The 54,373-nt window shown below is 68.1% G+C and carries 58 protein-coding genes, 1 tRNA gene and 1 other RNA gene (2 of these 60 cut by a window edge); 36 read left to right on the top strand and 24 right to left on the bottom strand.

The window, feature by feature from the left end; translation table 11 throughout:
• Together M9945_RS15610 and M9945_RS15605 are read right to left on the bottom strand one after the other, a co-directional pair.
• Positions 1 to 252: the 5' portion of a TRAP transporter substrate-binding protein gene (locus M9945_RS15610; RefSeq protein WP_367945336.1), read on the bottom strand. It extends 744 nt beyond the left edge of the window; only the first 252 of its 996 coding nucleotides appear in the window; its start codon is at positions 250 to 252; its stop codon lies off the left edge, out of view.
• Between the two features lie 231 nt (positions 253 to 483).
• Positions 484 to 1,989, bottom strand: coding sequence for a UbiD family decarboxylase (locus M9945_RS15605; RefSeq protein WP_367945335.1), 1,506 nt, complete (start codon positions 1,987 to 1,989; stop codon positions 484 to 486).
• A gap of 120 nt (positions 1,990 to 2,109) precedes the next feature.
• Between M9945_RS15605 and M9945_RS15600 the strand changes: the two genes are divergently transcribed.
• From M9945_RS15600 to M9945_RS15580, 5 genes are read left to right on the top strand one after another with little or no spacing between them, the layout of a single operon-like run.
• Complete coding sequence (locus tag M9945_RS15600) at positions 2,110 to 2,565, top strand: hypothetical protein (protein ID WP_367945334.1); 456 nt, start codon at positions 2,110 to 2,112, stop codon at positions 2,563 to 2,565.
• A gap of 20 nt (positions 2,566 to 2,585) precedes the next feature.
• Positions 2,586 to 3,125, top strand: a complete 540-nt coding sequence (locus M9945_RS15595; protein ID WP_367945333.1) for an SCP2 domain-containing protein — start codon at positions 2,586 to 2,588, stop codon at positions 3,123 to 3,125.
• Positions 3,122 to 4,126, top strand: a complete 1,005-nt coding sequence (locus M9945_RS15590; RefSeq protein WP_367945332.1) for a peptidase U32 family protein — start codon at positions 3,122 to 3,124, stop codon at positions 4,124 to 4,126. Before M9945_RS15595 ends, M9945_RS15590 begins: the two co-directional genes overlap by 4 nt.
• Positions 4,127 to 4,130: 4 nt before the next feature.
• The gene (locus M9945_RS15585) at positions 4,131 to 5,033 is read left to right on the top strand and encodes a U32 family peptidase (protein ID WP_367945331.1); all 903 of its coding nucleotides are present in this window, start codon (positions 4,131 to 4,133) and stop codon (positions 5,031 to 5,033) included.
• Positions 5,034 to 5,046: 13 nt separating this feature from the next.
• The gene (locus tag M9945_RS15580) at positions 5,047 to 5,436 is read left to right on the top strand and encodes a hypothetical protein (protein WP_367931121.1); all 390 of its coding nucleotides are present in this window, start codon (positions 5,047 to 5,049) and stop codon (positions 5,434 to 5,436) included.
• Positions 5,437 to 5,440: 4 nt separating this feature from the next.
• Here the strand turns inward: M9945_RS15580 and M9945_RS15575 are convergent, their stop codons facing one another.
• Positions 5,441 to 6,304: a ferritin family protein gene (locus M9945_RS15575; RefSeq protein WP_367945330.1), complete on the bottom strand. Its 864-nt coding sequence runs from the start codon at positions 6,302 to 6,304 to the stop codon at positions 5,441 to 5,443.
• 215 nt (positions 6,305 to 6,519) lie between these two features.
• Here M9945_RS15575 and M9945_RS15570 point away from each other — a divergent pair, with 215 nt between their 5' ends.
• From M9945_RS15570 to M9945_RS15535, 8 genes are all read left to right on the top strand, one after another.
• Positions 6,520 to 8,760, top strand: a complete 2,241-nt coding sequence (locus M9945_RS15570) for a 4Fe-4S binding protein (protein WP_367945597.1) — start codon at positions 6,520 to 6,522, stop codon at positions 8,758 to 8,760.
• 33 nt (positions 8,761 to 8,793) lie between these two features.
• Positions 8,794 to 10,710: a TAT-dependent nitrous-oxide reductase gene (gene nosZ, locus M9945_RS15565; protein ID WP_367945329.1), complete on the top strand. Its 1,917-nt coding sequence runs from the start codon at positions 8,794 to 8,796 to the stop codon at positions 10,708 to 10,710.
• Between the two features lie 32 nt (positions 10,711 to 10,742).
• On the top strand, positions 10,743 to 12,134 hold the full coding sequence (locus M9945_RS15560) for a nitrous oxide reductase family maturation protein NosD (RefSeq protein ID WP_367945328.1): 1,392 nt from the start codon (positions 10,743 to 10,745) through the stop codon (positions 12,132 to 12,134).
• Complete coding sequence (locus tag M9945_RS15555; protein WP_367945327.1) at positions 12,131 to 13,036, top strand: ABC transporter ATP-binding protein; 906 nt, start codon at positions 12,131 to 12,133, stop codon at positions 13,034 to 13,036. Before M9945_RS15560 ends, M9945_RS15555 begins: the two co-directional genes overlap by 4 nt.
• The gene (locus tag M9945_RS15550; protein ID WP_367945326.1) at positions 13,033 to 13,860 is read left to right on the top strand and encodes an ABC transporter permease; all 828 of its coding nucleotides are present in this window, start codon (positions 13,033 to 13,035) and stop codon (positions 13,858 to 13,860) included. Before M9945_RS15555 ends, M9945_RS15550 begins: the two co-directional genes overlap by 4 nt.
• Positions 13,860 to 14,420 (top strand): nitrous oxide reductase accessory protein NosL, encoded by a 561-nt coding sequence (locus M9945_RS15545; protein WP_367945325.1) that lies wholly within the window; start codon positions 13,860 to 13,862, stop codon positions 14,418 to 14,420. The genes M9945_RS15550 and M9945_RS15545 overlap by 1 nt, the downstream gene beginning before the upstream one ends.
• A 12-nt stretch (positions 14,421 to 14,432) precedes the next feature.
• The gene (locus tag M9945_RS15540; protein ID WP_367945324.1) at positions 14,433 to 15,377 is read left to right on the top strand and encodes an FAD:protein FMN transferase; all 945 of its coding nucleotides are present in this window, start codon (positions 14,433 to 14,435) and stop codon (positions 15,375 to 15,377) included.
• Between the two features lie 310 nt (positions 15,378 to 15,687).
• Complete coding sequence (locus M9945_RS15535) at positions 15,688 to 16,950, top strand: D-amino acid dehydrogenase (RefSeq protein ID WP_367945323.1); 1,263 nt, start codon at positions 15,688 to 15,690, stop codon at positions 16,948 to 16,950.
• Positions 16,951 to 17,034: 84 nt separating this feature from the next.
• On the opposite strand, the gene M9945_RS15530 is transcribed toward M9945_RS15535, so the two are convergent.
• Positions 17,035 to 17,610: an NADPH-dependent FMN reductase gene (locus M9945_RS15530; protein WP_367945322.1), complete on the bottom strand. Its 576-nt coding sequence runs from the start codon at positions 17,608 to 17,610 to the stop codon at positions 17,035 to 17,037.
• A gap of 109 nt (positions 17,611 to 17,719) precedes the next feature.
• On the opposite strand from M9945_RS15530, the gene M9945_RS15525 reads away from it, so the two are divergent.
• The gene (locus M9945_RS15525) at positions 17,720 to 18,085 is read left to right on the top strand and encodes a winged helix-turn-helix transcriptional regulator (RefSeq protein ID WP_367945321.1); all 366 of its coding nucleotides are present in this window, start codon (positions 17,720 to 17,722) and stop codon (positions 18,083 to 18,085) included.
• 98 nt (positions 18,086 to 18,183) lie between these two features.
• Here M9945_RS15525 and M9945_RS15520 read toward each other — a convergent pair whose 3' ends face one another.
• The 4 genes from M9945_RS15520 to M9945_RS15505 all read right to left on the bottom strand — a co-directional run bounded on the left by M9945_RS15520 (position 18,184) and on the right by M9945_RS15505 (position 20,890).
• Positions 18,184 to 18,576 (bottom strand): acyl-CoA thioesterase, encoded by a 393-nt coding sequence (locus tag M9945_RS15520; protein ID WP_367945320.1) that lies wholly within the window; start codon positions 18,574 to 18,576, stop codon positions 18,184 to 18,186.
• A gap of 188 nt (positions 18,577 to 18,764) precedes the next feature.
• Entirely contained in the window at positions 18,765 to 19,610 is an 846-nt protein-coding gene (locus tag M9945_RS15515; protein ID WP_367931133.1) for an EamA family transporter, read from the bottom strand.
• A gap of 183 nt (positions 19,611 to 19,793) precedes the next feature.
• Positions 19,794 to 20,573 carry an HpcH/HpaI aldolase/citrate lyase family protein gene (locus tag M9945_RS15510; RefSeq protein ID WP_367931134.1) on the bottom strand — a complete coding sequence of 260 codons (780 nt, stop codon included), beginning with the start codon at positions 20,571 to 20,573 and terminating at the stop codon, positions 19,794 to 19,796.
• Complete coding sequence (locus M9945_RS15505; RefSeq protein WP_367931135.1) at positions 20,570 to 20,890, bottom strand: DUF1476 domain-containing protein; 321 nt, start codon at positions 20,888 to 20,890, stop codon at positions 20,570 to 20,572. The genes M9945_RS15510 and M9945_RS15505 overlap by 4 nt, the downstream gene beginning before the upstream one ends.
• 299 nt (positions 20,891 to 21,189) lie before the next feature.
• On the opposite strand from M9945_RS15505, the gene purC reads away from it, so the two are divergent.
• Genes purC through M9945_RS15480 form a run of 5 tightly spaced genes read left to right on the top strand, consistent with a single transcriptional unit; the run spans position 21,190 to position 23,581 of the window.
• Positions 21,190 to 21,981, top strand: a complete 792-nt coding sequence (purC, locus tag M9945_RS15500; protein WP_367931136.1) for a phosphoribosylaminoimidazolesuccinocarboxamide synthase — start codon at positions 21,190 to 21,192, stop codon at positions 21,979 to 21,981.
• A 19-nt stretch (positions 21,982 to 22,000) separates the two neighbouring features.
• Positions 22,001 to 22,243 (top strand): phosphoribosylformylglycinamidine synthase subunit PurS, encoded by a 243-nt coding sequence (gene purS, locus M9945_RS15495; RefSeq protein WP_367931137.1) that lies wholly within the window; start codon positions 22,001 to 22,003, stop codon positions 22,241 to 22,243.
• A 14-nt stretch (positions 22,244 to 22,257) separates the two neighbouring features.
• Positions 22,258 to 22,512 (top strand): hypothetical protein, encoded by a 255-nt coding sequence (locus M9945_RS15490; RefSeq protein WP_367931138.1) that lies wholly within the window; start codon positions 22,258 to 22,260, stop codon positions 22,510 to 22,512.
• A complete protein-coding gene (gene purQ / locus M9945_RS15485) occupies positions 22,509 to 23,177 on the top strand; it encodes a phosphoribosylformylglycinamidine synthase subunit PurQ (protein ID WP_367931139.1) in 669 nt (222 codons plus the stop codon). The genes M9945_RS15490 and purQ overlap by 4 nt, the downstream gene beginning before the upstream one ends.
• Positions 23,174 to 23,581 carry a hypothetical protein gene (locus M9945_RS15480; RefSeq protein ID WP_367931140.1) on the top strand — a complete coding sequence of 136 codons (408 nt, stop codon included), beginning with the start codon at positions 23,174 to 23,176 and terminating at the stop codon, positions 23,579 to 23,581. The genes purQ and M9945_RS15480 overlap by 4 nt, the downstream gene beginning before the upstream one ends.
• A 108-nt stretch (positions 23,582 to 23,689) precedes the next feature.
• Here the strand turns inward: M9945_RS15480 and M9945_RS15475 are convergent, their stop codons facing one another.
• Positions 23,690 to 23,905 (bottom strand): DUF1127 domain-containing protein, encoded by a 216-nt coding sequence (locus M9945_RS15475; protein ID WP_367945319.1) that lies wholly within the window; start codon positions 23,903 to 23,905, stop codon positions 23,690 to 23,692.
• 82 nt (positions 23,906 to 23,987) lie between these two features.
• Here M9945_RS15475 and M9945_RS15470 point away from each other — a divergent pair, with 82 nt between their 5' ends.
• The 5 genes from M9945_RS15470 to M9945_RS15450 all read left to right on the top strand — a co-directional run bounded on the left by M9945_RS15470 (position 23,988) and on the right by M9945_RS15450 (position 29,746).
• Positions 23,988 to 25,412: a PLP-dependent aminotransferase family protein gene (locus tag M9945_RS15470; RefSeq protein WP_367945318.1), complete on the top strand. Its 1,425-nt coding sequence runs from the start codon at positions 23,988 to 23,990 to the stop codon at positions 25,410 to 25,412.
• Between the two features lie 107 nt (positions 25,413 to 25,519).
• Positions 25,520 to 27,715, top strand: coding sequence for a phosphoribosylformylglycinamidine synthase subunit PurL (purL, locus tag M9945_RS15465; protein ID WP_367945317.1), 2,196 nt, complete (start codon positions 25,520 to 25,522; stop codon positions 27,713 to 27,715).
• A gap of 14 nt (positions 27,716 to 27,729) precedes the next feature.
• Positions 27,730 to 27,963: a BolA/IbaG family iron-sulfur metabolism protein gene (locus tag M9945_RS15460; protein ID WP_367931662.1), complete on the top strand. Its 234-nt coding sequence runs from the start codon at positions 27,730 to 27,732 to the stop codon at positions 27,961 to 27,963.
• Positions 27,964 to 28,081: 118 nt separating this feature from the next.
• Positions 28,082 to 28,417, top strand: a complete 336-nt coding sequence (gene grxD, locus M9945_RS15455) for a Grx4 family monothiol glutaredoxin (RefSeq protein WP_367945316.1) — start codon at positions 28,082 to 28,084, stop codon at positions 28,415 to 28,417.
• A gap of 81 nt (positions 28,418 to 28,498) precedes the next feature.
• The gene (locus tag M9945_RS15450; RefSeq protein ID WP_367945315.1) at positions 28,499 to 29,746 is read left to right on the top strand and encodes a multidrug effflux MFS transporter; all 1,248 of its coding nucleotides are present in this window, start codon (positions 28,499 to 28,501) and stop codon (positions 29,744 to 29,746) included.
• On the opposite strand, the gene ttcA is transcribed toward M9945_RS15450, so the two are convergent.
• The 7 genes from ttcA to M9945_RS15415 form a co-directional block, all read right to left on the bottom strand.
• Positions 29,733 to 30,527, bottom strand: a complete 795-nt coding sequence (gene ttcA / locus M9945_RS15445) for a tRNA 2-thiocytidine(32) synthetase TtcA (RefSeq protein ID WP_367945596.1) — start codon at positions 30,525 to 30,527, stop codon at positions 29,733 to 29,735. The two genes, M9945_RS15450 and ttcA, sit on opposite strands and share 14 nt — an antisense overlap.
• Positions 30,528 to 30,685: 158 nt before the next feature.
• Positions 30,686 to 31,303 (bottom strand): 30S ribosomal protein S4, encoded by a 618-nt coding sequence (gene rpsD, locus M9945_RS15440; protein ID WP_367931666.1) that lies wholly within the window; start codon positions 31,301 to 31,303, stop codon positions 30,686 to 30,688.
• Between the two features lie 278 nt (positions 31,304 to 31,581).
• Positions 31,582 to 32,445 carry a glutamate racemase gene (locus tag M9945_RS15435; RefSeq protein ID WP_367945314.1) on the bottom strand — a complete coding sequence of 288 codons (864 nt, stop codon included), beginning with the start codon at positions 32,443 to 32,445 and terminating at the stop codon, positions 31,582 to 31,584.
• 2 nt (positions 32,446 to 32,447) lie between these two features.
• A complete protein-coding gene (gene murI, locus M9945_RS15430; protein WP_367945313.1) occupies positions 32,448 to 33,251 on the bottom strand; it encodes a glutamate racemase in 804 nt (267 codons plus the stop codon).
• Between the two features lie 24 nt (positions 33,252 to 33,275).
• Positions 33,276 to 34,142: an RNA methyltransferase gene (locus M9945_RS15425; protein ID WP_367945312.1), complete on the bottom strand. Its 867-nt coding sequence runs from the start codon at positions 34,140 to 34,142 to the stop codon at positions 33,276 to 33,278.
• Between the two features lie 273 nt (positions 34,143 to 34,415).
• Complete coding sequence (lipB, locus tag M9945_RS15420) at positions 34,416 to 35,135, bottom strand: lipoyl(octanoyl) transferase LipB (RefSeq protein ID WP_367945311.1); 720 nt, start codon at positions 35,133 to 35,135, stop codon at positions 34,416 to 34,418.
• 387 nt (positions 35,136 to 35,522) lie between these two features.
• Positions 35,523 to 35,607, bottom strand: a tRNA-Leu gene (locus M9945_RS15415).
• A 301-nt stretch (positions 35,608 to 35,908) separates the two neighbouring features.
• On the opposite strand from M9945_RS15415, the gene M9945_RS15410 reads away from it, so the two are divergent.
• Entirely contained in the window at positions 35,909 to 36,067 is a 159-nt protein-coding gene (locus M9945_RS15410; RefSeq protein ID WP_367929491.1) for a hypothetical protein, read from the top strand.
• A gap of 39 nt (positions 36,068 to 36,106) precedes the next feature.
• Here the strand turns inward: M9945_RS15410 and M9945_RS15405 are convergent, their stop codons facing one another.
• Together M9945_RS15405 and M9945_RS15400 are read right to left on the bottom strand one after the other, a co-directional pair.
• Positions 36,107 to 36,628 (bottom strand): dihydrofolate reductase, encoded by a 522-nt coding sequence (locus tag M9945_RS15405; protein ID WP_367945310.1) that lies wholly within the window; start codon positions 36,626 to 36,628, stop codon positions 36,107 to 36,109.
• A 19-nt stretch (positions 36,629 to 36,647) separates the two neighbouring features.
• Entirely contained in the window at positions 36,648 to 37,442 is a 795-nt protein-coding gene (locus M9945_RS15400; RefSeq protein WP_367945309.1) for a thymidylate synthase, read from the bottom strand.
• A 186-nt stretch (positions 37,443 to 37,628) separates the two neighbouring features.
• On the opposite strand from M9945_RS15400, the gene ssrA reads away from it, so the two are divergent.
• The 4 genes from ssrA (at position 37,629) to M9945_RS15380 (ending at position 39,128) form a co-directional block, all read left to right on the top strand.
• Positions 37,629 to 37,990, top strand: a transfer-messenger RNA (tmRNA) gene (ssrA, locus tag M9945_RS15395).
• 146 nt (positions 37,991 to 38,136) lie between these two features.
• Positions 38,137 to 38,676, top strand: coding sequence for an SspB family protein (locus M9945_RS15390; RefSeq protein WP_367929488.1), 540 nt, complete (start codon positions 38,137 to 38,139; stop codon positions 38,674 to 38,676).
• A 15-nt stretch (positions 38,677 to 38,691) separates the two neighbouring features.
• Entirely contained in the window at positions 38,692 to 38,904 is a 213-nt protein-coding gene (locus M9945_RS15385) for a DUF4169 family protein (protein WP_367945308.1), read from the top strand.
• Positions 38,901 to 39,128 (top strand): ribbon-helix-helix domain-containing protein, encoded by a 228-nt coding sequence (locus M9945_RS15380; protein ID WP_367945307.1) that lies wholly within the window; start codon positions 38,901 to 38,903, stop codon positions 39,126 to 39,128. The genes M9945_RS15385 and M9945_RS15380 overlap by 4 nt, the downstream gene beginning before the upstream one ends.
• Positions 39,129 to 39,406: 278 nt before the next feature.
• Here the strand turns inward: M9945_RS15380 and M9945_RS15375 are convergent, their stop codons facing one another.
• A complete protein-coding gene (locus M9945_RS15375; RefSeq protein ID WP_367945306.1) occupies positions 39,407 to 43,408 on the bottom strand; it encodes an AsmA-like C-terminal region-containing protein in 4,002 nt (1,333 codons plus the stop codon).
• 294 nt (positions 43,409 to 43,702) lie between these two features.
• Positions 43,703 to 45,115, bottom strand: a complete 1,413-nt coding sequence (locus M9945_RS15370; RefSeq protein ID WP_367945305.1) for an FAD-binding oxidoreductase — start codon at positions 45,113 to 45,115, stop codon at positions 43,703 to 43,705.
• Positions 45,116 to 45,274: 159 nt separating this feature from the next.
• Here M9945_RS15370 and M9945_RS15365 point away from each other — a divergent pair, with 159 nt between their 5' ends.
• From M9945_RS15365 to M9945_RS15355, 3 genes are all read left to right on the top strand, one after another.
• Positions 45,275 to 45,772, top strand: coding sequence for a thioesterase family protein (locus M9945_RS15365; RefSeq protein ID WP_367945304.1), 498 nt, complete (start codon positions 45,275 to 45,277; stop codon positions 45,770 to 45,772).
• Positions 45,773 to 45,832: 60 nt separating this feature from the next.
• Positions 45,833 to 48,457 carry an ATP-dependent helicase gene (locus M9945_RS15360; RefSeq protein WP_367945303.1) on the top strand — a complete coding sequence of 875 codons (2,625 nt, stop codon included), beginning with the start codon at positions 45,833 to 45,835 and terminating at the stop codon, positions 48,455 to 48,457.
• Between the two features lie 351 nt (positions 48,458 to 48,808).
• Positions 48,809 to 49,981: a hypothetical protein gene (locus tag M9945_RS15355; RefSeq protein WP_367929481.1), complete on the top strand. Its 1,173-nt coding sequence runs from the start codon at positions 48,809 to 48,811 to the stop codon at positions 49,979 to 49,981.
• Positions 49,982 to 50,110: 129 nt separating this feature from the next.
• Here M9945_RS15355 and M9945_RS15350 read toward each other — a convergent pair whose 3' ends face one another.
• The 3 genes from M9945_RS15350 to M9945_RS15340 all read right to left on the bottom strand — a co-directional run bounded on the left by M9945_RS15350 (position 50,111) and on the right by M9945_RS15340 (position 51,787).
• On the bottom strand, positions 50,111 to 50,422 hold the full coding sequence (locus M9945_RS15350) for a hypothetical protein (RefSeq protein ID WP_367945302.1): 312 nt from the start codon (positions 50,420 to 50,422) through the stop codon (positions 50,111 to 50,113).
• Positions 50,423 to 50,587: 165 nt separating this feature from the next.
• Positions 50,588 to 51,226, bottom strand: a complete 639-nt coding sequence (locus tag M9945_RS15345; RefSeq protein WP_367945301.1) for a DapH/DapD/GlmU-related protein — start codon at positions 51,224 to 51,226, stop codon at positions 50,588 to 50,590.
• 72 nt (positions 51,227 to 51,298) lie between these two features.
• Positions 51,299 to 51,787 carry a CreA family protein gene (locus tag M9945_RS15340; RefSeq protein ID WP_367945300.1) on the bottom strand — a complete coding sequence of 163 codons (489 nt, stop codon included), beginning with the start codon at positions 51,785 to 51,787 and terminating at the stop codon, positions 51,299 to 51,301.
• A 150-nt stretch (positions 51,788 to 51,937) separates the two neighbouring features.
• On the opposite strand from M9945_RS15340, the gene M9945_RS15335 reads away from it, so the two are divergent.
• From M9945_RS15335 to M9945_RS15325, 3 genes are read left to right on the top strand one after another with little or no spacing between them, the layout of a single operon-like run.
• Positions 51,938 to 52,093, top strand: a complete 156-nt coding sequence (locus tag M9945_RS15335; RefSeq protein WP_367929477.1) for a hypothetical protein — start codon at positions 51,938 to 51,940, stop codon at positions 52,091 to 52,093.
• A 47-nt stretch (positions 52,094 to 52,140) separates the two neighbouring features.
• On the top strand, positions 52,141 to 52,716 hold the full coding sequence (locus M9945_RS15330) for an SCO family protein (protein WP_367929476.1): 576 nt from the start codon (positions 52,141 to 52,143) through the stop codon (positions 52,714 to 52,716).
• A gap of 31 nt (positions 52,717 to 52,747) precedes the next feature.
• Positions 52,748 to 53,620: a 50S ribosomal protein L11 methyltransferase gene (locus M9945_RS15325; RefSeq protein ID WP_367945299.1), complete on the top strand. Its 873-nt coding sequence runs from the start codon at positions 52,748 to 52,750 to the stop codon at positions 53,618 to 53,620.
• 146 nt (positions 53,621 to 53,766) lie between these two features.
• Here the strand turns inward: M9945_RS15325 and M9945_RS15320 are convergent, their stop codons facing one another.
• Positions 53,767 to 53,958, bottom strand: coding sequence for a hypothetical protein (locus M9945_RS15320; protein ID WP_367945298.1), 192 nt, complete (start codon positions 53,956 to 53,958; stop codon positions 53,767 to 53,769).
• 257 nt (positions 53,959 to 54,215) lie between these two features.
• On the opposite strand from M9945_RS15320, the gene M9945_RS15315 reads away from it, so the two are divergent.
• Positions 54,216 to 54,373, top strand: the start of a protein-coding gene (locus tag M9945_RS15315; RefSeq protein ID WP_367945595.1) for a M24 family metallopeptidase. Its footprint extends 1,672 nt past the window's final position; the window shows 158 of its 1,830 coding nt (coding positions 1–158); it begins with the start codon at positions 54,216 to 54,218; the stop codon falls past the right edge of the window.

The raw sequence follows: 54,373 nt of genomic DNA, 5'->3' as shown, positions 1-54,373 counted from the left end.
CTGCAACCCCTCGATCACCTCGCGCTCGCCGCCGAGGCCCGAGGACGGGAAATGGCGGAACACGAAGCGGCCGTCGGTCTCGGCCTCGACCACTTCCTGCCACTTGGTCGCGGCGACGCCGTAATGCGACGTGGTCGCCAGCGCGTAGCCGAGCTTGATCTCCTGCTGGGCGCTCGCCGCGCCGGTGAAGGCCGCGAAGGAAAACGCCACGGCTGCCGCCGCCGGCGCAAAATGCTTCAGGAACTGCTGCATGTTCTGGATACCTCCCAATAGGCGCAAAAGGATTGCGAAACCCGCCCGACATGGCTTTCGGCTAATCCTCCCGGCAAACCGGTGGGGCCGAGCCAGTTTCGTTGCCTGCTTTTCCGCCTCATCATGCGCCCTGTCAAGCAGAGGCATGCAACCGGACAGTAGAGTCGCGCATCTGCCTGTGACAAACGCTGCCCTTTGCTTCCGTTGCGGCAGGTGTTTTTCCCCGCCCGTCTAGCCGCCGTCGGGGAAAAATTCCTGCCAGCGCTGCGCGACCCGCGCCGCGACCTCGCCGGGCATCGCCAGTTCGACACCCCATTCGCGCGTGGTCTCGGCCCCGATCTTGCGCGTGGCGTCGAAGCCGACCTTGCCGCCCAGCCCCTCGAGCGGCGAGGCGAAGTCGAGCTGGTCGACCGGCGTGCGCTCCAGCACCATGAGGTCTCGCGCAGGGTCCATCCGCGTCGCCAGCGCCCACATCGCGTCCGGCCAGGAGCGGATGTCGATGTCGTCGTCGACCACGATCACCATCTTGGTCATCTGGAACTGCGGCAGCAGCGACCACAGCCCCATCATCACGCGCCGCGCCTGCCCCGGATAGCGCTTGTCGATGGCAATGACCGCGATGCGGTAGGAGCTCGCCTCCGGCGGCAGCCAGACGTCGACGATCTCGGGAAGCTGCTGGCGCAGCAGCGGCTTGAAGACGTCGAGCAGCGCCTCCCCCAGCACGGAGGGCTCGTCCGGCGCGCGGCCGGTGAAGGTGGTGAGGTAATGGGCGCCCTCGCGCACGAACAGGCGCTTCAGGGTGAAGACCGGATAATACGCGGGCGCGTTGTAATAGCCGGTATGGTCGCCGAACGGCCCTTCGAGCGCGGTCTCGTGCGGCGAGACGGTTCCCTCGAGCACGATCTCGGCACCGGCCGGCACATGGAGCGGAATGGACGCGCAGGGCGCGAGCGCCGCCCGCCTCCCGTTGATCATGCCGGCGAGCGCCAGCTCGCTGACGCCTTCGGGCGCCGGCATCACCGCCGAGATCATCGTCGCCGGGTCGGCGCCGATGACGACCGCGACCGGCATGTCCTCGCCTTTCGCCTGCCCCCCGGCCTGCCATTGGCGATGATGCGCCGCGCCGCCGCGCATCGGCAGCCAGCGCATGATCGCCCGCGCCCCGTCGAGCACCTGCATGCGATAGACGCCGAGATTGTAGGAGGAAAAATCGTCCGCGCCCGGCGCGCGGGTGACGACGATCGGCCAAGTGATGAGCGGCCCGGCGTCGTCCGGCCAGCAATGCTGGACGGGAAGGAACGAGAAATCCGGATCGACCTCGCGCCACGCGCGCGGCCGCGGCACGGCCTTCGGCCGGGCGAGCAGCGCGCCCTTCGCCGCCGGCAGCAGCGCCCGCGCCTCGCGCAGCGATTGCGGCGGCTTCGGTGCGCGCAGCCATGCCATCATCTCGCCGAGAGAGGTGAGGCCGTCCCGGTCAGTGCCGAGACCGGAGGCGACGCGCCCCGCCGTGCCAAACAGGTTGGTCACGACGGGAAGGCGCGCCGCCTCGCCCCTGACGTCGAGCGCTCTGGTCAGTCGCAGCACAGCCCCCCCAGCTGCGATCACCTGCCGGTGAAGCTCGGTGATTTCCAGATGCATCGACACCGGGGCTCCGACCTCGCGTACCTCCCCCGCCCCGGAGAGGTGGGAGAGAAACGAGCCGAGATCGGAAAAAGGCGGCAGAAGGCGTTGATGCATGGTCGGCTCGATATGAGCGGCATCATGGCACAGCGGAAAAGGGAACTCTTTGCGATATCGCAAAGAAACCAGGGGGACCGGCGACTAGGCTTTTTCGCAACGGCGCAGGGAGGCGATGGCATGGTCCGGCACCTGTTCGGCCGGCTTCTGGCGCTCTGGCGTCCGGCTGCCGCCCCGCCCGAGGAAGATCGGCGCGGGACGGCGACGGCGAAGGATGGGCAGTCGATGGACGTTGAGGGGCCTGCGGGCGGTGTCGGGCTCACAGTGAGCGGGAAGAACGCGCGCCCCGCCGCATCCGGCCGCGCCTTCGCCGCCTCCGGCGAGCTGCTCGCCCGCGCCATGCTCTCGCTCGGCATCGACGGCGACGACTTCGCCGAGCGCGAAAGCCTCTGGCTCATGGAAATGCGCTCCGTCTGCCGCGCCTGCGATGCGCGCAGCCGCTGCCGGCGCGACCTCGGCACCGGCGATTTCGCCCGCCGCTACCGCCATTACTGCCCCGTCAGCGAGAGCCTCGCCCGGATCGCCTCCGGCCGGCACCTCAGGGTAGGCGCGCCCGGACCGACCCGAAAAGCATAGAAAAGACAAGAGCATAAAACATGGAAGCCAAGCTCCCGGCCTTCGTCCGCCAACTGTTCCCCGCCTTCGCCGGCCTGCCGCTCGGCCCGGCGCTCACCCTTTCGCTGCGCGCGCTGGCGCGGCGGCGGCCGGGCCTGTTCGACCGGCTGGGCGAATTCTCGCGCGAGCGCTTCCTCATCGACCCGGTCGATCTCGCCTTTTCCTTCGTCGTCGTGCCGGACGGCGAGCGGGCCACGGTGAAGGCCACGGGCAAGGACGAGACGCAAGATTGCCCGGTCGTCATCCGCGGTCCGATCCTGACGCTGCTGGCGCTGCTCGACGGCACGCAGGACGGTGATGCCCTGTTCTTCAACCGCGTGATCTCGATCAGCGGCCGCACCGAGGCGGTGCTGGCGCTGCGCAACGCCATCGAGGACGCGGAGCTGACGCCGGCCGACCTGATCGGCCTGTCCGGCACGCTCGGCCGGCTGGCCGACGCCGGCATCCTCGGCGGCCTCGACGTGGCGCGCCGCTTCGCCGCCGCCACGTCGACGCCGGCAACGGTGGAGGCACGGTCATGACCGCCCCCGCGCGCATGGAGCTCGTCTGCCCTGCCGGCACGCCGTCGACGCTTCGCGCCGCGGTCGAGGCGGGCGCGGACGCCGTCTATTGCGGCTTCCGCGACGAGACCAATGCCCGCAACTTCCCGGGCCTCAACTTCTCGGCGCAGGAGCTGGCCGAGGGCGTGCGCTTCGCCCACGACCGCGGCACCAGGGTCCTCGTCGCCATCAACACCTTCGCCCGCGTCGGCGACGTCGATCTGTGGCGCAACGCCGCCGACACCGCCGTCCGCTGCGGGGCCGACGCGATCATCGCCGGCGACATCGCCGTGCTCGACCATGTCGCGACGAACCACAAGGACGCCATTCGCCTCCACCTTTCCGTGCAGGCCGCCGCCGCGACGCCGGAGGCGATCCGCTTCTATGCCGAGACCTTCGGCGTGCGCCGCGTCGTCATCCCCCGCGTCCTGTCGGTGCCGGAGATCACCGCGCTCAACAAGAATATCGACGTCGAGACCGAAGCCTTCGTCTTCGGCGGCCTGTGCGTCATGGTCGAGGGGCGCTGCTACCTGTCCTCCTACGCCACCGGCAAGTCGCCGAACCTCAACGGCGTCTGCTCGCCGCCGGAAGCCGTCACCTATGACGAGGACGGCAAGGGCATGGCGGCGAAGCTCTCCGGCTTCACCATCGACCGCTACGCGCCGGGCGAGCCGACCGGCTACCCCACGCTGTGCAAGGGCCGCTTCAACGCCGGCGGCAAGACCTCGTATCTGTTCGAGGAGCCGGTCAGTCTCAACGCCGGCAGCCTGATCGAGGGGCTGAAGAAGGCCGGCATCACCGCGCTGAAGATCGAGGGCCGCCAGCGCGGCAAGGGCTATGTCAGCGAGGTGGTGCGCGCCTTCCGCCGCGCCGTCGACGCGGTCGAGGCGGGCGGCGACGCCGTCGAGATCGACCGCATCCTCGCCGGCCAGTCGGAGGGCGGGCGCCAGACCGCCGGGGCCTACCGCAAGGTCTGGAGGTGATGCCATGACCAACGTTTCGCTGACCCTCGGCCCTGTCCTGTTCCACTGGCCGGCCGAGCGGCTGCTCGATTTCTACCGCCGCATCGCCGACGAAGCGCCCGTCGGACGCGTCCATGTCGGCGAGGTGGTGTGCGGCAAGCGCATGCCGTTCTCCGATCCGTGCTGGCCAGACGTGATCGAGCGGCTGGAGCGCGCCGGCAAGGAGGTCGTGCTGTCGACGCTCGCCGCCCCGGCGACGGTGCGCGAGCGGCGCTCGGTCGCCGATCTGTGCGGCGACGAGCGGCTGGTCGAGGTCAACGACATCACCGCCCTGCCCGCGCGCGCGGGCCAGCCCTTCGTCACCGGGCCGTTCCTCAACGTCTACAACGAGGCGACGGCGCAGTTCCTGGCAGGGCGCGGCGCGCGCGCCATCTGCCCGCCGGTCGAGCTGTCGTTGGCGGCGATCGGCGCCATGGCCGCCGCCTGCCCGGAGATCGAGTTCGAGATCTTCGCCTTCGGCCGGCTGCCCCTCGCCATTTCCGGCCGCTGCTATCACGCGCGGCTGCATGGCCTTCACAAGGATTCGTGCCAGTTCACCTGCGAGAAGGACCCGGACGGCCTCGCCGTCGACACGCTCGACGATCAGGCCTTCCTCGCCATCAACGGGGTGCAGACCCTGTCCAACCAGGTGCAGGCGTTCTGCCCGACGCCGGAAACGCTCGCCGCGCACAGGATCGCCCGGCTGCGGCTTTCGCCCCACACCTGCGACATGGTCAGGGTCGCTGAAGCCTACCGCGCCCTTCTCGACGGCGAGGAGGAGCCCGGCGCGGTGCGCGCCACGCTGGCCGGCCTCGACCTGCCGGGCGAGATGGTCGAGGGCTACGTCCATGCCAGGCCGGGCTGGATGACGGCGGCGACGGTGGACTGACGGAGCGCACGACATGGTGTCAGCGATGCCCTACCACCATCCCCACCCCGCGCCCGAGGAGCCGCGCGACGCGGCGGTGATCCGCCGCATCCGCAGCGTCATCGACAATGTCGAGCTGGATTGCGAGTGCCGCGCCCGGCTCGACGAAGCGCTCGGCCGCTTCGCCGCGCTCGAGCAGCAGCGCACCATGCGCCAGCACCTCGTCCTTGCCCGCCAGCACCGCGAGCGGATCAAGGCGATCCTCGATTTCCTGCAGGAGGTCGACCACCTGATGGTCAACGAGCCCGACCGCAGCGTCTATGCCGAGCTCGCGCTGCTGTTCGAGGAAATCTCGGTCATCGCCACCGAAGGCGCGGCGGCGATGCACAGCCTGTCGATGCTGCCGGCCGAGAACGGGCGATAATCGCTTACGGCCGCGCCGGCTCGCGCACCACCGACAGGCAATCGAGCAGCTCGGCGGCGAAGGCCTGCGCCTGATCGCGCCCCGCCTGCGAGGGCAGGCGCTCGCCGAGATCGAGATAGCAGTCGAGCAGCAGTTCGACCGCGGGCCGCAGGCGCGCCGAAACCTCCGGCTTGACGCTCTTCAGCAGCCGCGTTTCGCCGAGCGGCGCATGGGTCAGCGTACCGGCGCGGGCGCGCGCCGCCGCGGCCAGCGCCTCCATGTCCCTCGCCCGGCCCGACCCCGCCTCGTCGCGCGCGGTCTCGCCGAGAAGCGCAGCGACCCGGTTCTCCAGCGCCGGAAGCGTCCAGCCCTCGCCGTCGGTCGCCGCCGCACGGGCCTGGTGGAACGCCAGCCGCCGCTCGCGCCGCAGCCGGGCGACGTGGTCGAGCTCCTCGCGCGCCATCTGCTCGGCCGCCTTCTGCAACTCCTTCGACGTGCTTTGCGCCGCGACATAGGTCCAGAAGGCGAAGGCGCGCTCCTCGTTGCGCACCGCCATCGAGAACGCCCGGTAGGCGCTCATCAGCTCGGGCGCGACCGTGCCCGCCCCCTCGTCGTCGAAGGTGGCGTCGGGCGCGCCGCGCAACGGGGAAAGGTCCGGCCCCTTGCCGGTCATGCGATGCGACCAGTGCTCGACGTTGCCGAGATGCATGGTCTCCTCGGCGACCAGCCGCTCGAACACCTCGGCCAGCGCCGGCCTGTCTTCCCGGTGCATGCGGCCGGCGAGCTCGGAATATCCCTCGATGGCCTCGCGCTCCATCGCCGCCGCGACCGCGAACAGTTCCTCCAGCGATCCGATCCTGATGAACGGCTCCGTGCCGAGGCGCGACATGCCGGATTCTCCCTGTTTCACGTCACAAATGTCGCACTGCAAAAAAGGTAATGGTTTGCGCCAGATCAAATCACTGCGCAAAATACCACTTATCGTCGCCCTCGAATCGGGCACTCCCGTTCAAGAAAGCGCATCGCGTGGCTACCAAGCAAAGACCCTACCGCCGCCAGGCAGCCCCCTTCTTCGTTGCATTGCACACGATTCTTCTCGTTCCGCTGGCCGCCTTCCTCATTCTCGTCGGCCTCGCCGCCCAGCCGGCGCAGGCCGCGCGGCTCGACGAATTCCTGCCCAAGGTGCAGCCGGGCGAGCTTTTCGCCGGCGCCGACCGATTCGGCGAACCGATGGGCGAGCCGCCCATCGTTCCGGCCTACAAGGGCGACGAGCTCGCGGGCTATGCGCTGCTCAACTCCGACTTCACCAGCGCCATCGGCTATTCCGGCAAGCCGATCCACATCGTCGTCGGGCTCGACCCTGAGGGCGTGCTGCGCGGCCTGAAGATGGTCGAGCATTCGGAGCCGATCGTCCTGATCGGCATTCCCGAGCGGGAGGTCATCGCCTCGCTCAACACCCTGATCGACCAGGACATGGGCCGCGTCGCCGCCGGCGCCCAGCGCCCGCCGCAGGTCGACATCGTCTCCGGCGCCACCGTGACCGTGCTGGTCATGGGCGATTCGGTGGTGCGCGCCTCCGTGCGGCTGATTCGCAGCGGCCGGCTCGGCGGCGAAGGCGTCGCCGAGGCGCAGGCCCCGACCGAGATCCGCTCCGTCGACATGGAAAAGCGCGAGGTCAAGGACTGGGCGACGCTGATCGGCGACGGCTCGGTGCGCGCGCTGCGGCTGACCGTCGGCGAGGTCACGGACGCGTTTTCCCGCGCCGGCGAGGCGCAGGCCGCCGCCCGGCCCGAGACGCAGAACCCCGAAGACACCTTCATCGAGCTCTACATGGCCCCGGTCAGCGTGCCGTCGATCGGGATCAGCCTGCTCGGCCAGGCCGGCTACGAGCGGCTGGAGACGCGGCTGAAAGACGGCAGGCAGGCGATCCTCGTCGCCGGCGACGGCGCCTATTCCTTCAAGGGCTCGGGCTATGTGCGCGGCGGCATCTTCGACCGCATCGAGCTCATCCAGGACGGCCAGGGCGTGCGGTTCCGCGACCGCGACCACACCCGCCTCGGCGACATCGCCGCCGACGGCGCGCCCGCCCTGCGCGAGATCGCGCTCTTCCTCGTGCCGCAGGATTTCGTCTTCGACGTCACCGAGCCGTGGGAATTGCACATGCTCGTCCAGCGCGCCTGGGGCGCGCGCGACAAGGCCACCCTGCCCTACGACCTCGGCTATGCGCTGCCCGCCGACTACGTGAAGGTCGAGGCGGCCCCTGCCCCCGCGGCCCCGCCGGTGGCGGCCGAATCGCCGAAGGCTCCTGAGACCGGCGACGGAGCACTGGATCCGTTCGACGGCGAGGCCGAGCCGCTGTGGATGCAGATGTGGCGCATGAACGCCGTATCCATCGGCATCACGGTCGTCGCCCTGCTGATCCTGACCGCCATCTTCTTCTTCCAGGACTGGCTCTCGGCACGGCCGGCCCTGCGCGTGTGGGTGCGCCGCTCCTATCTCGCCTTCGTGCTGGTCTGGCTCGGCTGGTACGCCAACGCCCAGCTCTCGGTCGTCAACGTCTTCACCTTCACCAACGCGCTGATGACCGGCTTCCACTGGGAGTTCTTCCTCTCAGCGCCGCTGATCTTCATCCTGTGGGCGGCGGTGGCGGTGGGCCTGCTGTTCTGGGGCCGCGGGCCGTTCTGCGGCTGGCTGTGCCCGTTCGGCGCGTTGCAGGAGCTGACCAACAACCTCGCCAAATGGCTCAAGGTGCCGCAGATCGAGATCCCCTTCGGCCTGCACGAGCGGCTGTGGCCGATCAAGTACATCATCTTCCTCGGCCTGTTCGGCCTGTCGCTCTATTCGGTGGCGCTGGCCGAGATGTTCGCCGAGGTCGAGCCGTTCAAGACCTCGATCATCCTGAAATTCGCCCGCGAATGGCCGTTCGTCGTCTTCGCGCTGACGCTGCTGGCCATCGGCCTGTTCATCGAGCGGTTCTACTGCCGCTATCTGTGCCCGCTCGGCGCCGCGCTCGCCATTCCCGGCCGCATCCGCATGTTCGAATGGCTGAAGCGCTGGCCCGAATGCGGCTCGCCCTGCCAGCGCTGCGCCAAGGAATGCCCGGTGCAGTCGATCCACCCCGAGGGGCAGATCAACGTCAACGAGTGCATCTACTGCATGCACTGCCAGGAACTCTACCACGACGACCAGCGCTGCCCGCACATGATCCAGGTGCGCCTGAAGCGCGAGAAATTCGAGCGGCTGTCCTCCCCCGCGACCAAGGGGCCGGGACCCGCCGAACCGGTGATCTCCCACAAGGGAGTGCCGATCCGGAAGCCCGAAAGCACAACCGGGCCGACGGCATAGAAGCCTAAAACTGGCAAAAGAAGGAGAGTTGCCATGTCACAGGAAGAAACCAGAACGGGCCTGAGCCGCCGCCAGCTGCTCGGCTCGACCGCGGCGGCGGCCGCGGCCGCGGGCGCGGTCGGCGCCGGCGCCATCACGCTCGGCTCGAGCGCCATGACGCCCGCGCTCGCGCAGGCGCGCAACAGCTACGAGGTCAAGCCCGGCGAGCTCGACGAATACTACGTGTTCTTCTCGGGCGGCCATTCGGGCGAGATCCGCGTTCTCGGCCTGCCCTCGATGCGCGAGCTGATGCGCATTCCGGTGTTCAACCGCGAAAGCGCCACCGGCTGGGGCCAGACCAACGAAAGCAGGAAGGTCCTGTCGGAAGGCATGCTGCCGGAATACCGCGCGCTCATGGAGAAGCGCGGCGGCGACGTCTACATGAACGGCGACCTGCACCATCCCCATCCGTCGCAGACCGACGGCACCTATGACGGGCGCTACCTCTACGCCAACGACAAGGCCAACACCCGCGTCTGCCGCATCCGCCTCGACGTGATGAAGTGCGACAAGATCATCCAGCTTCCCAATCAGCACACGGTCCACGGCCTGCGCGTGCAGAAATATCCGAAGACCGGCTATGTCTTCGCCAATGGCGAGGACGGCGTGCCGCTGCCGAACGACGGCTCGGTGCTCGACGATGCCTCGCAGTACCGCTCGGTCTTCACCGCCGTCGACGGCGAGACCATGGAAGTGGCGTGGCAGGTAATCGTCAGCGGCAACCTCGACAACGTCGACGCCGACTACCAGGGCAAATACGCCTTCTCGACCTGCTACAACTCGGAAGAGGGCGTCAACCTCGCCGAGATGATGGCGGCCGAGCAGGACTGGGTGGTCATCTTCAACCTGAAGCGCATCGAGGAAGCCGTCGCCAAGGGCGAATACACCGAGATGGGCGGCGTGCCGGTTCTCGACGGGCGCAAGGGTTCGCCCTTCACCCGCTACGTGCCCATCGCCAACGGCCCGCACGGCATGAACACCGCGCCGGACGGCATCCACATCGTCGCCAACGGCAAGCTGTCGCCGACCGTGACGGTGATGGACGTGCGCCGCTTCGACGACCTGTTCGACGACAAGATCGGCCCGCGCGACACCGTCGTCGCCGAGCCGGAGCTCGGCCTCGGGCCGTTGCACACCGCCTTCGACGGCCGCGGCAACGCCTATACGACGCTGTTCATCGACAGCCAGATCTGCAAGTGGAACATCGACGACGCCATCCGTGCCTTCAACGGCGAGGCGGTCGATCCGATCCGCCAGAAGCTCGACGTCCACTACCAGCCGGGCCACAACCACACCTCCATGGGCCAGACCAAGGAGGCCGACGGCAAGTGGCTGATCTCGCTCAACAAGTTCTCCAAGGACCGCTACCTCAACGTCGGCCCGCTCAAGCCGGAGAACGACCAGTTGATCGACATCTCGGGCGACGAGATGGTGCTGGTGCACGACAACCCGACCTTCGCCGAGCCGCATGACGCCACCATCGTCCACCGCTCGAAGATCAACCCGGTCAATGTCTGGGACCGCGCCGACCCCTTCTTCGCCGATGCCGTCAAGCAGGCGGAGGCCGACGGCGTCGACCTCGAGTTCGACAACGAGGTGATCCGCGACGGCAACAAGGTGCGCGTCTACATGACCTCGGTGGCCCCGGCATTCGGCCTGGAAAGCTTCTCGGTCAAACAGGGCGACGAGGTCACGGTCTACGTCACCAACCTCGACGAGGTCGAGGACCTGACGCACGGCTTCTCGATCATCAACTACGGCCTCAACATGGAAGTCGCGCCGCGCGCCACCGCGTCCGTGACCTTCACCGCCGACCAGCCGGGCGTCTACTGGTACTACTGCTCGTGGTTCTGCCATGCCATGCACATGGAGATGAAGGGCCGCATGTTCGTCGAGCCGCAAGGCGCATGACCAAGGGCGCATGACGAAGGGTGCATGACGACATGGCTCGTTCGAGCACCATGACGACAATCGCGATGGCGGCCCTTGCGGCCGCCCTCGCGGCGTTTCCCGCGGCGGCGAAGACGGTCTCCGTTCCCGCCGGCGCGGCGAAGACCTTACAGATGTTCCTCGATCTCGCCCGGCCGGGCGACGTGCTGCGCCTTGCGCCCGGCGAGCATCGCGGCCCGGTCACGATCTCGACCACGGTGACGGTGGAGGGCGAGCCGGGCGCGGAAATCGTCGGCAACGGAAAGGGCAGCGTCGTCATAGTGACCGCTCCCGGCGCCGTGGTCCGCGGCGTCACGGTCAGGGGATCGGGAACGAACATCCCCACGCTCGACTCCGGCATCTTCCTCGACCGCACGGCCAAGGGCGCCGTCGCCGAGAACAACGAGGTGATCGGCAATCTCTACGGCATCTACATTCAGGGCGCCGACGACGCGCTGGTGAAGGACAACCGCATCGAAGGCATAAGCGAGGGCCGCTCGGCCGAAGCCGGCAACGGCGTACACCTGTGGAACGCGCCGGGCGCAAAGGTGATCGGCAACGACATCAGCAAGGGCCGCGACGGCATCGCGACCATGGCCAGCAAGCACAACGTCTTTTCCGGCAACCGCTTCAGCAACATGCGGTTCGCCATCCACTACATGTACACCAACGACAGCGAGATTTCCGGCAACGTCTCCACCGGCAATTCCGTCGGCTACGCGATCATGTTCTCCGACCGGCTGACAGTCACCCGCAATATCTCCAACGGCGACCGCGACCACGGATTGCTGCTGAACACGTCCAAGGGCTCGCGCGTCACGGGCAACATCGTCGTCGGCCGGATGCAGCCGGTCGCGCGCTGGACCATGGCCGGCCGGCGCGGCGACAGCCACGGCGTGCCGATGGGCGACGGAGCGGCGGTGGTGGACGCATCGGGGATGCGGCTCGGCCCGGAAAAATGCGTCTTCATCTACAACGCCAACCGCAACGCCTTCCACGACAACTGGTTCGAGAACTGCGCCATCGGCATCCATTTCACCGCCGGCTCCGAAGGCAACCGCATGAGCGGCAACACCTTCGTCAACAACCGCAACCAGGTGAAATATGTCGGCACGCGCCATCTCGACTGGTCGGTCGACGGGCGTGGCAATTTCTGGAGCGACAACCCCGCCTTCGACCTCAACGGCGACGGCATCGGCGACAGCCCCTATCGCCCCAACGATCTCGTTGACCGCGTGCTGTGGACTGCGCCGCAGGCCAAGATCCTCGTCAACAGCCCGGCCGTGCAGGTCATCCGCTGGGCGCAGAGCCAGTTTCCCGCCATCCTGCCGGGCGGCGTCGTCGACAGCCACCCGCTGATGGCCCCGCCCCCGCTCCAGTCCCGATCGAGATCGCAGCTGCAATGACCCCGACCATAGACCTCTCCGGCGTCTCGAAATCCTTCGGCCCCATCCACGCCGTCAGGGACGTCTCGTTCTCGCTCAAGGAGGGCGAGATCGTCGCCCTCGTCGGCCACAACGGCGCCGGCAAGACGACGCTGATCAAGATGATGCTCGGCCTGATTCGCCCGAGCGCCGGCACGGTGCGGGTGCTGGGCGAGGACCCCGCCACCGGCGCGCCGGAGGTTCGCACCCGGCTCGGCTACCTGCCGGAAAACGTCTCGTTCAACCCGGCCCTGACGGGGACGGAGACGCTCAAGTTCTATTCCGCCCTGAAACGCGCGGGGCGCGGGCAGATCAGGGGTCTGCTCGAACGCGTCGGTCTGGCCGGGGCGGCCGACCGGCGCGTGCGCACCTATTCCAAGGGCATGCGCCAGCGGCTCGGGCTGGCGCAGGCGCTGCTCGGCCAGCCGAAGGTGCTCCTGCTCGACGAGCCGACGACCGGACTCGACCCGGCCTCGCGCCGCGACTTCTACCGCTTCCTCGACGAGCTGCGCGATTCCGGCTCGACGATCCTTCTGTCTTCCCACGCGCTTTCCGAGCTGGAAGGGCGCGCCGATCACGTCATCATCGTCGGCCGCGGCCTCAAGATCGCCGACGGCACGCTGGACGAATTGCGCCGCATCGCCCGGCTGCCGACCCGCATCCGGGTCAGGCTCGCCGAGGGCAAGGAGCGCCGACTCGAAGGCGGGCGCGACTGGCGCGAGGTCAACGGCCACATGCTGGAGATCGACGCCGCGCCCGAGGACAAGGTCGAGCTGCTACGCGCCGCCGTGCGCGCCGAGATCGCCGACCTCGACGTGACGCCGCCGACGCTCGACGAGCTTTACGCTCACTTCCAGGACATCGAGAAAGAGGCCGGCCGATGAGCACGATCCTTGTCATCGCCGAGAAGGAAATCCGCGAGGGCCTGCGCAACCGCTGGGTGCTGGCGACGACGCTGCTCCTGGCGACGCTGGCGCTGTCGCTCACCTTCCTCGGCAGCGCGCCCACGGGAAATGTCGGCGCGAGCCCGCTCGACGTGGTCATCGTCAGCCTGTCGAGCCTCTCCGTCTTCCTCGTGCCGCTGATCGCGCTGCTGATCTCGCACGACGCCGTGGTCGGCGAGATGGAGCGCGGCACCATGCTGCTGCTGCTCTCTTATCCGGTGCGGCGCTGGCAGGTCATCGTCGGCAAGTTCATCGGCCATCTCGCCATCCTCGGTTTCTCGACGCTGGTCGGCTACGGCTGTGCCGCGCTCGCGCTCGCCTTCACCGGCGGCGACATCGGCCGCGAGAGCTGGGCCGCCTTCGCCTCGCTGATCGGCTCGTCGGTTCTGCTCGGCGCGGTCTTCGTCGCCATCGGCTATCTCGTCAGCGCGCTGGTCGGCGAGCGCGGCACGGCCGGCGGCGTCGCGATCGGCATCTGGCTGGTCTTCGTCCTCGTCTACGACATGGCGCTGCTCGGCCTGCTGGTGGTCGACCAGGGCCGCACCGTCACCGGCGGCATGCTGAACGCCCTGCTGCTGATGAACCCGACCGACGCCTATCGCCTGATCAATCTCGGCAGCGGCTCGGCCGGGGCCATCTCCGGCATGGGCGGCGTCGCCGACATCGCGACGCTCGTGCCGGCCGCCCTTCTCGCCGCGCTTCTCGCCTGGGCGCTGGTTCCGCTCGCCGCCGCGATCTTCGTCTTCTCACGCAGGGAGTTGTGATGCGTTTCCCCCTCGCCGCCCCGCTTTTCGTCGTGCTCGCGCTCATCGCCGGCTGCTCGCAGCAGGAGGAGCTGCCGATGCTCGACCCCTTCACGCTCGATGCCGAGGCCATCGGCCGCTATTGCGGCATGAACGTGCTGGAGCATGACGGGCCGAAGGGCCAGATCATCCTGACGCGCATCCCCGAGGCGATCTGGTTCTCCTCGGCCCGCGACGCGGTCGCCTTCACCATGCTGCCGGACGAGCCGAAGAACATCGCCGCGATCTACGTCTCCGACATGGCCGTGGCGGAAAGCTGGGAGCAGCCCGGCGCGGACAACTGGATCGACGCCAAAACCGCCTTCTTCGTCCTCGGCAGCCGCCAGCGCGGCGGCATGGGCACCGCCGAGACCGTGCCGTTCTCGACCGAGGACGCCGCCCGCGCCTTCGCTGCCGCCAATGGCGGCGAGGTGATGCGCTTCGACGACATCCCGCTCGACTACGTGCTCGGCGGCCCTGATGCGGACGAGGACGAAGACACCGAGCCCGTCGGCGCGATCCCCCCGCACGGAAACCACTGAGGCGGCAAGGCCATGCAGGCAACCCCGACCCGCCGCCGCTTCATCGGCATCTCGGCAGCAGCGACCGGCCTTGCCCTCCTGCCCTTCGGAGCCGCGGCCGTGCCGGCCGAGGCCGTCCGCTGGCGCGGGCGCGCGCTCGGCGCCGCTGCCGAGCTGATCGTCCACCATCCCGACCGGGCGCAAGGAGAACGCCTCATCGCCCGCGCCGCCGGCGAGATCGCCCGGCTGGAACACATCTTCAGCCTCTACCGGCCGGATTCGACGCTCTCGACGCTCAACCGGCAAGGCGCGCTTGCCGCCCCTCCGGCGGAGCTGGTGGAGGTTCTGGAGGTGAGCCGCACCGTCTGGACCCTGAGCGGCGGCGCGTTCGACCCGACGATCCAGCCGCTGTGGCTGGCCTATGCCGACCATTTCGCCGCGCCGGGCGCCGACCCCGCCGGCCCGTCGCCTGAAATCATCGAACGGGCGCTCGCGATCGTCGGTCTCGACAAGGTTGCCTTCAACCGCGACCGCATCGCCTTTTCCCGGCCCGGCATGGCGCTGACGCTGAACGGCATCGCCCAAGGGTTCATCACCGACAGGATCGTCGAGCTGCTGCGCGCCGGCGGCGTCACCAGCACCCTCGCCGATGTCGGCGAGATCCGCGCGCTCGGCCGCCGCCCCGACGGCTCGCCATGGCAAGTGGGCATCGCCGGCAGCGGCGAGCGGATCGATCTCGTCGACCGCGCCATCGCCACGTCGAGCGCGTCCGGCTTCCGCTTCGGCGGCACGACAGGCCCCGGCCACATCCTCGACCCGCGCAGCGGCCTTGGCGAATGCCTCCACGAGAGCGTCAGCGTGCTGGCGCCCGAGGCCGCGACCGCCGACGCCCTCGCCACCGCCTTCTGCCTGATGGAAACGGCACGGATCGAGGCCCTGTTGCCCTCCCTGCCCGGCGTCGAGGTCAGGCTGTCGTGAAGCAGTGGACCAAGACCGCTTTCACCGCGAACATGGCCTTGCACGCGTGGATTTTTGCGCTATCCTGAGGAGATAGACAAGAAACCTCCGGGATACTTTCTTGCAGCGCAACTATCGCTTCGTTCCTGATCGCAGGGAGGCTCGCGTCCGGTTCCTGAACCACGCGGGAAGCCTCATCACGCGCCTCTAGCCCTGGCGCGGCCGCGAGGCCGTCGACCGGGGGCCGGAAATCCAAAACCAGATAGTCGATCGGTTCTGATTTCCGGGTCTTCAGTCGCACGGCCCGGTGGGATGAAGAGGAAGTGATAAAGTGAAGGTGCTCATACTGGGAGGCGGCGTCATCGGCACCACCTCCGCCTATTATCTCGCCAAGGCCGGGCACGAGGTCACGCTCGTCGACCGGCAGCCGGGTCCGGGGCTCGAGACCAGCTATGCCAATGCCGGCGAGATCTCGCCCGGCTATTCCTCGCCCTGGGCCGGGCCGGGCGTGCCGCTCAAGGCTGTGAAATGGCTGCTGATGAAGCACGGCCCCCTCGCCATCCGCCCCAAGCTCGACCCGGTCATGTGGGGCTGGATGCTGAAGATGCTGCGCAACTGCACCTCGGCGCGCTATGCCGTCAACAAGGCGCGCATGGTCCCCATCGCCGAATACAGCCGCGACTGCCTGCGCGAGCTGCGCGCCGAGACCGGCATCGCCTATGACGAGCGCGCGAGAGGAACGCTCCAGCTCTTCCGCACGCAAAAGCAGCTCGACCACATCGGCGGCGACGTCGAGGTGTTGAAAGAGTTCGGCGTGCCGTTCGAGGTGCTCGACCGCGCCGGCTGCGCGATCGCCGAGCCGGCGCTCGCCCGCGTGTCGGAGAAATATGTCGGCGGCCTGCGCCTGCCCGGCGACGAGACCGGCGACTGCCACATCTTCACCACCCGGCTGGCGGAAATGGCCGCGCAAGGCAACAACCCCGTCGAGTTCCGCTACGGCGTCACCGTCGAGGAAATCCTGACCGACGGCCGGCGCGCCACCGGCGCGCGCACCGACAAGGGCGTCATCGAGGCCGACGCCGTGGTCGTCGCGCTCGGCAGCTACTCGCCCTTCCTCGTCAAGCCGCTCGGCATCCGCATTCCGGTCCACCCGGTCAAGGGCTACTCGATCACGGTGCCGATCGCCGACGAGGCAGCCGCGCCCGTCTCGACGGTGATGGACGAGACCTACAAGATCGCCACCACACGGCTCGGCTCGCGCATCCGCGTCGGCGGGACGGCCGAGCTCGCCGGCTACGACCTGTCGCTGCGGCCCTCGCGCCGCACGCCGCTCGACCATTCGGTGACGGATCTGTTCCCCGGCGGCGGCCGCATGGAAGAGGCGACCTTCTGGTGCGGCCTGCGCCCGATGACGCCGGACGGCCCGCCGGTCATCGGCAAGACCCGCGTCGAGGGGCTTTACCTCAACACCGGCCACGGCACGCTGGGCTGGACCATGGCCTGCGGCTCGGGCCGCTTCCTCGCCGACGTCGTCTCCGGCCGCAAGCCCGAGGTCGACCCCGCCGGCATCTCGGTCGAGCGCTACGCCGCCTGAGCGGATGATAAAAAGCCCCCGGTCTCGCGGCCGGGGGCTTTTCCGATTCGCAAGGGCAGGATCACGCCCTGCCCTCTTCCGGGATCAGGCTTCGCGTGCGGTCTTCAGCGCCTTGGCCCACCACGCGATCTGGCCGAGCATGTCGTCGGCCGCCTGGTTCAGGTGGTCGAAATCGCCCAGCTTCTTGTCGCCGGACGCCACCTGCATGTAGTCGGCCCAGACGATGTGGACGCCGCTGCGCACGGGCGCCATCTGCAGCTCGACCGAGATCAGGCGAAGCTGCTCGACCGCGCGGGCGCCGCCGACGCCGCCATAGCCGACGAAGCCGATCGCCTTGCGGTTCCACTCGTTGTAGGCGTAGTCGAGCGCGTTCTTCAACACGCCGGTCGGGCCGCGATTGTACTCCGCCGCGGTGGCGATGTAGCCGTCGAGGCTGGCGATCTTCTCCTGCCACTCCTTGGCGCCGGGCGCCTGCGAGGGGGCCCAGGCCGGCGAGGCCTGCTCGTCGAAGAACGGCAGCTTGTAGTCGCGCAGGTCGAGAACCTCGACCTCGAACTCGCCGGTGGCCCTGGCGCGCTCGGCGATCCATTCGGCCGGCTTGTCGCCGAAGCGGCCGGGGCGGGTGGAGCCGACGATGATGCCGATCCTGGGTTTGGACATGGACGATTCCTTTTCGTTTGGCTGGATGTGCCGGGAAACTTTCGTGGTATCCTTTGGATACTGGGGCTATATAGGAGACTGCTTTCGCAGCGCACAAGGAGGCACTTCGTTGACACTGAGTCACCATGACGAAACCACCTGCGAGGGTGTGAGCCGCATCCTGTCGCGCGTCGGCGACAAGTGGACGGTGCTGGTGGTGGAATTCCTGAGCGACGGCCCGATGCGATTCAACGAATTGCGGCGGCTGATCGGCAACATCTCGCAGAAGATGCTGACCACGACGCTGCGCGGACTGGAGCGCGACGGGCTGGTGACGCGCACCGTCTATCCGACGGTGCCGCCCCGCGTCGATTACGAGCTCACATCGCTCGGGCGCGAGCTGCTGGTGCCGGTCAAGGCGCTGGCGCTATGGGCGCGGGAGAACATCGACCGCATCAACGCGGCGCGCGAGCGATTCGACGGGAACGGCCGCTAGAGTAATTCCAGGAAAAGTGTGAAGCACTTTTCTGTCCGGAATTACGAAAGACAAAAGGATAGACCGCTTCACCGTTGCGCGACGCGCTTCAAGGCCGCTCAGCTCTCCGCCGGGATGGGCGTCGGCTTGCCGACCCCGTCGAGCGCGACCATGATGAAGTCGGCATGCGTGACCCGCTCCATCAGGTCGGAGAGGTAGCGCTGCGCCCACGCCTCGACGCGCAGCGTCATCGAAGTGCGGCCGACCTTGGTGATGTCGATATAGATGCACAGCGTGTCGCCGACCTTCATCGGCTTGGCGAACGCCATTTCCTTGACCGCCGCCGTCACCACCCTGCCCTTGGCACGCTCGGCGGCGCGGATGCCGCAGGCAAGGTCCATCTGCGCCATCACCCAGCCGCCGAAGATGTCGCCGGCGGCATTGGCATCGGCCGGCATGGCCAGCGTGCGCAGCGTCAGTTCGCCGACCGGCTTTACCTCGTTCCTGTTCATTCCCGCTCCCATCGTTCGCCTGCCCGAGAGGTAGCCGCAGCGACGGCCGCGCACAAGGCGCGAATCCGCAGGATCGCCATGCGCTGGAGCAGCGGGCGTTCTGACGAACACTACTTCCGCTGCTCCAGCTTCTTTCCTTTAGCCGCATTTATGCGACGTCAGACGATTCCGTCTGACTGCAAAATGCTCTAGCCGAAGCGAAGCGCCACCATGCCGCCGACGATCAGCAGCCCGGCCGCGACCCGCCAGCGCGTCAGCCGCTCGCCGAGCACGAGGGTCGAGAGCGCCATGGCGAACAGGATCGATGTTTCCCGCAGAGCCCCGACCGTGGCGATCGGCGCCTTGGTCATCGCCCACATCGCGATCCAGTAGGCGACGGCGCTCAGGAAGCCGCCGACCAGCCCGACCTTCCATTCGCCGGCCATCGTGCGCAGCGCCTTCGGCCCGCGCAGCGCGAGGCAGAAAACGAGCGACCACAGCCCCTCGCACATGAACAGCCACACCGCGTAGCTGGTCGCATCCGCGGCCGAGCGCGCGCCGGAGCCGTCGGTCAGCGTGTAGCCGGCGATGAAGACGGAGGTCACGAGGGCGAAGAAGACGGAGCGCCCGTCATAGGCGCCGAGCGCGCGGCTGCCGCGAAACGACATCAGGAAAACGCCGCAACTCAGGAGAAGGATTCCCGAAATCGCCACGGGACCCGGAATCTCCGCCAGAAGCAGCACGCCGCCGACCGTCGCCAGAAGCGGGGCCGTGCCCCGCGCCAGCGGATAGGCGAGCGCCAGGTCGCCGGTCTCGTAGGCGCGCGTCAGGTAATATTTATAGCCGGTGTGGAAGACGAGCGACGCGGCGATCCATCCCCATGTCTCGCGCCCCGGCATGGTCACGAAGGGCGCGAGCGGCAGCACGACCAGCGCCATGCTGACGCTCATCAGCGATACGGAGACGAATCGGTCGCCGCGCACCTTGAGCAGCGCGTTCCACGACGCATGCATGGCCGCGGCCGCGATGACCGCGAGGAACACGGCCGTGCTCATCGGCAAGCCTGCCGAAGGCTGGCCCGGCGCGAGGCTGGACGAATGGGCATGAAGCACCCGGACGATCGAAAGGGTCCGAACGCGTCGCCGCGCGGACCCCGCTGAGGAGGACCATAACCGCCGGATAGCCGGCTAAGGGCAAGGTGCCACGGACCCGCCCGCGCGTCGATGGGCCAGAAGCGGCTATTTCATCGTCGCGCGCGCCGCATCGAGAAGCGAGGCCGCGCCCAGCGCCATGTAGCGGCTCTCGCCGCCCAGCGCGATCAGGCGAAAGCCCATCGCGGCATAGCCCCCGACAAGCGCCGGATCGACGACATAGATCGCCGCATGCTTGCCGGCCGCGGCCGCGCGCGCCGCGATATGGGCGATGGCGTCCATCATCTGCGGCAGCGAGGGGTCGACCGTCGCCCCGCCGCTCCAGGCGATGGAGAAGTCGGCGGGACCGACGAAGACGCCGTCGATGCCCGGCACGGCGAGGATGTCGTCGACGATGGCCAGCGCCTCGCGCGTCTCGATCATGGCGAAGGCGAGCGTTCGCCCGTTCTCCCCGTTCATCCACGCATGGGCCTCATGCGCCTGAAAGCGCGGCATGGCGAAGCTCGGCCCCCACGACCGCTGGCCGACAGGCGGGTACTTCATGGCCGTGGCGAAGGCCCGGGCATCGTCCAGCGTGTTGACCATCGGCGCGATGACCGCCTCGGCGCCGAAATCGAGCGCGCGGCTCGCCATGTCGAACCGGCCGACGGGAACGCGCACCAGACCCGGCTTGCCGGCGGCGATGACCGGCCCCAGTCCGCGCAGCACGCTGTCCTCGTGATGGCCGCCATGCTGCATGTCGAGGGTGACGGCATCCATGACGGTCTCGGCCAGCACTTCCACCGTCAGGGCGTCCGGCAGCGACGACCACGCCGTGAAGACGGTGTCGCCCGCGGCCAGCCGCGCGGCGAGCCTTGCCGGGCTCACGCGTTCTTGACCTGCGCGATCGCCTGGTCGAGCAACTCGTCCATGGTGCGGCGGATCTGATGGTCGGACTGGTCGACGCCGGCGGCGTCGAAATCAGCCCGAACCTTGCGGAACACGTCCTCGTCGCCCGCTTCCTCGAAGTCGGCGGCGACGACGGACTTGGCGTAGGCTTCGGCCTCGTCGCCGCTCTTGCCGAGCTTTTCCGCGGCCCAGAGCCCGAGAAGCTTGTTGCGGCGCACAGTGGCCTTGAACTTCAGTTCCTCGTCGTGGGCGAACTTCTTCTCGAAGGCGTCCTTGCGGTCGTCCATGCTGGCCATGCCAAATCCCTCCGGCTCGAGTGGCGAATCCGTGTTCCCATATGGGTGTGGCGACCACAAACCAAAAGGTCGCTTCGCGGTCAATATGCGTACCGCCGCGCCGATGTGCCGCATTTGCGTTGCGCCGCCGCGCCGATGCGCGGCATTTGCGTTGAATTGGTCGGCTCACCGGCGATTGACGATTGAGCCGGAGGCAGGATTAGGCTAGAGACCGCGTGAGAAAGTCCTGTCGCCGGCCGCGCCCCGGCCGCAACCCGGAGCATTCGCGACACCGCCGCTCCCAAAGACCAGAGATAGCCATGAACCGTCGCCGCCGCATCTACGAAGGCAAGGCCAAGATTCTTTACGAAGGGCCCGAGCCCGGAACGCTGATCCAGTTCTTCAAGGACGACGCCACCGCCTTCAACAAGAAGAAGCACGATGTGATCGACGGCAAGGGCGTGCTCAACAACCGCATTTCCGAGCACATCTTCACGCACCTGAACCGCATCGGCGTGCCGACGCACTTCATCCGCCGGCTCAACATGCGCGAGCAGCTGATCAAGGAAGTCGAGATCGTGCCGCTCGAGGTGGTGGTGCGCAACGTCGCCGCCGGCTCGCTGGCCAAGCGCCTCGGCATCGATGAGGGCACGGTGCTGCCGCGCTCGATCATCGAGTTCTACTACAAGGCCGACGCGCTCGACGACCCGATGGTGTCGGAAGAGCACATCACCGCCTTCGGCTGGGCGAGCCCGCAGGAAATCGACGACATCATGGCGCTCGCCATCCGCATCAACGATTTCCTCTCCGGCCTCTTCCTCGGCGTCGGCATCCAGCTCGTCGACTTCAAGGTCGAGTTCGGCCGCCTCTACGAGGGCGACATGATGCGCATCGTGCTCGCCGACGAGATTTCGCCGGATTCGTGCCGGCTGTGGGACATCGCCACCAACGACAAGCTCGACAAGGACCGGTTCCGCCGCGACATGGGCGGGCTGGTCGAGGCCTATCAGGAAGTGGCCCGCCGCCTCGGCATCATGAACGAGAACGAGCCGCCGCGCCCCTCCGGCCCGGTCCTCGTCTCCTCCAAGCCCGACAAGGGCAGCGTCCACTAATCCCGCCGGAGAGACCGAAGTGGTGAAAGCCCGCGTTACCGTCACCCTGAAGAACGGCGTTCTCGATCCGCAGGGCAAGGCCATCGAGGGCGCGCTCGGCGCGCTCGGCTTCGCCGGCGTCGGCGCGGTCCGCCAAGGCAAGGTCTTCGACCTCGAGCTCGACACCGCCGACAGGGCGAAGGCCGAGAAGGACCTGACCGCCATGTGCGAAAAGCTGCTCGCGAACACGGTGATCGAGAACTATACTATCAGCGTGGGCTGACGCCGGAGGGCGCGATGACGGAAGTCACCAACGAGCTGATGTATGAGGTTCTCAAGAGCCTGCATGCCGATGTCCGGCTGCTCAAGGATGGGCAGCGCGAGATAAAGCAGGAACTCATCTCCATCCGCGGGCAACTCATCGCGATGAATCAGGACGTCCACAACATCTACGGCATCCTCGGCCGCCACGACCAGCGCCTCGAGCGCATCGAGAAGCGGCTCGAACTGCACGAATTCGCCGAACCCCACACCCCCTACAGGTCAGAATGAAATCCGCCGTCGTCCTCCTCCCCGGCTTGAACCGCGACCGCGACATGATCGCGGCGCTGACGAAGATCGGCGGCAAGCCGCCGCTGACCGTGTGGCAGACCGACACCGACATCCCCGATGTCGACCTGATCGTCATCCCCGGCGGTTTCTCCTACGGCGACTACCTGCGCTGCGGCGCGATCGCGGCGCGCATGCCGGTGATGCGCGCGGTCGCCGACAAGGCGGCGAAGGGCGTCAAGGTGATGGGCGTGTGCAACGGCTTCCAGATCCTGCTCGAGGCGGGCCTGCTGCCCGGCGCGCTGATGCGCAACGCCTCGCTGCGCTTCGTCTGCCGCGAGGTGAAGCTCGAGGTCGCCAATGCCGATACCGCGTTCACGCGCGGCTATACGAATGGCGAGATCATCCGCTGCCCCGTCGCGCATCACGACGGCAACTATTTCGCCGACGCCGAAACGCTGGCCCGCATCGAGGGCGAGGGACAGGTCGTGTTCCGCTATGCCGAAGGCACCAACCCCAACGGCTCGATCAACGACATCGCCGGCGTCGTCAATTCGGCCGGCAACGTGCTCGGCCTGATGCCGCACCCGGAAAACCTGATCGAGGCCGCGCATGGTGGCGCCGACGGGCGGCCGCTGTTCGAAGGGCTGCTGGGAGCCGCCGCATGAGGGCGCTGGCCGGCGCGAGCCTCATCGTCGCGCTCGCATTCCTTTCCGCCTGCCAGTCCGCCCCCTCCCGCCCCGCGCCGGCCGGCGCGGGCAAGAGCGCGGCGCTGCGCAATATGGAGCAGGTGGCCATCGCCGCGCACCGCTGCTGGTTCGCCGCCAACGATCCGGCCTTCCGCGCCTACAGCTTCGCCAACGAGCTGAATTCGTTCTCCGGCCGGCCGCGCTTCCTGCTGGTGCCGAAGGGCAATTACGGCGGCCGCCCGCTGCTGGTCGTGCAGGCCGAAGGCGCCTCCGGCCGCGTCACCGCGTTCGGGCCGTTGATGGACGGGCCGCAAGGCGGGCGGATTTCCGGCGACATCAACCGCTGGGCGGCGGGGTCGTCCGCCTGCTCGTCCGCGGCCTAGAGCGTTTTGCAGCCGGACGGAATAGTCCGGCGTCGCATGAATACGGCTAGCAGCGGAAGCAGCGTTCGTCAGAACGCCCGCTGCTCCAAAACCGGCGAAAGCCGCCCCTCAATCCCAGAACGGCCGCTGATATTCCTGCGAGGCTTCCTCGAAGGAAACGCCGATGTCGCGCAGCAGCCGCTCGTCCAGATCTTCCAGCGCCCGGCGGCTGCGGAACCGTTCCACGGCAAGATCGTAGCGCCCGACCAGATACAGCGCGAACGCGCCGAGCCGGCGCAACCCGGCGTGCGGCGCTCTTTCCCTGATTGTATCGATTGTACTCATTTTTGAGTCTCAATTCACGATTGAAGCGGTACAATCTCTATGAATTGACTCTCAATCCCCTTCAATATAGAAAATTGTCACCATGACAAATTGGCTTCCCGATATCGGAACCGGCGACGGGCCGATCTATGTCCGGCTCGCCGACAGGATCGAGCAGGACATCTCGGCCGGGCTGTTGGCGGCCGGGGCGAGGCTGCCGCCGCAGCGCGACCTCGCCTACGACCTCGGCGTGACGGTCGGCACGGTCGGGCGCGCCTATGCGCTGATGCGCGAGCGCGGCCTGCTCAGCGGCGAGGTCGGCCGCGGCACCTATGTCCGTGGCAGGAGCGTCGAGGGCGGCAGGGCGTCCACGCCGGCAAGCGACGAATCCCCCCTCACCGACGGCACCCGCCTCTACGACGCCCCGGCCGAGAAGCTGCGCTTCGACAGTACGGCGGCGCCGGATGTCGGCCAGAGCGACGAAATCCGCGCCTTGCTCGGCGCGATCGAGCGCGAGCACCCGGCCGAGCTTGCCAGCTATACACGCCGCTTTCCGCAAACCTGGTCCGCCGCCGGCGTGTCGTGGCTGGCGCGCAACGGCTTCCGCCCTTCGCCCGAATGCATCGTGCCGACGCTGGGGGTCCATGCCGGGGTGATGGCGGCGATCTCGGCCGCCACCGCGCCCGGCGACGGCATCGCCTTCGAGCACGTCACCTATTCGCAGCTCGCGCGCGGCACGCGGCTGATCGGCCGGCGCACCATGCTCGTCGCCTCCGACGAGGAGGGCGTGATCCCGGAGGATTTCGAGCGCCTGTGCGCCCAGCGCCACCCGAAGATGGCGTTCCTGATGCCGACGGCGCAGAACCCGACCCTGTCGATCATGCCCGAAGCGAGGCGCAGGCAGATCGCCGCGATCGCCGCCCGGCACAACGTCCTGCTGGTCGAGGACGACCTTTACGGCGCGCTGACCGACGACCCGACGCCGCTGCTCACCACGTTCGCCCCGGACCGCACCTTCCTCGTCGGCGGATTGTCGAAGTCGGTCGCCGCCGGCGTGCGCGGCGGCTGGGTGCTGTGCCCACCGCATTTCACCGACCGCGTCCGCATCGCCCACAAGATGACCACCGGCGGCATGCCCTTCATGCTGGCCGAGCTCGGTGCGCGCCTCGTGCTGTCGGGCGCCGCCGCGGCGATCCGCAAGCGCACGATCGGCGAGATCAACGCCCGCCTCGCGCTGGCGCGCGAGGCCCTCGACGGCTTCGATGTCGTGGCGCGGCCCAACATCCCGTTCCTGTGGCTCGCTTTGCCCGAGCCATGGCTGTCGGGCACGTTCAAGAACGCGGCGTTCGAGCAGGGCGTGCTGATCGACGACGAGGACGAGTTCAAGGCCGGGCGCACGGAACAGGTGTTCCACCGCGCCCGCCTCGGCATATCGGCGCCGCGCCGGCGCGAGGAGGTCGCGCGCGGACTCGCCGTCATCCGCGACCTGCTCGACGGCGGCCGCGCCGGCTACGACAGCTTCGGCTGAGAAGCTGTCGATACTGCGCATCCGCACACAATAACGGTTCATTGCGCCGGCCTTGTGCGCTAAGGAACGCGCGAGACCTCGTTTCCCACAGGGCTGGCTGCGCGCGCATGATACGCAACGACATCGACATCACCGAAGAGCTGATCGCCTCGCACGGCCTCAAGCCCGACGAGTACCGGCGCATCCTCGACCTGATCGGCCGCGAGCCGACCTTCACCGAGCTCGGCATCTTCTCGGCGATGTGGAACGAGCACTGCTCCTACAAATCGTCGAAGAAGTGGCTGCGCACGCTGCCGACCAGCGGGCCGCGCGTCATCCAGGGGCCGGGCGAGAATGCCGGCGTCGTCGACATCGGCGACGGGCAGGCCGTCATCTTCAAGATGGAGAGCCACAACCACCCCTCCTTCATCGAGCCCTATCAGGGCGCGGCGACCGGCGTCGGCGGCATCCTGCGCGACGTCTTCACCATGGGCGCACGACCGATCGCGGCGATGAACGCGCTGCGCTTCGGCGAGCCTGAGCATGCCAAGACGAAGCACCTCGTCTCGGGCGTCGTCTCCGGCGTCGGCGGCTACGGCAATTCCTTCGGCGTGCCGACCGTCGGCGGCGAGGTCCAGTTCGACGCCCGCTACAACGGCAACATCCTCGTCAACGCCTTCGCCGCCGGCCTCGCCGACGCGGACGCGATCTTCTATTCGAAGGCGTCGGGCGTCGGCCTGCCGGTCGTCTATCTCGGCGCCAAGACGGGTCGCGATGGCGTCGGCGGCGCGACCATGGCCTCGGCCGAGTTCGATGATTCGATCGAGGAGAAGCGCCCGACCGTGCAGGTCGGCGACCCGTTCACGGAAAAGTGCCTGCTGGAAGCCTGCCTTGAGCTGATGGCGTCGGGCGCGGTGATCGCCATCCAGGACATGGGCGCGGCGGGGCTGACCTGCTCGGCCGTCGAGATGGGCGCCAAGGGCGATCTCGGCATCCGCCTCGACCTCGACAAGGTGCCGGTGCGCGAGGAGCGCATGAGCGCCTACGAGATGATGCTGTCGGAAAGCCAGGAGCGCATGCTGATGGTGCTGCGCCCCGAGAAGGAAGCGGAGGCCGAAGCCATCTTCCGCAAATGGGGCCTCGACTTCGCCATCGTCGGCGAGACCACGGACGACCTGCGCTTCCGCGTCTTCCATCAGGGCGACGAGGTGGCGAACCTGCCGATCAAGGAGCTGGGCGACGAAGCCCCGGAGTATGACCGGCCGTGGCTGGAGCCGAAGGCCCCTGCCCCGCTCGCCGCCGTTCCGGCCATGGACGTCGCGGACGCGCTGGTGAAGCTCGTCGGCTCGCCGAACCTCTCCTCGCGCCGCTGGGTGTGGGAGCAGTACGACACGCTGATCCAGGGCAATTCCTTGCAGATCCCCGGCGGCGACGCCGGCGTCGTGCGCGTCGAGGGCCATGCGTCGAAGGCGCTCGCCTTCTCGTCGGACGTCAACCCGCGTTATTGCGAGGCCGACCCCTTCGAAGGCGGCAAGCAGGCCGTGGCCGAATGCTGGCGCAACATCACCGCCACCGGCGCGCTGCCGCTCGCCGCCACCGACAATCTGAATTTCGGCAACCCCGAGCGGCCCGAGATCATGGGCCAGTTCGTCATGGCGATAAAGGGCATCGGCGAGGCCTGCCGCGCGCTCGACTTCCCGATCGTCTCCGGCAACGTCTCGCTCTACAACGAGACCAACGGCCAGGGCATCCTGCCGACGCCGACCATCGCCGGCGTCGGGCTGATCGACGACTGGGCGAAGATGGCGAAGATCGGCTTCGCGGCCGAGGGCGAGGAGATCGTGCTCATCGGCGCGCCGCCCGGCTGGGGCACGCATCTCGGCCAGTCCGCCTATCTGCGCGAGCTGCACGGCCGCCACGACGGCCCCGCGCCGCATGTCGACCTCGCCCACGAGCGCAAGGCCGGCGACTTCGTGCGCGGGCTGATCCGTGACGGCCACGTCACCGCGGTCCACGACCTTTCCGACGGCGGCCTTGCCGTGGCGCTGGCCGAGATGGCGATGGCCTCCGGTATCGGCGCGACGGTGGGCGAGCCGGACGGCGGCGAGCCGCTTGCCGCCTTCTTCGGCGAGGACCAGGGCCGCTATCTCGTCACCGTCAGGGCGGGCGGGCTTGACGGCCTGCCGCGCCCCGACGGCGTGTCCATCGTGCGTCTCGGCGCCACTGGTGGCTCGTCCTTGAAGCTCGGCAATGCCCGTGCCATACCGGTGGCGGAACTGAAGGCAGCGCATGAAGGCTGGTTCGCCTCCTTCATGGGCAACTGAGAAGGGTTGACGCCATGGCCATGGACGCGCGCGAGATCGAACGGCTCATCAAGGAAGGCATTCCCGATGCCGTGGTGACGATCCGCGATCTTGCCGGCGATGGCGACCACTATGCGGCGGAAGTCGTGGCCGAGAGCTTCCGCGGCAAGAGCCGCGTGCAGCAGCACCAGATGGTCTACAACGCGCTGAAGGGCAATATGGGCGGCGTCCTGCACGCGCTCGCGCTCCAGACCAGCGCGCCCGACTGAGCGCCGGCCGGGGGCGGATGCGCGGACGCGTCCGATTGCGCGGCGCGGCATTCTACCCTAGATAGGGGCCAGCCAATGCTTCGCCGGACCTTGAACCCGGCAGAAAAGGACAAGCCAGATGAGCGATATCGCCGGTTTCATCGACAACGAGGTCAAGGGCAACGACGTGGTGCTGTTCATGAAGGGCACCCCCGGCTTCCCGCAATGCGGGTTCTCCGGTCAGGTCGTGCAGATCCTCGACTATCTCGGCGTCGACTACAAGGGCGTCAACATCCTGACCTCGGACGAGCTGCGCCAGGGCATCAAGGATTATTCCAGCTGGCCGACCATCCCCCAGCTCTATGTGAAGGGTGAGTTCGTCGGCGGCTGCGACATCGTGCGCGAGATGTTCCAGGCGGGCGAGTTGCAGGGCTTCTTTGCCGAAAAGGGCATCGGCCTGCGCAACGCGGTGTGAAGCCAGCCAGCCACTGCAAGCAAGCGACACGATGCGCCGGCTTGCCGGCGCATCTTTCTTTTTGATCCGGAGAATCCCGTCATGCAAGACAGGACAGGAGAGCGGCCGTCGGGCCTGCCATTGCCCCGCTATGAATTCATCGCGCTGGCCGCGGCGCTGATGTCGCTGAACGCGCTCGCCATCGACATCATGCTGCCCGGCCTGCAGGAGATGGGCGCCAGCCTCGGCGTCGAGAACGAGAACCACCGGCAATACGTCATCTCGGCCTATTTCGCCGGCATGGCCGCCGCGCTGCTGCCCTACGGTCCCGCCTCCGACCGCTTCGGCCGGCGCGGGCCGGTGCTGTTCGGCCTCGGCATCTACGTCTTCGCGGCGATCGCGGCGGCGTTCGTCACCTCCTTCGAGGCGATGCTGGCGCTGCGCTTCCTTCAGGGCGTCGGCGCGGCCTCGACCCGCGTCATCGCCGTGTCGATGGTGCGCGACCGCTTCGGCGGCCGGCAGATGGCCGAGACCATGTCGTTGATCTTCATGGTGTTCATGGTCATCCCCGTCGTCGCGCCTTCGATCGGCCAGGTGATGATGCTCGTCGGCGACTGGCGCTTCATCTACATCGCCATGGGTATCATCGGCGCGGTGATCACCGTGTGGGCGGCCCTGCGCATGCCGGAGACCCTGCATCCCGAGGATCGTCGTCCCTTCACGCTGACCTCGATCGGCAAGGCGTTCGGCACGGTGCTGAGCAACCGCTTCTCGCTGTTCTACACGCTGGGCTCCACCTTCATCTTCGGCGCGCTGTTCGCCTTCATCAACTCGGCGCAGCAGGTCTATGTCGGCATCTACGATCTCGGCGTCTGGTTCCCGATCCTGTTCGCCATCGTCGCCGGGTTCATGGCGCTGTCGAACTATCTCAACTCGCGCCTCGTCATGCGCGTCGGCATGCGCCGGCTCTCGCACGGCGCGCTGACCGGCTTCGTCATTCTGTCGGGCGTGTGGCTCGTATGGTCGCTCATCGGCCACCTGCCGATCACGCCCTTCGTCATCCTGTTCGCGTTGATCATGTTCCAGTTCGGCTGGATCGGCTCGAACTTCAACGCCATCGCCATGGAGCCGCTCGGCCACATCGCCGGCTCGGCCTCCTCCGTGCAGGGCTTCATCCAGACGCTCGGCGGCGGGCTGGTCGGGGCGCTGATCGGCCAGGCGTTCGACGGCACGACGACGCCGCTCGCCCTGGGTTTCTTCGGACTGGGCCTGACCTCGCTGGTGCTGGTGGCGATCGCCGAGCGCGGGCGGCTCTACCAGACCAGCCCCTCGCAGGTCACGCGGGACTAAGGCTGGCGAAGTCGAACAGGCCGCGGTCGAGCAGATGGCTCGGCCGCACATTGGCGAGCGCGCGGATCATCGTGTCCTTGCGCCCCGGCATCCGCCGCTCGATGTCGAGGAGCATTGCCTTCATGGCGTTGCGCTGCAGGCCATCCTGGCTGCCGCACAGATCGCAGGGGATGATCGGAAACGTCATCGCCTCGGCGAAGCGGGCAAGGTCCGCCTCGGCGCAATAGGCGAGCGGGCGCAGCACCGTCATGTCGCCCTCGTCGTTCATCAGCTTGGGCGGCATCGCCGCCAGCCGGCCGCCGTGGAACAGGTTGAGGAAGAAGGTCTCGAGGATGTCCTCTCGGTGATGGCCGAGCACCAGCGCCGAGCACCCTTCCTCGCGCGCGACGCGATAGAGATGGCCGCGCCGCAGGCGCGAGCACAGCGAGCAATAGGTGCGGTTCTCGGGGATCTTGTCGGTGACGACCGAATAGGTGTCCTGATACTCGATGCGGTGCGGCACGCCGTTGGCGCGAAGATAGTCCGGCAGGATGTGCTTCGGAAAATTCGGCTGGCCCTGGTCGAGGTTGCAGGCGACGAGCTCGACCGGCAGAAGGCCGCGCCATTTCAGGTCGAGCAGCAGCGCGAGCAGCCCGTAGGAATCCTTGCCGCCCGACAGCGCCACCAGCCAGCGCTCGCCCGGCCGCACCATCGCAAAATCCTCCAGCGCCTGACGCGTGTCGCGCAGCAGTCGCTTGCGCAGCTTGTTGAACTCGACCGAGGACGGCGCGGACCGGAACATCGGGTGGCAGACGCCCTCCTCCGCTTCAGGCGCGGGCGGGGCGGAGACGGGTTCGGAAGCGAGCGAAAGGGTCATCGCGCTGTCTTACATGCGGGCACGGCAAAGAAAAAGGCCGCGCTGCGACAGCGCGGCCTCGATATCGAGCGGTAAAACCGAAATCAGCGCGAGTAGAACTCGACGACCAGGTTCGGCTCCATCTGCACCGCGAACGGCACGTCGGCGAGGTTCGGCACGCGCACATAGGTCGCGACCATCTTGTTGTGGTCGACCTCGATATAGTCCGGCACGTCGCGCTCGGCGAGCTGGACCGATTCCAGCACGATGGCGAGCTGCTTCGACTTCTCGCGCACCTCGATCACGTCGCCGGCCTTGCAGCGATAGGAGCCGATGTTGACACGGCGGCCGTTGACCTTGACGTGGCCGTGATTGACGAACTGGCGCGCGGCGAAGATCGTCGGCACGAACTTGGCGCGGTAGACGATGGCGTCGAGGCGCGATTCGAGCAGGCCGATGATGTGCTCCGGCGTGTCGCCCTTGCGGCGGTTGGCCTCCTCGTAGACCTTGCGGAACTGCTTCTCGGAGATGTCGCCGTAATGGCCCTTCAGCTTCTGCTTGGCGCGAAGCTGGATGCCGAAATCGGACAGCTTGCCCTTGCGGCGCTGGCCGTGCTGGCCGGGGCCGTATTCGCGGCGGTTGACCGGCGACTTCGGGCGGCCCCAGATGTTCTCGCCCATGCGGCGATCGATTTTGTACTTCGCGGATTCGCGCTTGCTCATCGCATTCCCTTTCAACACATTATCCCCGAAAGCTCACGCTTCGGGTGAAGGAAACGCGCCCTCCTCTGGCCCCCGTTTGCGGAGCCTGACAGGACATCCCACGCACGCTTTGCGAAGATGCCCACGGGACACGTCGAAAAAATCCCGACGCCTCGCGGCACTGGACTCGCCGCTCACTACCGGAACGCGGCCGCGATGTCAACGCGGCCGGGAAATGGATGGCGCGGTGGGACCAGTCCTTCTGGCATGTGGAGGAAGCCGGCGCGCGGCAAGCCCGACTACAGGCGTACCGTATGAAGCGGCAGCGCGATACCCATGCGGTCGAGCATCGCTCTGAAGTCCCCGACCGGAAGGCGCTCGTTTTCGGTCACCAGTCCCACGAGCGCGCCCGTTCCCGCGGCCGAGTGCGGCACGATGGCGGCGACGGCGTCTTCCAGCGGATCGAGGAAAGGCCATGCCGGGCGGGCTGCCTTCAGATAGAGCAGCAACCACGGCAAATGCGTGCTCGACAAGGTCACGGCCGCAAGGTTCGGGTGACGGGCGTCGAGATCGTCCATGAACGCGTCCACCGCATGCCGCGTCGCCTCGGGGTCGAACAGGAATGCGCCGCTTTCGACAAGATCGACGAGTGGCGAAGCATCGACGAGATGAACCCGGATCCCATGCTCGCCGGCTTCCCTGTCGGCATAGGCCCGCAGTTCCGGGCTCCGGACCATCGACTGCACGCCCAGCACCGCGACGTCCCCGGCTCCGGCAACGCCCAGCGCGCTGGCGATCGGCGGCCGGACGCCCAGCACCGGAACCCCGATCACATCCCCGATCTCGTTGAGCACGGTGATCGAGGGCGCGTTCGAGGCGACCAGAACGGCGGCGGGGTCGAACCCGTTCAGATAAAGAAGGGTGCGCCGGAGAATGGCAAGGAGCTCGGCGCGGCTTTTGCCGCCATACGGGAAACTGGCGCGGTCGGCAAAATATACAATGTCCTGTTGCGGAAGCAGGCGCCGGATCGCGGCGACCGCCGCGTAGCTGCCGATCCCCGCATCGAAGACGGCAACAGGTTTCGTCAATGTCTGACGGCCGGGCATTGGAGGCTCCGGTTCCCCGGCGCCGGAAATCCGCGTCGGGATGCTGTCGGAAACCATTGTCACGCCCCGTCAGCCACCGTCAGCCCGAAACCCTGCATCAGCCGGCGCGCGAGAAAATCCGGCCGGCCGGAGGTGAAGACGGCGATGTCCGGCTCATCCCCGTTCCGCGCCGGCCCAGACGCGCGCGGGCCGGCGAGCGACAGCGCCTGCCGGGCGATGGCTTCCGCCGGGTCCAGCCAGTCCACCGGCCACGGCGCGGTCTTGCGCATGCGGTTGGCGAGGAACGGATAATGCGTGCAGGCCAGCACGACGATGTCGGTGCGCCGCCCGTCCATTTCGACGAAACAGGGCGCGATCTCGGCCCTGACCGCCTCCTCGTCGACGAAGCCGTCGCGCATGTAGGTCTCGGCCAGCGACGCCAGCCGGTCGGAGCCGACGAGGCGAACATGGCAGCGCCCCGCCCATTTCTCGATCAGGTCGCGCGTATATTGCCGCTTCACCGTGCCGGGCGTCGCCAGCACCGAGACGAGGCCGGAGCGGGTGCGCTCGGCCGCCGGCTTGATCGCCGGCACCGTGCCGACGAAGGGCGTGGCCGGAAATGCGGCGCGCAATTCGCTGAGCGCCAGCGTCGAGGCCGTGTTGCAGGCGACGACGGCGATCTCGGGATCGTGCGCGGCGATCAGCCGGCCGAACAGCGAAACGACATGCGTGCGCAGCGCCGGCTCCTCCCACCGCCCATAGGGAAAGCCCGCGTCGTCGGCGACATAGACGAAGCGCCGGTCCGGCATCAGCACCCGCGCCTCGCGCAGCACCGTCAGTCCGCCGACACCGGAATCGAACATCAGGATCGGCCGGCCGCTCATTCCCGGTCACTCATCGGGGCATGATCACTCATCCGGCTCGTTCCCTTGGCCCCTCTGTTCGCCGGCCGCCCCGTGCGCCCGCGCATCGGCGCGCGCCTTGCGCTCGGGATAGACCGCGCCGCGCGGCTCGCCCGGCGAGAAATAGTCGAGCGAAGCGACGACGCCGCGTAGCACCTTGATCTCGGCGTCGGAAAACCCCGGCCGCGTCATGACGGCGCGCAGATTGTCGAGCATCTTCGGCTTCTTCGTGGCGGGGCGGAAATAGCCGCGCGCGGAAAGCGCATCCTCGAGATGATCGAGCAGGCCGTGCAGCGCCTCCTTCGGCGCCGGCGGCATGTCCGGCCCGCGAAAGGCGGTGTCGGTCTCGTCGTCGAGCCCCGACTTCATCCATTCATAGGACATCAGGAGAACCGCCTGCGCGATGTTAAGCGAGGCGAAGGCGGGGTTGACGGGGAAGGTGACGATCGCGTCGGCCAGCGCCACCTCCTCGTTGTAGAGGCCGAAACGCTCGCGCCCGAACAGGATGGCGGTCTTTTCGCCAGCGGCGAAGCGGCCGCGCAGGCTCCTGCCCGCCTCGACCGGGCCGAGCACCGGCTTGAAGCCGTCACGCTCGCGCGCCGTGGTGGCGAGGACGTAGTTCATGTCGGCGACCGCCTCGCGCAGCGTTTCGAAGACGACGACGCCGTCGATGACATGGTCGGCCTTGGAGGCGGCGGCGCGCGCCTTCTCGTTCGGCCAGCCGTCGCGCGGGGCGACGAGGCGCAATTCGCCGAGGCCGAAATTGGCCATGGCCCGCGCCACCATGCCGATGTTCTCGCCGAGCTGCGGCTCGACCAGCACGACCGCCGGCCCCTCGTTCATCATCCGCCTTTCGCGATCCGTACCCGCCATGCCGCCTCTCGTCCTTCACATGGGTATCAACTGGCACATGCGCATCAACTGGCACATGCGCATCAACTGGCACAGTTTCCGCCAAAACGGAACGGTCATGACGCCGCTTGACGCCGGAACATTTTTAGAACATTATGTGAACATATCAGATACGGAGATCGCAAATGGCTGCTTTCGTACAGGATGTTCTCTCGCTCGTCTCGATGAGCGCCTTCATCACCGCCGTCGCGCTGCTGATCGGCGCGATGTAGGAACTCGTGGGCCCGGCGCGCGTCATACGGCGCCCTCGACCAGGCCGAACACTTCCTCGAAGGCGGCCTTGAGGGCGATGTCGTAGTCGGCCATCGTCACCGGCAGGCCGAGGTCGACGAGGCTGGTGACGCCATAGCCGGCGATGCCGCACGGCACGATCCCGCCGAAATGGGAAAGGTCCGGCTCGACATTGACGGCGATGCCGTGGAAGCTGACCCAGCGTCGGAGCCGGATGCCGATCGCCGCGATCTTGTCCTCGGCCGGGCGCCCGTCCGGCAGCGGCGGGCGGTCGGGACGCGCCACCCAGACGCCGACGCGGTCCTCGCGCCGCTCGCCTCTGACGTTGAAGCGGGCGAGCGAGGCGATGATCCAGGCCTCGAGCGCCGTGACGAAGGCGCGCACGTCCTCGCGCCGGCGCTTGAGGTCAAGCATCACATAGGCCACGCGCTGGCCCGGCCCGTGATAGGTGTATTCGCCGCCCCGCCCGGCGTCGAACACCGGGAAGCGGTCGGGCTGGAGCAGGTCGGCGCGGTCGGCGCTGGTGCCGGCGGTGTAGAGCGGCGGGTGCTCGACCAGCCAGACCAGCTCGGCCGCGCCATCCGTGCGGATCGCCGCCGCCCGCGCCTCCATGAAGGCGAGCGCCGCCGCATAGTCGGTCAGCCCCGGCTCGATTCGCCATTCGACGGCGGGGCCGTCGGAGACGGGCAGGAAGGCGGGTTCGATGTCGTCGCGCTGGGTCATTGTCCTGGCGGCCCGGGTGCCCTTTTTCCGAAGCGGCGGGCGTTCCGACGAACGCCGCCCCGCCGCTCCGGCCTGTTGTCCTTTGCCGCGTTCATGCGGGTGCCGGACGCTCCCGTCCGGCAGCAGAATGCTCTGGCTCGCCCGATATGAGGCTTCCCCGGCGAAAGGTCCAGATGCGGCGTCGGGCAATCGTCTCTCGGGCGGACGCCTGCGCTGAGGCAGGCAGCGTGCGGCTTTCGTTCGAATGGAGCGGGAGAGCAGGACGCAACGAGAGCGTGAGGAAGCTGTGTCGGGTTCCGACAGATGCCGAACACCATCTTCCCGCACCATGCAGAGAGGTGCGCGGCCACAGAAAAATCAATCAGAATCAACAGGATGACTTGGTGATGGTGCGGTCGAGAAGACTCGAACTTCCACGGGTTGCCCCACAGCGACCTCAACGCTGCGCGTCTACCAATTCCGCCACGACCGCACGTCACGAAAGGGCCGGATCGAACCGGCCCCGCGCATGTAGCAAATCGCTCATGCCCGCACAAGGGCGCAAACAGGGATTTGCGCATAATTACAGAGCGATTCCTCCCGATGAGAAACCAGCAAAGAATGAGCTACGGCTCTGAAACTTTACCGGCCAAAGCCGGGATGGAATCGCCCCTCATCCCTGCCGGGAGATAAAGAGACCACCCGCTTTTTGCCGACACACCGCGCAATGGCGCCTCGGACGAGACTGTGGCAATGATGGAAGCTGTGCCTGAACGAACCGAAAAGGAGACGCAATGACCCAGACCGCCAGAATCTCTTTCGGGCTCCTGCTCGTCGTCGCCCTCGTCGTGGCCGGTTCGATCACGGTGGGCTTCGCCCAGACCCTCACCATGATCGGGCTGGTCGGGACGTTCGTCATCTTCTATCTGATGATCCACATCTCCAGAAGCTGAAACCCGGCGCGGCGAACCTCCAGCCGGCCGGCGGCACCCTCAATCCGCGCGCCCCGCGCCGGCCTGTTCCCGGCGCTCGTAGACGACGTGCCTCGTGGTGTGGCTGTCCCTGTCGCCGGAGGGAAAATCCTCGCTCGACGCCTCGCGCCAGATGGCAGGGTCGATGGCAGGAAAACGGGTGTCGCCGTCGATTTCGGCGAGGATATGGGTGACATCGAGACTGTCGGCCAGCGGCAGCGCCGCGGCATAGATCTCGCCGCCGCCGATGACGCACACCTCCTGCGCGCCCTCGGCGCCTGCCAGCACCAGCGCCGCCTCGAGCGAGGCGGCGACGGAGGCGCCCTCGGCGGCATAGGCCGGGTCGCGGGTGATGACGATGTTGTGCCGGCCGGGCAACGGCCGTTTCGGAAAGCTTTCCCACGTCTTGCGCCCCACCACCACGGGCTTGCCCATCGTCGTGGCCTTGAAGCGCTTCATGTCGGTGGAAAGCCGCCACGGCATGCCGCCGTCGCGCCCGATCACGCCGTTTTCCGCCACCGCGACGACGAGTCTCACCCGCATGGCCTGATCCTCACGGCGTCTATACCGCGATCGGCGCGCGGATGGTCGGGTAGGCAACGTAGCCTTCGAGCCGGAAATCCTCGAAGCGGAAGGAGAACAGGTCCTTCACCTCGGGGTTGATCCACATCGTCGGCAGCGGTTTCGGCGTGCGCCGGAGCTGCTCGCGCGCCTGCTCGAAATGGTTGGCGTAAAGATGCGCGTCGCCCAGCGTGTGGATGAATTCGCCGGGCTTCAGCCCCGTCACCTGCGCCATCATCATCGTCAGCAGCGCATAGGAGGCGATGTTGAACGGCACGCCGAGGAAGATGTCGGCCGAGCGCTGGTAGAGCTGGCACGACAGCCGCCCCTCCGCGACATGGAACTGGAACAGGCAGTGGCACGGCGGCAGGGCCATGACGTCGACCTCAGCCGGGTTCCATGCCGACACGACCAGCCGGCGCGAGTTCGGGTTCTCCCTGATCTCGCGCACGACATTGGCGATCTGGTCGATCGAGCCGCCGTCCTTGCCCGGCCAGGAGCGCCATTGCGCCCCGTAGACCGGCCCGAGATTGCCGTTCTCGTCCGCCCACTCGTCCCAGATGGTGACGCCGTTTTCGCGCAGATAGGCGATGTTGGTGTCGCCCTTCAGGAACCACAGCAGCTCGTGGATGATCGACTTCAGGTGCAGCTTCTTGGTGGTCAGCGCCGGAAAACCCTCGGCCAGGTCGAACCGCATCTGCCAGCCGAACACGCCGCGCGTGCCCGTGCCGGTGCGGTCGCCGCGGTCGACGCCGTTCTCCAGCACATGGTCGAGGAGGTCGAGATATTGCCGCATGGATCATGCCTCCGGCATTGCCGGCCTCATTCGTTGACGATATTGCGCGCTGGTGCCCGCTCGCCCGCGGCGGCGCGCGAATCCCGCGGGGTTCGCGCAGGGTCACCGTTCAGACATTCGGTTCCGGGACCCGCCAAGTCAAGGCCGGGCGCTTTCCCTCGACAGCCCATGCACAGGCCGCTGCCACCCCTTCCCTTTCCGGCGCGGGCTTCCTATATTCGCTGCGTCGGCTTCGGCCGACTATGGGCATAAACGGCCGATGCAATAAGCCATTCGGACCCGGGGGCGGTACCCGGCGCCTCCACCAGGAACCGCGGCAAACGAAGCCGCGGCTGCTGATGGGGGCGAAACAGGATCGACGAGGGTGTAAAGATCGGACTTTGTCCCGGCATGGTAGCCACCGTTATCGGGCCAAACTTGTAGTTGCCAACGACAACTATGCGGAAGCGCGTCTCGCCGCGTAAGCGGTGCGATAGCTTCAACTAAAGCCCTGTGGGTTCGCACCTTCAGGCGGGGTTCGGAGGTACCTGGCAACAGAAACCTCCACTTTCCCTTCCCACTTTTCTTTCCCTCTGCCCATCGTTGCAAATTTGCCGGCTGATGGCGGTCGTGGCAGCCAGCAGCGCTATATCCGGTTTACGGGCGGGCGAAGCTCGATTACACCATGCCCTTCGAGATTCAGGGAAACGGCCCGATGGCTGACGATCACATCCGCTACGACATTCTTGCCCAGGACGCGCTGCGCGGGGTGATGCGCAAGGTGCTGGGCGAGGTGGCGCGCACGGGGCTGCCCGGCAACCACCATTTCTTCATCACCTTCCTCACCGGCGCGCCGGGCGTGCGCATTTCGACGCGGCTGCGCGAGCGCTATCCCGAGCAGATGACCATCGTGCTCCAGTTCCAGTACTGGGACCTGAAGGTCACGGACACCGGCTTCGAGGTCGGCCTTTCCTTCTCCGACATTCCCGAGAAGCTGGAAATCCCCTTCGCCGCCGTGCGCGGCTTCTACGACCCCTCGGTGAATTTCGAGCTGGAGTTCGACGTCAAGCCTCCGGAGCAGGAAGAAGCCGCCGCCGAGGACGAACCGCAGCTCGCCGTGGTTCCGGTCGCGAAGAAGGAAGAGCCGGCAGCCGACGAGAGCGCCGACAAGAGTGCTGACGGGGCCGAGGAAAACGGCGCGGAGCCGGGGAAATCGGCCGAGGTCGTGTCGCTCGACGCCTTCCGCAAGAAATAGCCGGCTCGCCGCGCGATGGCCGAGATCGTCAACCGGCGCGCCATGCGCAAGCGCAGGGACCGCGCGGAGAAAGAACGCAAGGCCGAGGAGAACCGCGCCCTCCACGGCCGCACCAAAGGCGAAAAGAACGCCGGGACCGCGGAACGCGAGCGCGCCCTCTCCCGCCTCGACGGGCACCGGATCGAGCGCGCCGCGCCGGAATCGGACGGCACGGACGAAACGCCGTGAGCGGCATCGTCAAGCGCTCGGTCGCCATTCGCGGCCATCGCACCTCCTATTCGCTCGAGCAGCCCTTCCACGACGAGCTCGCCCGCATCGCCGCCGCCCGCGGCATGACGCTCGCCGGCCTCGTCTGCGAGATCGACCAGTCGCGCCCGGACGAGACGAACCTCTCCTCGGCGCTGCGGCTCTACGTCCTCGAACAGGTCAAGGCCGGGGCCGGCCAAGGCTGACCGTGCCGGGCGCGGCACGGGTCCCGCGAACCGAAGCGGCATGATCTTCGGCCGTCGCGCCGCCCCTCATCCGGCTGCCGCCACCTTCTCCCCGTGACCGGGGAGAAGAGGTCCTTCATCCCTGCTTTCGCCAATCGCCGACGTGGCAGAAGAAGCGCAGCGGCGCGCCGGTTACTTCTCCCCGTTTACGGGGAGAAGGTGCCCGAAGGGCGGATGGAGGGGCGGCGCGGGCGGTCGAAGATCGCGCTCCTCCGGAGCGGATAAGACGCGCGCGGGTCCTATCTCGCGATGCCGATCGCCCGCATCAGGCCGTCGATCGACAGGCCGCCGGAGGCTTCGGGCGCTGGCGGCAGCTGCGGGTCGGGCAGCGGGGGCGGAGGCTCAATGGGCCGCGCCGCGGCGGCAGGAGCGTTGCGCGGGGCCGGCATCGGCGTGATCTCGATGACGTTCGGCGTCGGCGGCGCTGAGGCCGGCGCTGCGCTGCCCGGCTCCGGCCCGGCGGCGTCGGCCGGCCTGTCGGCGGGGACGACCGGGGCGTCCGCGGCCGGCGCGGCCTCGCGGGCGCGCAGCAGCGCCTCGACCTCGGCGCGCAGGCGCTCGTCCTCGGCCTGGCGCCGCTCGGTCTCCAGCCGCGCGGCTTCCTCGGCCGCCTGCCGCAGTCTCGTCTCCTCCTCCATGCGGCGTGCCTCATCCTCGATGCGCCGGCGCTCCGCCTCCTCCTCCTGCCGGCGCCGCTCCTCCTCCTCGCGCTGCAGCCGCTCCTGCTCGATCCGCTCGGCCTCCTCGGCAGCGCGGCGGGCCTCCTCCGCCGCGGCCTCGCGCCCGGCGACGAGCGAGGCATAGTAGCGCGTCTCGCGGCGCAGGCGCTGCTTCTCGATCAGTGCCGCCTGCATCGCCTCGACGCGCTGCTGCTCTAATTCCAGCGCGCGCCGGGTCAGGAACTGCGCCAGCGGCTCGGTGTCGACCGCGACGCGGATGGCGTCGAGCGGGCCGGACGCGACAAAACGCACCGCCGGCTCCGAGCCGGCCAGCGCTTCATGTCCGGGATCGAAGGTCAGCGTCACGTCGGCGCCGACGCTTCGCCCGGAAAGGTCGGCCCCAACCTCGCCGGCTAGCGCCGCCCCTTGCGTCTCCAGCCGGAAGGGCGGCGCACGCACCGCGCCGTTCGCCACCGTGAAGGCGATGTCGACGCCGGCCGCGCCGAATGTTCCGGCGCGCACCAGCGGCGGCGCGAAGGCGGCGACCGCCGCCGCATCGATCCCGGCACCGACCTCGTCAGCCCGCACGATCAGGTCGGGAAAGACGTCCGGCGCGACGCCGGATATCGCGATGTCGCGCAGCGCCGCGGTGCCGGACCCGGAGAGCGCCGTGACGAGGCCGTCGACCGACTTGCCGCTCGCCGTCACCGAGGCGGTCAAGTCCGCCGCGCCGGCCAGGCCGACATCACCGAGCAGCGCGGCAACGTCCGCCCCGTCGAGGCGAAGCTGGGCCGAGAGGAGGCCGGTTCCGGCATCGTTGCGGAACTCGGCGAGGCCGGAAACGCCGCCGCCGAACATCGACGCCCGCATATCCGAGACCGAGACCCCGTCGCGGCCGAGCTTCAGTATCATGCGCGCGTCCTGCGCCCCGGCGAACGCGCCGAACTGGAGCTGTTCGGCCGAAAGGTCGAGTTCGGCGGTGAACGGCATGGCGGCGGAAGAAGAGAAGGCCGCGTCGGGCCAGCTGCCGTCGCCGGGCGCGGCGAAGGCCTGCGCGCCGGCCGCGAGCTCGGCGATAGGCGCGAGATCGAAGCTGCCGAGCACGAGCGCGCCGGTCAGATGCGGCAGCCCGTCGCGAAGCTGGGCGTTGACGTCGCCGCTGGCCGCCACCCCGACCACCTCGCCGCGCAGGTCGGACAGCACCAGAAGGCCGGATTCGTAGTCGAGCCGGCTTTGAAGCGACACCGGCAAGCCGAGCCCGAAGCCGGGAAGCGCGACGCCGGCGGTGACGAGCCACGGCTCGAGGTCGTCGGATTCGACCAGCGCCTCGCCGCTCGCCGCCAGCCGCTCGCCTCTCAGGAACGCCTCGCCGTCGAAAGCGATATCGAGCCCCTCGCCGACGAAGGTGAAGCGCGCGCTGCCGCCGCTCCCGGCAACGCCGTCGAAGGCGAGGCTGGCTTCGGCGGGGCCGGCAAGGCCGAGCGGCAGCGTCGGCAGGCCGAGCAGCGCATAGAGCGGCGCGACGTCGTCGTTGCCGGCGGTGAGGCTGAGGGTAACGGGCGCCGCCGCCAGCGGGACGGCAGGGTCGCGCACGGTGGCGTCGAGCGTGAAGGCGGTGCCGCCCGCCTCGCCCGAAACGTCGAGGACGAGCCCGCCCTCGCTGCCCTCCCCGTCCGCGGAGCGCGCCTCGATGCGCACCGCCGCGTCCTCCAGCAGGCCCGGATAGGCCGCGGCCCGGCGCTGCGCCTCGGCCACGAACGGGTTCTCGGGAAACCGCCCGGCAAGCGCGGCGACGAGCGGGGCGAGATCGGCGGCGATGATCGACGCGTCGATCTCGCCGGCCGGCGGGCCGGAAAGCCGGGTCAGCGTCGCCGTGGCGCTGACATTGGCGCCCGCGAGGCCGCCGATGGCGAGGCGGTCGATCTCCAGCCGGCCCTCTTTCAGGCGCAGCGCCGTGTCGAGCGTCTCGGCGGTCAGCCCGGCGGCAGAGACCGGCCCGGCGACGATCTCCAGCTCAAGGTCGCGCTCGGCCAGCCGCGCCTCGCCGCTGTCGCTGACGAACAGCGAGGCGAAGGCGGCCATGCCCTCGACATCGAGCCGGTCGCCATCGAGCTTCAGCGCCAGCGCGTGCTTTGCCCCGGCCGGGGTGCGGCTCTCGGCCTCGCCGCGAAACTTCGCCTCGCCCAGCACGAGCTCGAGGTTGCGGAACGTCTGCCGCTCCGGCGACAGCGCGACATCGGCGCTGAACCCGGCCGCCGGCAGGCGACGGATGGCGTCGTCGACGTCGCGCGCCAGCCAGGCGGCGAAGCCCGAAGGCTGGCCGACGGCGAGCAGCAGCGAGCCGTCGAAGCCGAAGGCCTCGTCGCCGACGGCGAGCGCGCCCTTCGCCTCCAGCGTGGTGCGGCCGGGCAGCGTCCCGCCCAGCGAGGCGATGTTCCATCCCGCTTCCGAAGGCTCGGCGAAGAGGTGAACGTCGCGCGCCGTCGTATCGCCCGCGACGACCGCCGGCAGCATCATCTCGATGCGGCCGGGAATGGTCGGGCGCGGCGCGTCGAGCAGGAATTCGTGCAACGCGGCCAGCCGCTGGCGCAGGTCGAAGCGGCCAGCCGCCTCGCCCGCCGCATCGTCGAAGCGGATCTGCGCCCCGTCGGCGCGGATCAGGAAGCGCGGCGCGGGGCCCAGATCGAACGAGGCGGTCCCCTCGGCGACGTAGGGGTCCTGCACCGGCCCGGTCTCGAAGCGGAATTCCTCGACGGCGAGCGCGGCGTGGTCGAGGTCGAATGCGCCGCTCAGCCGGTAGGAGGGCGGCTCCCTGTTGCCGCCGCCCGCCGTCGCGGGCTCGGCCGCGACCGGCGCGTTGAGGCGGAAGGTTCCCGAATAGCGGGCGCGGCCGTCCTCGATGCGGGCGCTGCCGTCGCTCTCCAGCGCCAGCGCGTAGCGCTCGGGCCGTGCCTGGACGCGCAGGCGCATGCCACCCTGCCCGTCCGCCTGCCCGGTCGAGGCCTGAAGCGCCATCTTCATGCCGTCGAGCCTGAGCGAGCCGTCCATGCGCCACGGCCCGGTCAGCGACCGGGCGGAAATGTCGGCGTTGATCTCGGTCAGCCGGTGGGTGCGCCCGCTGGCGGCATGACGCAGATCGACCTTGCCCTCGGTCACGGTCAGCTTTTCCAGCGAGATGTGGCTCGCCTCGACCGGGACGGAGGGGCGCACCGCCCAGTCGAGCGCGCCGTCGTCGGCGAGGTCGACGAAGACCTGCGGCCGCACCAGCCGCATGTCGAAGATGTGGATGTCGCCGCGCATGAAGGGCGCGAGCTCGGCGTCCATCGAGAAGGTCTCGACGGTCATCGCCGTCTCGCCCGGCTCGACGCCGGCGACCGCGACATCGGTGAAGCTGACGGAGGGAAACGGCAGCAGCCGCGCCGTCGCCTCGCCACGCACCGTCACCTCGCGGCCGAGGATGCGGCCGGCCTCGCGCTCGAAATCGGCGCGGTACGAGGTCCAGTCGACGAAATAGGGCGCGACCAGCGCCGCCGTCAGCGCCAGAACGATGAATCCGCCGATGGCGACGAACAGCCGGGCCACACTCTCTCCCGCCGATTCTTCCTTGGAACGTCGAAGGATAACTTCAGCACGTTGTCGGGAAAGAGGCAAACGAGGAAGGCCGGTGGGGGCATTTCAATGGATGGGAGGCCGGCGCTGCCCCTCACCTGCCTGCCGGCATCCTCTCCCCGTGAACGGGGAGAGGAGAGACTGCCGCAACGCCGCCGTTTCCCCTTCTCCCCGTTCACGGGGAGAAGGTGCCCGAAGGGCGGATGAGGGGCAGCGTGGACGCTCAAGAACGAGCATACCGCTCCAACGCCTCTGCGCTTGCACCGTTCACCGCGCCGGCAGCACCTTGCCGGGGTTCATGATGTTGTCGGGGTCGATCGCCTGCTTGATCGCGCGCATCACCTCGACGCCGGCGCCGAGCTCGTACGGCAGGAAGGCGATCTTGCCCTGGCCGACGCCGTGCTCGCCGGTGCAGGTGCCGTCCATGGCGATGGCGCGCATGTTGAGCCGGGCAACGAACGCCTCGACGGCCTCGATCTCGCGGGCGTCGTCCATGTCCATCAGCGCCAGCACGTGGAAATTGCCGTCGCCAACATGGCCGACGATGGGCGCGACGAGGCCGGATTCGGCAATGTCGGCCTCGGTCTCGACGATGCATTCGGCGAGCCGCGAGATCGGCACACAGACATCGGTCGAAAGCGCGCGCGCGCCGGGGCGCAGCGTCATGCCGGCCCAGTAGGCGTCGTGGCGCGCCTTCCACAGCCTGGTGCGCTCCTCGGCGTCGGCCGTCCACCGGAACGGCCCGCCGCCATAGCCGGCCGCGATCTCGCCGAAGGTCTCCGCCTGTTCTGCGACCCCCGCATCGGTGCCGTGGAACTCGACGAACAGGCAGGGCGTCTCGGCGAAGCCGAGCTTGGCGTAGTTGTTGAAGGCGCGCATGCCGAGCGCGTTGATCAGCTCGATGCGCGCCACCGGCACGCCCATCTGCACCGTCTCGATCACCGCCTCGCAGGCCGAATCGACATCCGGGAACGGGCACACGCCGCCGGAGATCGCCTGCGGGATGCCGTAGAGCTTGACCGTCAGCTCGGTTATGACGCCGAGCGTGCCTTCCGCGCCGACGAGAAGCCGCGTCAGATCGTAGCCGGCCGAGGACTTTCGCGCCCGCTTTGCGGTCGTCACGATGCTGCCGTCCGGCATCACCGCCTTCACCGACAACACGTTCTCGCGCATGGTGCCGTAGCGCACGGCGTTGGTGCCGGAGGCCCGCGTCGAGGCCATGCCGCCGAGGCTGGCGTTTGCGCCGGGGTCGATGGGGAAGAACAGGCCCGTGTCGCGCAGATACGTGTTCAGATCCTGCCGGGTGACGCCGGCCTCGACGGTGACGTCGAGGTCCTCGGCGTGGACGGCGAGAATCCGGTCCATGCCGGAAAGGTCGATCGAGATGCCGCCGCCCGGCGCGTTGATGTGGCCTTCCAGCGAGGTGCCGGTGCCGAAGGGGATGACCGGGACCCGGTGCGCGGCGCAGGCGCGCACCACGTCCTGCACCTCCTCGGTCGAGCGCACGAAGACGACCCCGTCCGGCGCCTGCGACGGCAGATAGGTGGTGGTGTGGCTGTGCTGGGTGCGGATCGCCTGCCCGGTCTGGAACCGCTCGCCGAAACGCTGCGCCAGGATGCCGAGCACCGTGGCGATGCCGTCCTCGTTTCTTTCCAGTGTGCGAAGATCGGCCAGCGCCATCCGTCCCTCCCGTTCGGGCAAAGGCGGCTTGTACGCATCCGCCCTTTCTTTTATCCGCGATGGGAAGAAATGTGCAGATGGCGGCCGTTTTGTCCAGCGCGGCGGGCCGCGACAAAGTTTGTCCAGCGCGGCGAGCCGCGACAAGGAGGGAGGCCAGCAATGCCCCGATCGACATCCCACCCCGCCCCGTTTCTTTCTAACCCGCGGGCGGTCGAGAAGGGCTGGATCGACTATAACGGCCACCTCAACATGGCCTATTACAACGTGCTGTTCGACCGCAGCATCGACGACGCCTTCGAGGCGCTCGGCATGGGGTTCGACTACGCGCAGACCCGCAGGCTGACCACCTACACCGCCGAGGTCCACATCTGCTACCTGCGCGAACTGCATCTCGGCCACACCGTCCAGTGCAATTTCCACATCCTCGACCATGACGAGAAGCGCATCCACGTCTCCCAGGAAATGCGCCACGAGGACGGCTGGCTCGCGGCCACGGCCGAATCGCTGACGCTGCATGTCGACATGAACGGGCCGAAGGTCGTTCCCTTCGCGCCGGACGTGCTGGCGAAGATCGAGGAGATGCACGCGGTCCACGCCGCCCTGCCGCGCCCGGAGCGGGCCGGACGCGCCGTCGGCATCGCGCGCAAGGCCGGCTGAACGTCTCCGATCGGCCCTCGCTTCTGGTCTTTCGGTGCCGAATCACTACATCCAGATGAGATGGCCGGTTTTCCCGACGATATCCCCTTCTTCGACGAGGGGCCGCAGGACGCGCCGCGCCGCGAGGGCGGCGGGCTGGCCGCGCGCGCCATGGCCGCGCGCGGGGCGGGCCGCGCCGCGCCCGATTACCTCGCGGGGCTGAACGCGGAGCAGCGGCTGGCGGTGGAGACGACGGAGGGACCCGTGCTGGTGCTGGCCGGCGCCGGCACCGGCAAGACGCGGGTGCTGACCACCCGCATCGCCCACATATTGCGCCTCGGCCTCGCCTTTCCCTCGCAGATCCTCGCCGTCACCTTCACCAACAAGGCCGCGCGCGAGATGAAGCACCGCATCGGCGTGCTGGTCGGCGAGGCGGTCGAGGGCATGCCGTGGCTCGGCACCTTCCATTCGATCGGGGTGAAGCTGCTGCGCCGCCATGCCGAGCTCGCCGGCCTGCGCTCCGACTTCACCATCCTCGACACCGACGACCAGATCCGCCTCATCAAGCAGCTGATCCAGGCCGAGGGTCTGGACGACAAGCGCTGGCCGGCGCGCCAGTTCGCCCAGATGATCGACGGCTGGAAGAACAAGGGCCTCGCCCCCGAGGAGATCGCCGAGGGCGACGCGCGCGCCTTCGCCGGCGGCAAGGGCCGCGAGCTCTACCGCGCCTATCAGGACCGGCTGACGACGCTGAACGCGTGCGACTTCGGCGACCTCCTCCTCCACCCGATCCGCATCTTCCGCAGGCACCCGGACGTGCTGAAGGAATATCACCGGAAATTCAGATACATACTGGTGGACGAATACCAGGACACCAACACCGCCCAATATATGTGGCTCAGGCTGCTGGCGCAGCGGCCTGACAGAAAGCAGAACGCCAACCTCCCGGCCGAAGGCCGAGCAGCCGACCGGCTGCCGGGCGACGTTTCGCCCGCCCCCGCGGAGGCCAGCGAGCGAAGCGAGCGCTCGGCCGTGAGCGTAAACATCTGTTGTGTCGGCGATGACGACCAGTCGATCTATGGCTGGCGCGGCGCGGAGGTCGACAACATCCTGCGCTTCGAGAAGGATTTTCCGGGCGCGACCGTCATCCGGCTGGAGCGCAACTACCGCTCGACCGCCCATATCCTCGGCGCGGCCTCGCACCTGATCGCCCACAATGAGGGGCGGCTGGGCAAGACGCTGTTCACCGACCGGCCGGACCCCGACGACCCCAAGGTACAGGTTCATGCGGCCTGGGATTCGGAGGAGGAGGCGCGCGCCGTCGGCGACGAGATCGAGGCGCTCCAGCGCCGCGGGAACGCGCTGAACGACATGGCGATCCTCGTGCGCGCCTCGTTCCAGATGCGCGAGTTCGAGGACCGCTTCGTCACCATGGGGCTGAACTACCGCGTCATCGGCGGCCCGCGCTTCTACGAGCGGGCCGAGATCCGCGACGCCATGGCCTATCTGCGCGTCATCGCGCAAGGCGCGGACGACCTCGCCTTCGAGCGGATCGTCAACGTACCGAAACGCGGGCTTGGCGAAGCCGCCGTGCGCCAGATCCACGACACGGCGCGGGCGCTCGGCGTGCCGATGCTGGAAGCGGCGGCGAAGCTCGCCGAGAGCGACGAGATGAAGCCGAAGCCGCGCGCGGCGCTACGCGAGCTAACGGCGCAGTTCGCCCGCTGGCAGGACATGATCGACACCACGCCGCACACCGAGCTCGCCGAGATCATGCTCGACGAATCCGGCTACACCGAGATGTGGAAGAACGACCGCGCGCCCGACGCGCCGACGCGGCTGGAGAACCTCAAGGAGCTGATCCGCTCGATGGACGAGTACGAGTCGCTGCGCGGCTTCCTCGAGCATGTCGCGCTGGTGATGGACGCCGAGCAGAACGAGAACCTCGACGCCGTCTCGATCATGACGCTGCATTCGGCCAAGGGGCTGGAGTTCGACACCGTGTTCCTGCCCGGCTGGGAGGAAGGGCTGTTCCCGCACCAGCGCGCGCTCGACGAGGGCGGCCGCTCCGGACTGGAGGAAGAGCGCCGCCTCGCCTATGTCGGGCTGACGCGGGCCAAGAAGAACCTGCATCTGTGGTTCACCTCGAACAGGCGCATCCACGGCCTGTGGCAATCGACCATCCCCTCGCGCTTCCTCGAAGAGCTGCCCGAGGCGCATGTCGAGGTGGCCGAGACCGGCTCGTCCTATGGGGGCTATGGCGGCGGCGGCTTCGGCGAGCGGCAGGCCGGCCGCCAGAACCCTTACGGCGCCTCGCGCTTCGACAGCGTCGGCGGCGGGCGCGGCTCGTCCTTCTCCAACACCTACGCCACGCCCGGCTGGCAGCGCGCGCAGGCAAACCGCACCGAGGCGACCGACCGCAACTGGGGCAGCCGCTCCGGCCACGCCGTCGAGCTCATCGGCTATGGCGAGGTCGATTCCGGCTACGGCGCCGGCCGCTCCTCGGTCAAGGGCCGCACCATCGACGGCACCGTGGTCGGCCGCTCGTCCGCGCCGGCCGGTTCCGCCTTCAAGGTCGGCGACCGGGTGTTCCACCAGAAGTTCGGCAACGGCAACGTCGCGGCCGTCGACGGCGACAAGCTGACCGTCGATTTCGACAAGGCCGGGCAGAAGCGGGTCCTCGACGGCTTCGTCACCGCCGCCTAGGGCAATGTAGAGCCTTTTCCGTTCAGAGTTGCGCCGAGACAAGAAGGCGGATCGTTTCTGAAGTGATCCAGAACGGCGGACAAGGCATTGATCCGAAAGCACGAATCCTGCCATCCGTCCTCGGTTTTCGTCACGCAACTATCTACAACTTAAAATTTATCTTGATTTAAATCAAACTTTTGCGTGCAAGCCGATAGTCTCACAGGTGCAGGCAATGGTGCCTGTAACCTCCGCTCCAAGCGGTTTACTCCGGGCCCCTTCCGTCTACACCACCCCCCGCGACGGAAGGGGCACCGGCGAGGGAAGGCGGCGCTCCATGACCTCCCCTGCATCGCGACCGAACCGCCGGGCATGAGGCTGCCGACCGCCCTCGCCGCCGCGACCGCAGCGGCGCTCGCCACATCCGTCCCCGCATACGCCGACGCCCCCCCGCGCACCTTCAAGGCGAGCGCGACGCTGTCGCGCCACCACACCACCAACGCGCTCGACTCGCCGCTGGCGGTGCCGGACTGGTACACGCAGCTGCGCGGCGCGCTCGAGGAGACGCTGGTGCACGAACTCGGCACGACGCGGATCGCCGGCGAGTTTCAGGTAAGGCGCTACGACCGCTATTCGATCGAGGACGATGCGACGGCCTCCGCGCTCGTAGAGACCACCGTCCGCCTGTCAGACCGGCTGGAGCTGCGCGGCACCCTTTCCCTGCGCGCCGCCGAGGAAGGCGACGAACTGCCGCTGGGCAACGCGGTGATCGGCATGCGCACGGGCCGGATCGTCGCCGCGGCCGCGTTGCAGGCCGGCGTACGGCTCTTCCCCGACACGACGCTGGTGGTCGAGACGGCGGCCTCGCGCGACATGCCGGGCGACACGCGCTTTCAGGACGACCTCCTGCCCGCGCAGCCTCTGGAGCCGCTGCGCGAGCGCCTGCGCGCCGCCGCGACGCTGACCCGCACCGAAGGCGCGTTCAGCTACGGCCTGTTCGCCGGCGCGGGGCTGATGCGGGCGCGGGCCGTCGGCCTCCTGCCGCAGATCGACGTCGCCGACTACGCGATCAGGGCCCACGCGGCGCTGAAGCTCGACAACGGCCCGACGCTCGCCGCCGCAGCCGGTCTTGCGGTGCTCGACGTGCCGACCGCCGCGTTCCGGGAAACCCGTCCGACCTACGAGATAACCGCCGCGCTGCCGCTGGCCGGGCGGCTGACCCTGCGCGGCGCGCTCAAGGCCGCCTACGACATGGCCTCGAACGACGATCCCGTCGCGGTGTGGCTGCGGCGCGTCGAGGCCGAGGCGGTCTATGCAGCGGGGCCGAGGCTGACCCTGGCCGCCGGCTTCTTCAGGCAGGAGCGCGACTTCATCGGGCTGGGCGGCGGGGAGACCGGGCGCGGCCTCTATGGCGAGGCCTCATGGCAGGCGCATGAGCGGCTCGCCCTCGTCCTGCGGGTGGACGCCACCCGCCATGTGTTGGTGCCGCTCGGCATCGGCCGGCGCGCGATCGACGCGCAGATCGCCCTCAGGGCCAATCTCTGAAATATATCTGAAACCGGTTCCGAAACGGCGCCGGCCGCGATCCCGGAGGATCGCGGCACGGTTGGCCTGATGCGAGCGGATCGGCGCGGAAAGACGGGGGCGGCTTCCCGCGCCGGCCGGCGTCGGGCCTTACCGCTTGCGGATGTTGCCGACGACGTTGTTCAGCAGCCCGGTGCCGGTGCCGAGGATGCCGAGGCCGGTGTTGTTGCCGGACAGGATGCCGTTGCCGGAACCGATGGCCGAGCCGGCGAGGATGCCGTTGCCGACGCCGATATTGCCGAGCTTCACCGTCGGCGAAACATTGACCAGGCCGCTCGAATAGTTGTTGTGGCCGTTGTAGTTGCTCGGCGCCTTGTAGCCGCCGCCCCAGCCATCGGCCAGAACCGGCGAAGCAACGAACGAAAGGGCGGCCGCGGCCGCGAACAGGATGGACTTCCTCATGACTCTCTCCCTTGGTTTGGGGTCCATCCGCTCTTGCGTTTATCTCCGGAAACTAGAAAGCCACAGGATCGGTAGAAAAACAACCGGAAATAGAAGTATTTCGTTAATACAACCCGTAATCAGGAAATTAACCTGAACAAGAAAGGATAACGGATAAAAATCAATTCAATTTTTATCTGTCGATTGTTCCCACTTGTTCAGGAAATCCTTGACGGAAAGGGTTTGCATGTCGGGTACAGCTTCGGCCAGCCTTTCCGCCGGCCAGTCCCACCAGGCGAGCGCGGCGAGCCGCGCGGCGATTTCCGCCGGGAACCGCTCCTTCAGCCGCCGCGCCGGCACCCCGGCGACGACCGAGTAGGGCGCGACGTCGCGGGTGACGACGGCGTTCGCCCCGACCACCGCGCCGTCGCCGATGGTCACGCCCGGCATCACCACCGCGCCGTGGCCGATCCACACATCGTTGCCGATGACGACCGGCTTGCCGCGCCGGCGCTCGCGGAACCCCTGGTCGAGGCCGAGATAGCGGAGATACTCATTCGGCCGGTAGGTGATCTTGTGCGTCGTCACCCGCTCCATCGGGTGCTCGAGAGCGTTGATGCGCACATTGGCGGCGATGGAGCAGAACTTGCCGATGCGCGTATAGATCGCCTCGCCGTGGCGCTCGAAATAGGAATAGTCGCCGACCGTCACCTCGCGCAGCACGACGCGCTCACCGATGACGACATGGCGGCCGAGGCGGCACGATTTCAGCTCGGCCGTGGTGTGGATGCGCGGTTCTGAATCCGCGGGCGGAACGGGTTGCATGGCCCCGTGCTTACGCCGCGCCCGGCCGCCGCACAAGCCGGCGGGAAAGCGCGCCGCCCTGCCCTGGCCGCCCTATTGCGGCTTGCCGTTCGTCCAGGTCGGGTGCTGGTTGTAGAGCGGCACGGTGGAGATGCTCATCTTGGCCGAGCCGTCCTGCACCTGCCGGCTGTGCGACAGGTAGATCAGCGTGTCGGTCGTCGGGTCGTAGATGCGGTTCACCACCTGCTTCTTCCAGATCAGGCTGATGCCCTGCCGGAACACCTCCTCGCCGCCCTTCGACAGGTCGATGTCGCCGATGACGATCGGCCCGGTCTGCTGGCAGGCGATGGACGAATCGGACGGATCCTCGAACCAGTTGCCCTTCTGCAGCCGGTCGATCATCCCGCGCTCGAAATAGGAGACGTGGCAGGTCACGCCCTCGACCTTCGGGTCGGCGATGGCCTCGACGATGATGTCGTTGCCGAGCCAGTCGACGCCGACCTCGCCCACCTGCTGGGCAAGGGCCGGCGCGGCCGCGAACGCGGCGAACAGGGCGGAAAGGAGAAGCGGCTTCAGGCGCATTTTACGGGGGCTCCATGGCGTTGCCGTCAGATCGAGGCATCCTCACATGGGATTGAAGGGCCGCGCCGGCAAGGACCGCGCGCGGCTGGAACAGGCGAAGCGGCAGTTTGACGCCTTCCGCAACCGCGCGGGAAGGACTATCTAGGAGGAATGAAGACAGTCGCCCCCATCCGGCTCTATGGCCTTTCGCTGATCGGCGTCGGCGCGCTCGCCGCGACGGCCGGGCTGGCCTTCGCCGGCTGGATGGAGCACGCTCCCGCGATCCTGACGACGCTGACGCAGGAAGGGCTGGCCTGGTGCTTCTAATCGCCGCGGCAATTGCGGCTGCCACGATCCCAAGGATGTGACCTGCCATGATGCGCTCGATCCTCGCCAGCATTCTGATCCTCATCGCCGCCGGCGTCGGCTGGCTCACCTATGACTGGTATCGCGCCCGCACCGCGCCGGGCGGCTTCGGCGCGCCGTTCACGCTGGTCGACCAGAACGGCGCCGAGATTACCGAGGCAGCGTTCCGCGGCGCGCCGAGCGCCGTGTTCTTCGGCTTCACCCATTGCCCGGAAATCTGCCCGACCACGCTCTACGAGCTCGATGGCTGGCTGAACGCCATGGGCGACGAGGGCAAGGACATCCGCGCCTATTTCGTCACCGTCGATCCCGCGCGCGACACGCCGGAGGTCATGGGCGCCTATGTCGGCAACGTCTCCGACCGCATCACCGGCATCACCGGCGAGCCGGCCAAGGTCGAGGCCATGGCCCGCGCCCACTCGATCTATTTCAAGCGGGTGGAGCTGGAAGGCGGCGACTACACCATGGACCACACCGCATCGGTGCTGCTGCTCGACCGCAAGGGCGATTTCTTCGGCACCATCTCCTATGGCGAGAATCCCGACACCGCCCTCGCCAAGCTCAAGCGGCTCGCCGCAAGCTGACGCGCCGGCCCCCGACCCCGGACCCCAGACTTTGCCCCAGATCCGCCTTCACCTGACGGGAACCCGCCCGCGCTCGACCACCCTCTTTTCCGCCCTCGAAACGGCCTTCGAGGATGACGGCCTGCCGCTCGCCCTCGTCGAGATCGACGAGGCCGCCGGCACCGAGGAGATTTCCGTCTATGCCGAAGAGGACGACGCCGACGCCGTCGAGGCGCGCATCCGCGCCGCCGCCGGCGCGGACGGCCCTGCCCTCGCCATCTCCCGCGAGGCGCTGCCCGACATCGACTGGGTGGCGAAATCGCTCGAAGGGCTGAAGCCGGTGCGCGCCGGCGGCTTCGTCGTCCACGGCGCGCACGACCGCGAGGAGCTGGAGCCTGGCGAGATCGCCATCGAGATCGAGGCCGGGCTCGCCTTCGGCACCGGCCATCACGGCACCACGGCCGGCTGCCTCGAAACGCTGGCGCGGCTGGTGCCGAAAAAAAAGCCTGCCAACGCGCTCGACCTCGGCACCGGCAGCGCCGTGCTCGCCATCGCCATCGCCAGGCTCGCGCCGATCCCGGTTCTCGCCACCGACATCGACCCGGTCGCGGTCGCGGTCGCCGCCGAGAACGTCGCGCTCAACGGCGTTTCCGCCCATGTGACGACCGCGGCGGCCGACGGCTTCGACGATCCGGTCTTCAGCGATCACGGGCCGTTCGCGCTGATCGTCGCCAACATCCTCGCCGGGCCGCTGATCGGGCTCGCCCCGCAGATGCGCCGCCACCTCGCTCCGGCCGGCGCGCTGGTGCTTTCCGGCATCCTCGAGCGCCAGCACGACGCGGTGGTCGAGGCTTACGCCGCCGAAGGCTTCCGCCGCGTCGACACGCTACGCCGCGAGGGCTGGGTGACGATCCACCTCGAATAGGCCGCTACGGGCGACCCCGTGCTCCATAAACGAAAAAGGCGATCCGCACGGATCGCCTTTTTCTTATCCTCGCCGCATCGCCCCACGCGGCAAGGAACGCCTTTCGCCATGCCGGGACTGGAGGCGCACCGGCAGGCTCGGCCTTGTCAGAACGGATAGCTGCTCGCCGAGGCGCGCTTCTCGAGCTCGGCGCGGTCGTAGCCGTTGGCCAGAAGCGTCGCGTCGTCGTACCTCAGCAGCGCGCCGGCCACGTAGCGGCTCGCCTGCCTTTCGCGGGCGGCCATCATGGCGCCGATCGCGTTGCGGAAGAAACCATGCCCTGTGGGGTTCGTTGCCATGTCGCGTCTCCTTGTGTCTGGCGACGGTGTCGTCTACGCATTAAAGGTAAGTAATACTGACCTATTATACCAGTGCGATTTCGGCATGGTTCCCATGCGATTTTTGCAAGCGCGAACGGAATTATTGCAATGCAGCATAATATGCCCCGCGCCCTGCGTGCCTGCATTTATGCGCCGGCAGGCGATTCCGTCCGGCGGCAAAATGCTCTAGACCTTCGGTCAGGCGGCAGCGGGCCGGCACAGCAGGCGAGACGACCATCATGTTCCAGTCCTTCGACGTAAGCACCGATCCCTCGCAGGGCATCGACAGGGTTGCCCGCCTGCGCGCCCGTCTCGCCGCAGCGGGCCTCGACGGCTTCCTCGTGCCCCGCGCCGACGAGCACCAGGGCGAATATGTCCCGGCGCGCGCCGAGCG

Origin of the sequence: Aquamicrobium sp. (genome assembly GCF_023954335.1) — a bacterium.
GTDB lineage: Bacteria > Pseudomonadota > Alphaproteobacteria > Rhizobiales > Rhizobiaceae > Aerobium.
The sequence above is the reverse complement of the archived record's forward strand: the minus strand, read 5'-3'. Positions and strand labels throughout refer to the sequence as shown.

Excerpts from the sequence above, each read along its gene's own strand:
- M9945_RS15605 (WP_367945335.1), bottom strand. The coding sequence starts at position 1,989 with ATGCATCAACGCCTTCTGCCGCCTTTTTCCGATCTCGGCTCGTTTCTC.
- M9945_RS15600 (WP_367945334.1), top strand. The coding sequence starts at position 2,110 with ATGGTCCGGCACCTGTTCGGCCGGCTTCTGGCGCTCTGGCGTCCGGCT.
- M9945_RS15595 (WP_367945333.1), top strand. The coding sequence starts at position 2,586 with ATGGAAGCCAAGCTCCCGGCCTTCGTCCGCCAACTGTTCCCCGCCTTC.
- M9945_RS15590 (WP_367945332.1), top strand. The coding sequence starts at position 3,122 with ATGACCGCCCCCGCGCGCATGGAGCTCGTCTGCCCTGCCGGCACGCCG.
- M9945_RS15585 (WP_367945331.1), top strand. The coding sequence starts at position 4,131 with ATGACCAACGTTTCGCTGACCCTCGGCCCTGTCCTGTTCCACTGGCCG.
- M9945_RS15580 (WP_367931121.1), top strand. The coding sequence starts at position 5,047 with ATGGTGTCAGCGATGCCCTACCACCATCCCCACCCCGCGCCCGAGGAG.
- M9945_RS15575 (WP_367945330.1), bottom strand. The coding sequence starts at position 6,304 with ATGTCGCGCCTCGGCACGGAGCCGTTCATCAGGATCGGATCGCTGGAG.
- nosZ (WP_367945329.1), top strand. The coding sequence starts at position 8,794 with ATGTCACAGGAAGAAACCAGAACGGGCCTGAGCCGCCGCCAGCTGCTC.
- M9945_RS15560 (WP_367945328.1), top strand. The coding sequence starts at position 10,743 with ATGGCTCGTTCGAGCACCATGACGACAATCGCGATGGCGGCCCTTGCG.
- M9945_RS15555 (WP_367945327.1), top strand. The coding sequence starts at position 12,131 with ATGACCCCGACCATAGACCTCTCCGGCGTCTCGAAATCCTTCGGCCCC.
- M9945_RS15550 (WP_367945326.1), top strand. The coding sequence starts at position 13,033 with ATGAGCACGATCCTTGTCATCGCCGAGAAGGAAATCCGCGAGGGCCTG.
- M9945_RS15545 (WP_367945325.1), top strand. The coding sequence starts at position 13,860 with ATGCGTTTCCCCCTCGCCGCCCCGCTTTTCGTCGTGCTCGCGCTCATC.
- M9945_RS15540 (WP_367945324.1), top strand. The coding sequence starts at position 14,433 with ATGCAGGCAACCCCGACCCGCCGCCGCTTCATCGGCATCTCGGCAGCA.
- M9945_RS15530 (WP_367945322.1), bottom strand. The coding sequence starts at position 17,610 with ATGTCCAAACCCAGGATCGGCATCATCGTCGGCTCCACCCGCCCCGGC.
- M9945_RS15520 (WP_367945320.1), bottom strand. The coding sequence starts at position 18,576 with ATGAACAGGAACGAGGTAAAGCCGGTCGGCGAACTGACGCTGCGCACG.
- M9945_RS15515 (WP_367931133.1), bottom strand. The coding sequence starts at position 19,610 with ATGAGCACGGCCGTGTTCCTCGCGGTCATCGCGGCCGCGGCCATGCAT.
- M9945_RS15505 (WP_367931135.1), bottom strand. The coding sequence starts at position 20,890 with ATGGCCAGCATGGACGACCGCAAGGACGCCTTCGAGAAGAAGTTCGCC.
- purC (WP_367931136.1), top strand. The coding sequence starts at position 21,190 with ATGAACCGTCGCCGCCGCATCTACGAAGGCAAGGCCAAGATTCTTTAC.
- M9945_RS15490 (WP_367931138.1), top strand. The coding sequence starts at position 22,258 with ATGACGGAAGTCACCAACGAGCTGATGTATGAGGTTCTCAAGAGCCTG.
- purQ (WP_367931139.1), top strand. The coding sequence starts at position 22,509 with ATGAAATCCGCCGTCGTCCTCCTCCCCGGCTTGAACCGCGACCGCGAC.
- M9945_RS15480 (WP_367931140.1), top strand. The coding sequence starts at position 23,174 with ATGAGGGCGCTGGCCGGCGCGAGCCTCATCGTCGCGCTCGCATTCCTT.
- M9945_RS15475 (WP_367945319.1), bottom strand. The coding sequence starts at position 23,905 with ATGAGTACAATCGATACAATCAGGGAAAGAGCGCCGCACGCCGGGTTG.
- M9945_RS15470 (WP_367945318.1), top strand. The coding sequence starts at position 23,988 with ATGACAAATTGGCTTCCCGATATCGGAACCGGCGACGGGCCGATCTAT.
- purL (WP_367945317.1), top strand. The coding sequence starts at position 25,520 with ATGATACGCAACGACATCGACATCACCGAAGAGCTGATCGCCTCGCAC.
- M9945_RS15460 (WP_367931662.1), top strand. The coding sequence starts at position 27,730 with ATGGCCATGGACGCGCGCGAGATCGAACGGCTCATCAAGGAAGGCATT.
- grxD (WP_367945316.1), top strand. The coding sequence starts at position 28,082 with ATGAGCGATATCGCCGGTTTCATCGACAACGAGGTCAAGGGCAACGAC.
- M9945_RS15450 (WP_367945315.1), top strand. The coding sequence starts at position 28,499 with ATGCAAGACAGGACAGGAGAGCGGCCGTCGGGCCTGCCATTGCCCCGC.
- ttcA (WP_367945596.1), bottom strand. The coding sequence starts at position 30,527 with ATGTTCCGGTCCGCGCCGTCCTCGGTCGAGTTCAACAAGCTGCGCAAG.
- rpsD (WP_367931666.1), bottom strand. The coding sequence starts at position 31,303 with ATGAGCAAGCGCGAATCCGCGAAGTACAAAATCGATCGCCGCATGGGC.
- M9945_RS15435 (WP_367945314.1), bottom strand. The coding sequence starts at position 32,445 with ATGGTTTCCGACAGCATCCCGACGCGGATTTCCGGCGCCGGGGAACCG.
- murI (WP_367945313.1), bottom strand. The coding sequence starts at position 33,251 with ATGAGCGGCCGGCCGATCCTGATGTTCGATTCCGGTGTCGGCGGACTG.
- M9945_RS15425 (WP_367945312.1), bottom strand. The coding sequence starts at position 34,142 with ATGGCGGGTACGGATCGCGAAAGGCGGATGATGAACGAGGGGCCGGCG.
- lipB (WP_367945311.1), bottom strand. The coding sequence starts at position 35,135 with ATGACCCAGCGCGACGACATCGAACCCGCCTTCCTGCCCGTCTCCGAC.
- M9945_RS15410 (WP_367929491.1), top strand. The coding sequence starts at position 35,909 with ATGACCCAGACCGCCAGAATCTCTTTCGGGCTCCTGCTCGTCGTCGCC.
- M9945_RS15405 (WP_367945310.1), bottom strand. The coding sequence starts at position 36,628 with ATGCGGGTGAGACTCGTCGTCGCGGTGGCGGAAAACGGCGTGATCGGG.
- M9945_RS15400 (WP_367945309.1), bottom strand. The coding sequence starts at position 37,442 with ATGCGGCAATATCTCGACCTCCTCGACCATGTGCTGGAGAACGGCGTC.
- M9945_RS15390 (WP_367929488.1), top strand. The coding sequence starts at position 38,137 with ATGGCTGACGATCACATCCGCTACGACATTCTTGCCCAGGACGCGCTG.
- M9945_RS15385 (WP_367945308.1), top strand. The coding sequence starts at position 38,692 with ATGGCCGAGATCGTCAACCGGCGCGCCATGCGCAAGCGCAGGGACCGC.
- M9945_RS15370 (WP_367945305.1), bottom strand. The coding sequence starts at position 45,115 with ATGGCGCTGGCCGATCTTCGCACACTGGAAAGAAACGAGGACGGCATC.
- M9945_RS15365 (WP_367945304.1), top strand. The coding sequence starts at position 45,275 with ATGCCCCGATCGACATCCCACCCCGCCCCGTTTCTTTCTAACCCGCGG.
- M9945_RS15360 (WP_367945303.1), top strand. The coding sequence starts at position 45,833 with ATGGCCGGTTTTCCCGACGATATCCCCTTCTTCGACGAGGGGCCGCAG.
- M9945_RS15355 (WP_367929481.1), top strand. The coding sequence starts at position 48,809 with ATGAGGCTGCCGACCGCCCTCGCCGCCGCGACCGCAGCGGCGCTCGCC.
- M9945_RS15350 (WP_367945302.1), bottom strand. The coding sequence starts at position 50,422 with ATGAGGAAGTCCATCCTGTTCGCGGCCGCGGCCGCCCTTTCGTTCGTT.
- M9945_RS15345 (WP_367945301.1), bottom strand. The coding sequence starts at position 51,226 with ATGCAACCCGTTCCGCCCGCGGATTCAGAACCGCGCATCCACACCACG.
- M9945_RS15340 (WP_367945300.1), bottom strand. The coding sequence starts at position 51,787 with ATGCGCCTGAAGCCGCTTCTCCTTTCCGCCCTGTTCGCCGCGTTCGCG.
- M9945_RS15335 (WP_367929477.1), top strand. The coding sequence starts at position 51,938 with ATGAAGACAGTCGCCCCCATCCGGCTCTATGGCCTTTCGCTGATCGGC.
- M9945_RS15330 (WP_367929476.1), top strand. The coding sequence starts at position 52,141 with ATGATGCGCTCGATCCTCGCCAGCATTCTGATCCTCATCGCCGCCGGC.
- M9945_RS15320 (WP_367945298.1), bottom strand. The coding sequence starts at position 53,958 with ATGGCAACGAACCCCACAGGGCATGGTTTCTTCCGCAACGCGATCGGC.